Raw genomic sequence first — 55,192 nt, forward strand, 5'->3', positions numbered from 1 at the left:
GACCAGATATTTTCCCTGATTCCATTCGTCTGACCGGCTTGTGTCCGGCTCAAAGCGCTTGCTGTCGAAGTTCACCAGATTCCAGAACCACATGCCCCAACGTTGGTTGAACGGGAACGGCATCTCATTTTCGCGATTCGGCTGATGCACCGCCGGCAGGCTGAACAAGTACGCTTTGATAGCTTTAACATCGTCATCTTTCAACAGTGTGTAAGAGGTATAAGGGAATGCAGGGTAAAGATGCTGCCCCTCTTTATTCTTCCCTTCATGCACGGCGCGAAGGAAGTCGGCATCGCTCCAGTCGCCGATGCCGGTCTCTTTATCCGCCGTAATATTTGGTGAATAGAGAGTGCCCATCGGCGTTTTGAAGGCCAGACCACCAGCAAATGGCTTGCCGTCTTTGGTGGTGTGACAGGCCACGCAGTCGGCGGCCTGGGTCAGATATTCACCGCGTTTAATCAGATCGGTGTCGGAACCATCGGCGTTGGCCGCCAGGCTAAACATTCCGGCTGCGGCCATCAGGCTTAGGGTTAATTTTTTCATCATTACACCTCCGCCTTAATCGTATCCGCGAGGCGCAGAGAGAGCGCCGCTATGGTCAGGGTACAGTTTACCGAGCCCACGGTTGGCATCACCGCGCTACTGGCGATAAACAGGTTACTATGGTCGTGGGTACGGCACTGGGTATCGACCACCGAATTTTTCGGATCATGACCCATAATAGTGGTGCCGGTGATGTGATTGTTATTGGCAAAATCCTTGTAATAGGTGATTTCGGTACCGCCCATCAGGCGCGCCGCATCGGCGTAGACTTTATAGGTGTGCTCAGCACTTTTGCGCACGTAGTCGTCCATCGCGTAATAGAACTCCGGCTTCGGAATGCCCAGTTTGTCTTTTTCCGTGCGGCTCGGAATTATACGGTTTTCCGGATGCGGCAGGATTTCGTGAAAGCTGTCAAAGCGCACATAGCGTGATGAACGGTCGCGGATACGTTTGTCGAGTTCCGGCCCAAGGAGCAGCTCACTTTTTTGTGCCAGCGCTCGTCCCGCTTCCTGATCGGTTCGTGACACGTTCGAAAGGTGGATTTTCTTCGCGGCGTACTCTTTGCGGAAGTCACCGTCGCGGAACCCGATCATCGAGGTCATTTCCTGCGGCCCACGCCCTGGCCACAGGGCTTCGTTGGCGTAGAATTCTACGCCGACGCCAGGGTGGTCCATCAGGTTACGGCCCACCTGGTCAGAACTGTTTCCCACGCCATGCGGGTTTTTGTCGTTGGCGGACATCAGCATCAGCTTCGGAATTTCAATTCCGTTGGCCGCCAGCACAAAGTATTTGGCTTCGGCACGGTGTTCATTCCCCTCTGGATCTTTAAACAGAGCCGCGGTGATCTCCTGCTTGTCGTTCACTTCCAGCTTATACACCACGGATTCAGGACGCAGAACGGCGCCATTCTTCTCGGCTTTTTCGACGTGCGTGATAGCGTTGTACATGGCCCCAATCGGGCAGATCGGCATGCAGTTGTTATTCCCGCAGCAAGTCGGGCGGCCGTCATACGGGCGACTGTTACGGGCTACCGGCTCGGTTACTACAGAGTAACCGTTGTTATTGAGCACGGTTTTCAGGCGCTGCTCGTTATACGAAAGCGGCAGAGGATCCATCGGATAGGGGGCACTGCGTGGTGATCCCAGATCTTCATTATTCGGCCCCCATACGCCCAGTTCCTGCTCAGCACGGAAGTACCATTTTTCCAGCTCGGCATAGTCAATTGGCCAGTTACGCCCCACGCCGTACAGCGATTTGATCTTGAAATCATTCGGAAGGAAGCGCCATGCCGATGCCGCCCAGTGCCAGGTGGTGCCTCCGACAACACGGATAAACTGTGCGTCATACGGATGCTCACCTTTTTGAATCAGATAATTATTACTTGGGTTGGATTCCGGATGCGGGGCGTAGTCCATCGATGGGTAGGGTTTCATGTTGTCAGACTTATCAGCCTGATTCCGGAAGTTTTCGACGATTTCCCAGCGTGACATGCGCCGGCCGGCTTCGAGGATCAGGACTTGCTTGCCGGCTTTCGCCAGTTCATTCGCGACAATGCCGCCCGCCACGCCGGAGCCTACAACGATAACGTCAGCTTTTAATGTTTCGGCCATTTTCTTTCCTTAATTAAAACGTGACATCGGGCTTGGCAGCCCAGTATCCGGGACGATGAGTACAATAAGAACGGATCACCAGAACGTCAGATACCGCGTCAAACATCAGCGCTTTTTCATAAGTCACCACGGCAATATTTTCCCCCTCGCCAACCTGGCCCAGGTACCAGCCTTGCAGGATCAGTCGTGCAATATCCTGCTGCGGTGCGCTCCAACCCGTCGGCGTGCCCGTAGGTAATGTTTGCAGCAGCGCCAGTTGGGCCACGGCTTCAGGCCTGTACTGCAAAATGGCAGCAAGCAGACGTTGGCCGATCACCGGATTAAGGTAGCGTTTGCCGGTCAGGGCGCGGGAAACTCGCATAAATTTGTCGAGGTTTACCGGGGAAGGTTGTCCATCGGCCGCAAAGGCTTTAAGTGAAACCGGCATCATCAGGCTGCTGACCAGCCCGACACCGATAAAGCCCAATAAGCGACGACGCGAAACGCCGTTGACGCGTAGCGTTTTCGAAGGGGGGGTTGACATTGCATCTCTCCTAAATAGAAACAGCGCATTACCGGTTGAACGGGTATCCGGAAGTTATGGGCCATCATCCCTATAGGGGCATCAGGGATATACCCGGTCAAACCGACCAGGATGATTTATGGTGCGTGTTTTATTGCGCATTATTGTTATAAAATTTTCCGATATATCATTAGCCATCGGGTGATATATCAGGTTAATTCGGGCGACATCCTGATTACCTTGATTTTTTCTCAATTAAAACCAGGCTAAAATCCCAGACGTGCCTTTAATATTCTGACAACTGGCTGTGCATCGGTTGGAAATATTAAAACGCCATTATTAATTTATAGAGAAGCGAGTACGGGAGTAGAGGCAACTTCCAAAATGCCATTGATAATAAACTGTACCCCCATACACACTAACAAGAACCCCATCAGGCGAGAAATAGCTTCAATGCCCCCTTTCCCGACAATCCGCATGATTGCGCCTGAGCTCCGCAGGCATGCCCATAATATAATGCCAATGGTCAGGAAGATGGCGATCGGTCCAACGATTAACACCCAATTTTCGAAGCCTAACGGGTTGTTTTTCATGCTGGAAGCTGAGCTGATAATCATCGCAATGGTGCCTGGCCCAGCAGTACCCGGCATGGCTAGCGGGACAAAGGCTATATTGACCGAGCTTTTCTTGCGTAGCTCCTGCGTTTTTGCTTCAACCTCCGGCGCTTCATCTTGGCTCTGTTGCGGGAACAGCATACGAAAGCCAATAAAGGCGACAATTAGCCCACCCGCGATACGCAGACCCGGGATGGAGACACCAAAAGTATGCATCACAACCTGGCCGCCGTAGTACGCTACGACCATGATAAGAAAGACATAAACCGACGCCATCAACGATTGTTGATTACGTTCGGCTGTCGTCATCCCACTTGAAAGCCCGAGAAGCATGGCAATCGTGGTGAGAGGATTGGCTAAAGGCAGCAACAGTACCAGACCTAATCCAATAACCTGAAGTAGCTGCATAAACCCCGTCATAATAATTCCCTTATGTGACGTCAAAAATTCCCCAAGGTGCTTGGGGGCTTTCCTTGTACTTATCCTAAGTTTCCTGTTGCTCGCACTTCGTTAATTTATTGCAATAACAAAGTAGGGGCCCACGCTGCGCTCACCCAGTAATTCTAAACCCTTTGCTTGTCATCATCCTGGGCAAACACCGATATAAGTAACAAATACTTAAACACTGTGGCATAAGAATGGTGAATATCATTAACAAAAAGTGTTTTAATGTTAGAAGATCTGGTTTGCGACGGCTGTCTATTGCCGTGAGATTGCGATCATCCTGTTTTGGTTGTGTTGTTTTTATAAATCAATGGATTATAAGATTTTCGCTCTTCATGGTGACAAAATTGCAGTGGCCTCGGTTCGAGGCTAGCTGCTGTTTTATCACGCCACTGATTTTTAAGTGTGGAAAGGTTTTACTGAGGTCAATCAGACGGGAGTTATTTTCACCCCAGGTATCGCTGTACCATTTCTAAGCTTTATTGCCTGCTGTGAATATTAGGAAGGAAAAATGCGGAGAGGATCCTCCGCATTCGGCTGTAGATCAGAAGTTAAGCGTTTTTTACCAGCAAACAAAACCACCATCGACGACCAGATCAACACCGGTACAGAACGACGCGGCATCACTGGCAAGGAACAGTGCCGGGCCAGCCATCTCTTCCACTTTTGCCATTCGCTGAATCGGTGTCTGGCTTTCAAACTCACGGGTCTGATGGACCATTTCAGGGCGTGTGTTCATCGGTGTGGCGGTGTATCCCGGGCTGATGGAGTTGACGCGGATCCCTTTGCTGATCCACTCCATTGCCAGGCTCTTGGAAAGGTGGATAACACCCGCTTTGGAGCAGTTGTAATGCGCCTGCTCAAGGCCACGATTCACAATAATGCCCGACATGGAGGCGATATTAATAATTGAGCCACCGCCCGATTCCTGCATCAGTTCGGCTTCCGCCTTACAGGAATTCCACACGCCGGTGAGGTTAATATCGATAACCCGCTGCCATTGTTCGCTTTCCATCTCTAGCGCCGGGTTGGCATTGGCGATGCCGGCCGCGTTAACGGCAATATCGAGGCGACCGAAGCGGTTTTTAGCCAAGGCGACGCCAGCACGCAGATCGCTGAGTTGACGCACATCTCCGGTGTAAAAGCAGGCTTGTCCGCCAATAGCTTCGATATTTTTAACGGTTTCGGCAAGGCCACCGTCTTCGCGTAGATCAAAGCAGACCACCCGGGCGCCCGCGCTGGCGAGCCCGTAAGCTATCGTCTGACCGATGCCGCTGCCGGCACCGGTCACGAAGGCCACGCGATCCTGCAGATTAAACAGTTGTTGGGCAAAATCCTTCATGATCATAGTCATCACTCTCTGAATCAATATGTTGTGGCACGCTACTGTGTAAATCCAAGGGCTACCGTTCTGGTTTTGTCGTCCCTGACGGGGATTACGACATAATCAGGCCGCCGTCGATGTTGATGGTTTGCCCGGTAAGATAGCGTGCATCGTCGGAAGCGAGGAAAGCCACCAGCCCGGCGACATCTTCTGGTTTACCGGCGCGTTTCATCGGAATACCTTCGACCCATTCCGCCATCAGTTCTCCCTTGCCATAGCGTTTTTGTTCGGTGCTAAGCGCTTCACCCCATACACGGTCGTTGTAATCCCACATATCACTTTCGATAATGCCCGGGCAGAAGGCGTTGACGGTGATATTCCACGGTGCCAGTTCGTGGGCCAGGCTTTGCGTAATCCCAATAACCCCCATTTTGCTGGCAGCGTAATGCGGGGTGTAGATAAAGCCCTGGCGCCCCTGACCTGAGGAAGTATTAATCAGGCTACCGTGGTTTTGTTTCACCATGTATTTGGCGGCTTCGCGGCAGCAGAGCCAGACACCGGTGGTGTTAACCGCCAGCACTTTCTCAAAGTCGGCTTTCGGCATGCGATCGTAATAATCGATGGTGATCACGCCAGCATTCTGGATCGAGACATCGATAGTGCCGAAACGGGCTGCGGCTTGCTGATACAACGATTGCACCTGTGCTTCATCCGTGACATCGACCTGCAATGACAGGATATTGGCCTGATAAGTCTGGCGTAAGGTTTCTGCCGTTTCATGAACGCGCTCGGCGTTGGAAACCATCACCAGGTTTGCGCCATCGCGAGCAAAGCGCTCAGCAATACCTGCACCAATCCCGCGGCATGCGCCGGTGATGACCACCGTTTTGTTGTGGAAGTTTCTTTGCATGTTTTTTCCCTTGTGTAGGCCGCACGCAAGCGCGTGCAGCGTGGGTAATGAAAGCGTGTTAATTGGCGGCCTGAGCCGTGCCAAGTTTTTCCTCATGGCGGCGCATCAGGATGACCTTGTTCTGTAGTTTTTGCTGGAATTGGTCGACGACGACGGCGGTGACGATAACAACGCCCTTAATGACCATTTGCCAGAAATCACTGACCCCCATCATCACCATGCCGTCGGCAAGGAAGACGATGACGAAAGCACCAATAATTGAGCCCGTAACCCGGCCACGGCCGCCTGCCAGCGCGGTTCCACCCAGTACGGTGGCCCCGATGGCGTCCATTTCGAACATGTTGCCGGTCATGGGGTGGGCCGTTTGCAGCTGTGAAGCGACGATCAGGCCAACAAATGCGGAACACAGGCCGGAGAAGGCGTAAACGAATATTTTCGCTTTCACGATGGGGACGCCAGCCAGGCGAGCGGCGGATTCGTTACCCCCAATAGCGTAGATATAGCGGCCAAGTGGTGTTTTGGTGGTTAGCCAGTAGCCCAGCAGCAAGAATCCGATCATCAGCCAGATAGGCAGATAAATACCCATCAGCGTACCGGAACCCAGCGTGGCGAAACCGGTATTGCCCAGCGCTTCTATACCGTTGAGGTTGGGGTAGGTGCTGCCGTCGTTGAACAGTAGCGCAGAGCCCCTGGCGACATACATCATGCCCAACGTACAGATAAAGGGAGCCACGCCGAAACGGGTGATCACGGCACCGTTAATAAAGCCGACGACGATACCGAAAATGGCCACGCACAGAATCACTTCTGGGACGTTGAAGAAGATGATGCTGCCATTCCATAAGGGCAGGCCGTTGGTCAATAATGCCCCAGCGACCATTCCGCAGATCCCGGCGACGGCACCGACAGACAGGTCGATCCCGCCTGTCAGGATAACCAGCGTCATGCCAATGGCCAGCAGGCCGGTGATGGCCACATGCTGAGTCATAATCAGCAGGTTGGACGTGGTCAGGAAATTCGGGACCATCACGCTGAAGACCGCGATAACCAGCAGTAGGGCGATGAAGGTTCTGGCCTTCAGCAGGTACATATAAATCATATATTTCTGGTTCATGATGGATTCCAGCCTGATTAATCTTGAGGTGTTGAAGCCGCGATTAATTTTTCGCGGGTAACCGCATGACGCGGTAAATCGGCGGTAATACGGCCATCGGCCATCACCAATACGCGATCCGCCAGCGCCATCACTTCATCCAGTTCCGATGAAGAGAACATCACTGCCAGACCCTGTTGGGCCATTTTGCCTATCAGGTGATAAACGTCCGTTTTGGCGCCGACGTCGATGCCGCGAGTGGGCTCATCGAGAAAAACAACCTGCGGCTTTGTCATTAGGGCTTTACCTAACACCACCTTTTGTTGGTTACCCCCGCTTAAAGACGTAATGGGGAGTTCAGGATCACTGACTTTGATAGCGAGCTCGCGAATCATCTCTTTGACGCTGGCGTGTTCTTTTTGCGGGTTCAGCCATTTCCATGCCTGGCGAAAACCTTTCAGGCTAAAATCCGATAAGGTCATATTCGATTGAATCGACATAATCTGCACCACGCCTTCGCCCTGTCGGTCCTCGGGAACTAACGCCAGGCCTTTTTTTAGTCGGGCCTGGAACTGGGCTTTGCCAAGATTTTCGCCATTAAGATGCACGCTGCCGTTCTGGCAAGGCATCAGCCCGACCAGGCCTTTAAACAATTCCGTGCGCCCGGCACCCAGTAGGCCATAAATACCAATCACTTCCCCTTTGCTTAGCGTGAAGCTCACATCGTTGAGCTTATAACCGCCGCTGGGGTGTAGCGCCGTCAGACCTTCAACGGCAAGTACCGCCTCGCCCTTCTGCGCGGGCTGATAATCGAAATATTTTTTCTTGTCGCCGACCATCTGTTCGATAATCCAGGGAATACTGGCATCGCTGACATTGCGTTCACTGATAAAACGTCCGTCGCGGAAAATGGTAATGTGATCGCCAATTTCCATCAGTTCTTCCAGGCGATGGGAAATATAAATAATGGTGACGCCGCGCCGTTTAAGCTGCGCAATAACGTTAAACAGAATTTTGACTTCTGACTGGCTCAGGGCAGAGGTGGGTTCATCCATGATTAATACGCGAGTGTCCTTTGAAAGCGCGCGCGCAATTTCAACCAACTGCTGGTGTCCGATACCTAATTCACCCAGTTGAGTGTAGGGATCGACATTCAGCTCCAGCCTCTCCAGTAATTTTTTGGCTAACTCATATTGATAGTTTTCGTTGATCTTCCCTTTCTGAAAGAATTCGTTAGCCATGAAGATATTATCCATGATGTTCATGTTCGGGAATAAATTCAATTCCTGAAAAATAATGCTGATCCCCTTCTTTTCGGCCTGGTGAGTTGAATTAAGGGTAACAGGGGCACCATCAAGCATAATTTGACCGGAGGAGGGCGTCTCAACGCCAGCAAGCATTTTCATCATGGTGGATTTACCTGCACCATTCTCACCGATCAGAACGTTTACTTTATTTCGATAGACCCGGTAATTCACGTTATCTAAGGCTACGACGCCTGGATACACGCGGGATAACTCCCGGGTTTCGATAATAACTTCAGATTCGACTGGTTGGGGAGTGACGAGATCTTGCTGTTGCATATTATTGCCCTCCCAAACGAACAATTTTCGCTGGCGTAATAGCAGGAATGGTTTGCGGAATATCCCAGGCCGAGAATACGCCATAAACCTCGGTAGCTTCGCCCGGCTTAATTTGTGCCGTTTGAACCATTTTTACCGCATGTTCGTTAATCGCCTGGCCATATTCGCCAAACAGAACCTGATCGTTAAAGTCCTGATAGCTCGCCCCCTGATAACCGTCGCGCAAGAGCGTGCCGCGTAGCGTTGGGCCAATTTGCACCACGACATTGCTGCCGCTGGTATCCTGAATCGTCATTTTTCCGCTACGAGAAGTAGAGTCAATATGGGTGATATTGCCTTCAACCTTGACGTAAAAAATGCACGGATTCTCATCCTGAGCGCGATAACCTAATGTTTTACAAGCGCTATCTATATCTTTAGCCGCGCGCAAGGCGGTCATTAACTCGGCAACGGGACGGGCACGAGAAACGACCTGGGGAACCACTTTGTCTTGCCACGTCTGATCGATATTCGCCATGTGCGGATTGGGCGGGGATTTAAGATCGGCCAGCTCTTGCTGAGAGACAATGCGGCAACCTCCGAGCGCAAGAACGGCCAGTGCCAGCCAGGTTTTTTTATACATAATTCTCTCCTATGCGCCCCCGAAGGGGCGCAACAACCCGAACTCAGGATTTGATATTGAAGTCCTGAACTTTGTCTGCATTGTCTTTGGTAATCAGAATGCCGCGGAACATAACGCGTTGTTTCGCCGGTTTTTCACCTTTTTGCAGGTAGTTATCAAGGTCGGTAACCCCTTGCGCGGCAATAGCCTGAGCCTGGAGCATCACCGTGGCTTGCAGGGTTCCGGCTTTAACGGCATCGCGTTCATCGTTGCTGCCATCAATGCCGACAACCACAACATCGGTGCGATTCGCGGCTTTCAGCGCGGCAATGGCTCCCAAGGCGACAGGGCCGTTGCCGCAAATCACACCTTTCACGTCAGGATGCGCCTGCAGAATGCTGTCCATAATGCGTTTGCCGTCGATCAATGTCCCTTTGGCATCTTGCTTCGCGACGCTGACCATATCCGGGTATTGGTCGATAACCTGATGGAAAGATTTAGAACGGGTGACGCAGTTATTATCTGCAAGGTTACAGGTGAGTTCGGCATATTTTCCTTTTTCTGCCATCTTCTCAACAAATACGTTGGCGACTTCAGAACCGGCCTGGAAGTTATTATGGGTAATTTGTTCAAGAGCGACATCATCAACAGGGATTTCCCTGTTGATTAAGACTATTGGGATGCCTGCTTTTTTCGCTTTCTCAATTGCCGCGACGCTGGCGGTTGAGTCGGCATTATCAAGAATAATCCCCTGAACTTTTTTACCGATGGCCGTATCAATCAGCTCATTCTGTTTTTTTACATCTTCGCCATGCGACAGAATGGTGGTCTGATATCCCAGCTCTTTTGCTTTTTCGCTGGCACCTTTGGCTTCAGAAGCGTAGTACGGATTATCCAGCGAATTTACCATGATCATGATGGTGCCTTTTTCCACGGCCTGAGCAGTAAAAGAAAAAGCGGTCAGAGTAACAGCAGTTAAAAGCGTTAAACGTAATTTCATGACAATGTTCTCTCTATGGTTGTTATTGTCGGGTACGTTGAAACAACGTAAGGCCTGAATATCAAATTTATGGGCAGGGGGCTCCTTTGGTTGATGATTAAGGTTCGTCACACGCGTTGATTCCCTGGTGGGTGTCAGGTGGGCGATGCCGGTTTCCATAATGTTCTGTTCACGGCATGGCGCCACTCTTGCCATCTTTTTTGCAGGCGCTGGTGGCGAGCCATGTCGGGGATAAATTCACTGTGTTCGGTTAAAAAGCCCTTAAGATCGGCAATTGATCCTGGCGTGAGAGCTTTACGGGCGAGCAGGGCGGCACCCATCGCTGAAAGTTCGGCAACATCGCTGCGCATCACCGGGCAGCCCAGCAGATCTGCCTGATACTGCATTAACCAGTCGTTTTTCGTCGGGCCGCCGTCGACCATTAATGCCGTTAAGTGAAAATCATCCTGCTGGCGCATGGTGACAATGACATCGGCGATTTGATAAGTCATTGACTCCAGTGCTGCACGAATCAAATGAGCGCGTTTGACGCCACGGCTCAGGCCGCAAATCACGCCGCGTGCGCTGTCGTCCCACCACGGAGCGCCAAGGCCGGTTAACGCCGGCACAAAATAGACCCCCAGGGTAGATTCCACAGAGGCGGGAAGGGTGTTGAGCTCATGAGCCAGTTCCGCCTCGGAAAGCTCGCTCAGGCCAGTGCTGTCCGCCATCCACGCAACGGCATCGCCGGTATGCGGGATGTTGCCCTCCAGCCCATAGGTGATGCTATCGCCATCGTGCCAGGCAATGGTGGCGGCCAGCGCGTCAATATCGCTTTTTGCCGATTTCACTGGCGCCATCACCGAGGAACCTGTGCCATAGGTGGCTTTAACGCAGCCCGGCTCGCCGAGGGCATGACCAAACAGCGCGGCATGAGAATCGCCCACCATCGCCATCACCGGAATATCATCCGGGATCGCGTTTAGCCCGCGGGTATAGCCAAACAATCCGCTGGAAGGCTTAATCTCTGGCAGCGCGGCACGAGGGATCTGGAACAGCGCCAGCATCTCGTTGTCCCACTGCCCGGTTTGCAGGTTCAGCAACTGGGTGCGCGCCGCATTGGAGTGATCGCAATAGAACGCTTCGCCCTGAGTTAAATTCCACAGCAGCCAGCTATCGATGGTACCGAGGCAAATTTCTCCGCGTTCCGCAAGAAGACGGCCTTCAGGGACAGACTCCAGCAGCCAGCGCATTTTTGAGCCAGAGAACAAGGGAGCAATCGGCAGCCCGGTGGCAGTTTTAATTTGCTGCTCTTTGTTCTCGCGACGCAGTTCATCGCAAAAAGCGGCGCTGCGGGTGCATTGCCAGGAGATGGCGGCGTTAATCGGTTTACCGCTCTGGCGATACCAGCCAATGGCGGTTTCGCGCTGGTTGCTGATAGCCAATGCGGCGACGTTTTCTGCGCCAACATGTTCAACCGCTTTGGCGATAACCTCGAGTGAGGCCTCGACCAATAGCTCTCCCGACTGCTCGACCCAGCCGTCACGCGGTGTTTGAATGGCTAGCGGCTGAGAGAATTTCGCCACGATATGGCCGCGGCTATCGAGCACGACGGCCTTGGCGTTAGTGGTACCCTCGTCCAGTGCAATGATGAACTCTTTACGTATTACCTGCATTCGGTAGTCTCCTGAGTCACACTTCGTCCTGGCGCGGAGGGGAAGAGTAGGGACCCCCTGATCGCACGGCTTCCTGGCAAGCCATAATGTGACAATTCGGTTTCAGTTATTTAATCACTGAATATATATTCGATAGTGACTATTTATTTAACACCTTAGCCAGAAACTTCCCGTCGGGCTACAGGCAAAGTTATCAATTGTGCTGGCAATCACACTTATCCGATCGGTGAAGCTTGGAGATGGTAGTGAAAGAGGGTGAGGGGTTATGCAGCTATAGTATTGAAGTTTATTGTTTTTTTAAAAAACCTTTACGCTCGAGATAAAGCGTAAAGGTGGTGGGAAAGTGTTTGGGTGGGGAAGTTAACCGGTGATAAGCAGGCGTGCAGTTGGATAATCCGTGATTAATACATCGATATAACCACCTGAGAGCGCGCCTTTGATAGCTGCAACCTTATCGGCGCCACCGGCAAGGGCAACCACATTCGGGCACTTTTTGACTTTATCCAGCGCCATGCCGATAACAGGATCTTCATCATCGCGTAACACAGCCTGGCCGTTTTTATCGTAGTAATGCAGACAAATATCGCCGACCGCCCCGCGTTCCGCCAACACCTGCAGCATATCTTCGTGGTAGTAGTTGCCAGAAGTTTTGAGCAATTGTGAGGGTTCGAGGATGCCAATGCCTACGATGGCAATATCCACTTCATCAAAGCGAGCAATCACATTGGCGACATCTTTACTGGCAACGAGACGATTTTTTTCCTCCGTCGAGCCTTCAATGCTCTGGGAGGGGAGCAGCCAGGCATCACAGTTCAGATGTTGCGCCAGGGTCTGGGTGAGGATGGTAGCCTGTACGTTACCGTTCGGCCCCACGCCACCCAGCAGTTGAATCACGCCGTTAGCCTTCAGGTTTTGAGCGTGAACTTCATCGACCATGGCACGGATTGTTGAGCTCCACGAAGAGACGCCAATCAAATCTTTCGGGCGTAACCGCGTTTCCAGATAGTGGGCTGCGGCAGAGCCGATGGCGCGCTTAATGGTGTGATCGCTGGCGTCCTCTTCGGTATCCACCACGATGGCTTGTTTAATTCCGTAGCGATCCTCGAGACCTTTTTCAAGATTCAGGAAAATATTCGATGGCTGAACAACGCTGATTTTGACCACGCCTTCCTTTTGACAACGCGTAATCGCTCGGGAGACAAATGACTGAGAAAGCGAGAGAATTTGAGCAATATCGGACTGCTTTCGTCCTTCAAGATAGTAAAGCGTGGCAATCTTAACTAATAGCCGTTGTTCATCCTGCTTAGCCATATATATCCCCGAAAATCATTTACGTGCAGCCATTATGTTAGAGCTCTTTATCATACGCGAAAAGAAAAGACATTTAAGTGTGATGGATATCTAACTTTCACCAATACTCAAAATCAGCTATGGACAAAAACAGAACAGCGATCGCATAATTGAATAAAGAATCATTGTTGAATATATATTCATTGATGGTTCAAGGTCAACTGAAACAGTATCCAGGCGCAGACAGGCCTGGTGGTAAGGAGGCAGAATGTTCCTGAGTATGATGCAGCAGCGGAAGCCTTGCGATGCCTTGTCTGGGGATGTCTGGTTTTTTTTAGTCCCTGGTGGAATAAATATTCCAAGTTGAAAATAAATTCAGAGGTATTAAATGAATCCCTATAGCTATGATGTCCAGGCACTTGAGCGTAAAGCCCGCGCCATACGTCGCCATATCGTCAGATTAAATGCCAACAGCCCTGCCGGTGGACATACCGGAGCCGACCTGTCTCAGGTTGAACTGATTACTGCGCTCTACTTTCGAATTCTGAATGTTGCGCCGGATCGTATCGCTGACGATCAGCGCGATATCTACATCCAGTCCAAAGGCCACGCCGTGGGTTGCTACTACTGCGTGCTGGCCGAAGCGGGTTTCTTCCCCATTGACTGGTTGGAAACTTATCAGCATGCGAACTCCCACCTTCCTGGTCACCCGGTTCGCCAGAAAACGCCGGGTATCGAACTCAACACTGGTGCACTGGGCCACGGTTTGCCTGTTGCGGTGGGGCTGGCGCTGGCTGCGAAAAAAAGCAACAGCGCCCGTCGCATCTTTTTAATTACCGGCGATGGCGAACTGACAGAAGGCAGTAACTGGGAAGCAGCATTGGCCGCAGCGCACTACGGGCTTGATAACCTCGTCATTATTAATGACAAGAACAATCTCCAGTTGGCAGGGCCGACCCATGAAATTATGAACACCAATCCGCTGGCCGATAAATGGAAAGCCTTCGGCATGGCGGTAACCGAGTGCCAGGGAAATGACATGGCGTCGGTGGTCGCGACGCTGGAAGGCCTGAAACAGGAAGGCAAACCTAACGTTATCATCGCCCATACCACGAAAGGCGCCGGTATTTCCTTTATCCAGGGGCGTCCGGAGTGGCACCACCGGGTACCGAAAGGCGAAGAAATTGCACTGGCACTGGAGGAACTGAAAGATGAGTAATGCAGAACATCTGGCGAGCGTAATGGTTCAAGCGTTTATCGATGCGGTTGAACGCGGTGTAGATCTGGTACCTGTGGTGGCCGACTCAACCTCGACGGCAAAAATTGCTCCCTTTATTAAACAATTCCCAGGCCGCCTGGTTAACGTAGGGATCGCCGAGCAAAGCATGGTCGGAACGGCTGCCGGCCTGGCGTTGGGCGGAAAAGTGGCGGTGACCTGTAACGCCGCGCCGTTCCTGATTTCTCGCGCCAATGAGCAAATTAAGGTTGATGTTTGCTACAACAATACTAACGTCAAACTGTTCGGTCTCAATGCCGGGGCCAGCTATGGCCCGCTGGCGAGTACCCACCATGCGATTGACGATCTGGCGGTGATGCGCGGTTTCGGCAATATTCAGATTTTCGCGCCCTCTTCTCCGCGAGAATGTCGACAGATTATCGATTATGCCATCCGTTATCAGGGACCGGTTTATATTCGCCTCGACGGTAAGGCGCTGCCGGAACTGCATGACGAAAATTATCAGTTTGTGCCAGGAGCGGTGGTGACGCTGCGCGAAGGTGGAGACATTGCGCTGGTGGCAACCGGGTCGACGGTGCATGAAGTTGTCGATGCTGGGCAGAGGCTGGCCGACATTGGGATCCAGGCCACTGTTGTCAGCGTTCCTTCAATCCGTCCTTGCGATACAGCTGCGCTGTTGGTGGCGTTGAAGTCATGCAAAGCGGTGATTACGGTGGAAGAACATAACGTGAATGGCGGGTTGGGTAGCCTGGTAGCGGAAGTGCTGGCCGAAGCGGGTGTCGGCATTCAATTGAAGCGTCTGGGTATTGCTGATGGCGAATATGCGGCGGCGGCCGATCGCGGCTGGCTGCGGCAACACCACGGTTTTGATGCGGCATCTATTGCTGCGCTGGCGCAGAACATGCATTGATTCTGCTATGAAAACCGGCGCGGGCCACCGTGCCGGTTTTTGCTTTTATAACGTACAAAAGCATGCTCAGTAGCCGGCTTCAGACCCACGTAGCCCATATTCCAAGAGCGTTAAGCATGAAGTCATTCATTACTAATACTGCTTTCCTGCGAGAATGTTTCCTTCAATAAATCAATAAATGCTCTTAATCTTCCGGTGACATATCGTCTGCTGGGGTAGAGGCACCATAAAACCAACTCTGGTTGTTCACTCACGCCCAGATAAATTAACCTGCTGGCTTTGATGTCATCCGCGACCAAAGCTTCTGGCAGCAGTGCGGAACCGGCTCCCGAAAGTAGGGTAGAACGAATGATAAACGGAGAGGAGATATATAATTCTGTGTTTACAGTGAAATTTCGTTTTTCTCCATCCAAAAGCGTACTGATTTGATTGGGTTTCCAGTGCGTGCCAATACTGATAAAAGGCAGCCCCGTGCTATTGTCACCCTGGGCCAGTTGTTCTCTATATTGCGGTGAAGAAACAAAGACTAATTTCTCTGTGAATATTTTTATACCCACCATATCTTCATCCACATTGGGGTTTGAGCGAATCACGGCATCGAAACCTTCGCGAATAGGGTCAACCAATCTGCTGTCGGCAATGAGTTCAAGTTCAACCAAGGGATAAAGCGCTTTATAACGGGCGGCCAGTTTGCCCAAGGCATCGAATGCGATAACGGGAGGAACGCTAATCCGCAATTTTCCGGATGGGCAAGCCGTTTGCTCCATCATGTCGGTTTTTATGTCGTTAAGCTCGTTGACCAGAGGCTTGATCCGCTCGAACAGCATGGTTCCTTCAGCGGTCAAGGTGAAGCCGGTTTTTGTGCGTTCAAACAAGCGCGTTTGCAGTTCATCTTCCAACTGACGGATCCGGCGTGAGATAGAGGCTTTCGGCGTCATTGTCGCTCGGCTTGCCGCGCTAAAACCCCCGTGTGTAATCACGCTTATGAAGTCCTGCAATGCATCCATATTCATGTGCTGTCTCATTTTTGGTTCAAGCTGTCCATAATTTAGCATCTTATTAATTATTATTGATACAGGTACAGTTGGAAAATAGCTTAGGAGATGAAACATGAATCAGCAATTTGCAGCAGTTATGTACAGTTATGGCCCTAAGGACACGATTAAAATCGAGCCCATCAACAGGCCTCAAGTCTCTCCGGGTAAGGTCATTGTGCAGATCTCGGCCGCAGGGATTAATCCATTGGACTGGAAACTGCGTGACGGGGTACTTAAGTATCTGTTTCCCCTAACGTTGCCCTGCGTTCTGGGAGGCGAATTTGCAGGGAAAATCGTTGAAGTGGGGGATGGCGTCACCACCTTCAACATTGGTGATCGAGTTATAGGGAAGCCTATTAACCGTGGGGCATTTGCCGAAACTATAGAAATTACCCCGGATCAGTTAATACTCACCCCCGATGATTTAGACGACAGCATCGCTGCAACACTGCCGGTTGCCGGCTTGACGGCTTGGACGGGGTTATTTGATATCGGTGAGCTCAAGTCAGGGCAAAGGGTTTTGATTCAGGGCGCGGCCGGCGGAGTGGGCTCTTTGGCGGTTCCTTTGGCGCATCGCGCCGGGGCAACGGTCATCGCGACGGCTTCGCAAAAAAACAGGGATTATGTCAAGTCGTTGGGAGCCACAGAGGTCATTAACTATAACGACCCCGATGCATTATCAGCGATAAAGGACGTTGACCTCGTTCTTGATTTGGTTGGTGGGAAATCCCTGGCGGCTCTTTGGAATACCCTGGCGCCAAACGGCAGAATGGTCAGTTCAGTTGCGGTTGATATCGCAGAAAACCAACCGGGAAGGGGGCTGTTTTTTCAAATGAAATATGATCGTGCCGTATTGAGCACTATTGCAAAAGATATTGCCAAGGGTGAAATTCCATTTTCGCCTCCCCGGGAGTTTGATTTAACGGATATATCGTTAGCTTTAGATTCCGTCAAGAGCGGTGGGAGTCGGGGCAAGGCCGTTATACGCATGAAATAATTGATGGTGTAAGTCATTATGCTCATTTTCATGTCGAGGAAATAGCAGCCATCAGCGTATAACCGCTTACTTTATTATTGAAATACAGTGTCCTGTATAAAGGGGAAAAGAATGACCCGGGTTATCCAATTTTATAATGTCGGTGAGCCAGATGTCCTGAAAATTGTGGACGTGGATCTCCCCCCGCTCGCCGTCGATGAGGTCAGCATTAAGGTGAAGGCTATCGGTTTGAATCGGGCAGAGGCACTCCTGCGTCGCGGTAAATACGCTTTTCCTCCGTCATTTCCGCAGCGAATGGGGTATGAGGCAGCCGGAGTCATCGAGGCCGTGGGGGCAGAGGTACAGGGCTTTGTCCCGGGGGATGCGGTGAGTGTTATCCCGTCACTGTCGATGGCCGAGTGGCCCACCTATGGCGAAACTATTCACTTCCCGGCCCGTTACGTTGTTAAGCATCCGGAAAATTTATCCTGGGAGCAGGCGGCCTCGGCGTGGATGCAATACATAACGGCGTACGGTGCGCTGGTTGATGTGGCAGAAGTGACCGCTGGCGATTATGTCCTGGTAACGGCCGCTTCAAGTAGCGTTGGTATTGCAGCGATCCAAATTGCAAACATGCTTGGCGCTCGGGTGATCGCCACCTCAAGAACCGAATCTAAACGCCAGGCGTTACTCGATATCGGGGCGACCTGGGTGGTCACTTCTCAGGGGGAGGAAAGGGTAGCCGAAGTCAAAGCGATCACGGGGGGTAGGTTGCCGCGAGTGGTCTTCGATTGTATTGGGGGGGAGGGCGTGATTGGGCTATGCGAGATGTTGGCACCCGGGGGCGTGCTAATAGAGTACGGTAACCTCAGTGGTGAAAACACCCCTTTCCCGGCGAGTTTGGCGATCCCGAAAGGTCTGACAGTCAGGGGATTTGCCTATAGCGAAATTGTAGGAAACGCGGCACGCCTCGCCAGAGCAAAAGCTTTTATTCTGGCAGCGCTGAGGAGTGGCGAATTAAAGCCGGTTATAGCGAAGTCCTTTATGTTTGATCAGATAGTGGCGGCACACCAATATCTCGAAACGAACGCTCAGTTAGGCAAAATTGTGGTCACTGTTTAAGCGAAAGCTAACCCTGGCCATTGTCATCAGGAGTCAATAATGCAAAAAGACAAAGAAGTCGTCGCCGTTATTACGGGATCAAGCAAGGGGATAGGTAAGGGGATCGCGAAGGAACTTGGACGACAGGGCGCAATTGTCTATGTTACGGGTCGTGAGCTGGAGTCTGTCGAACAGGTCGTCAGTGAAATTACCCGTGCCGGCGGTCAAGGTGTAGCGGTGGTTTGCGATATGTCCGACGATGAGCAGATAGCCCGCCTGTTTGAACGGGTGGAGCAGCAGCACGGCTATCTGAATATCCTCGTCAATAATGCCACGACGCTTAACAGCCAAATGGGTGTGAAACCCTTTTGGGAGGCCACCAGCGAACTTGCCAATATACTGGATGTGGGTTTGCGCTCTCATCATATTGCGACTTGGCATGCGGCGCGCTTGTTGCTGGCCGGTGGCTGCGGGTTAATCGTCAATGTCTCTTTCTATGCCGATGCGAAAGTACATGACCCCGCCTATTACGCCTCAAAAGCCGGCCTGGATAAATTGGCCGCGTCCTACGCCGAGCATTTCGCCCCTTTTAACGTCTCTGCCGTATCACTATGGCCCGGTTTCGTTGCCACAGAGACGATGCTTGAGCTTGCCGATGCAGATCCGAAAACGCGTGAGCTTCGGGACACATTGGGATTTGAAAGCCCTGAGTTCTGTGGGCGCGTTGTTTGGGCGCTCTTTAGCGATCCGAACTTAAAAGCGTTATCAGGGTACACATTATTGACGGCTGAACTGGGCGAGCGTTACGGTATTATCGATAACTCTGGGCATATCCCCAAATCCTTACGTCACTTATATGGCAGCCCTCCCGCCGAGCACGATATTATCCCCTCGTTGCGAAAATGAAGCGAAAAAAACACATATCATTTTGATTACAAACATAATAACTCTGTGGCGGTCGAAGTGATGTTAATCACAAAACTTGTCGCCAGTATTTAGGGGGGCGATGAGGAACAGCATCAAGCAGGTAGCGGAAGGTATTGAGGGCGGGGACGAGTTCCCCCGCCCCCGAAGCGTTGTCATGACGTGTTTTACCCGGAAACTAGATGATAATGACACTCTTGCCTCTGGCTCCCCCGTTTCGATTTGTCGTCAGCGCTTTTGCTGCATCAACCAGAGGGATTTGTCGTTCAATAGTAACCTTGAGTTTTCCTGCCGCGACGCTGGCTAACATCAGCGAGAGATCTTCTGCTGTTGCTTTCGTTTCGAAGTTTCCGCCTCGTAGTTCACGTTCGGTCAGTTGGCTGTCCTGAGCTGACCAAATCGTACTGAGCGCAATCCCCGTGGAACGGACATGAGACGTGTATCGAGAGAAGGTCACTGCATCGCTGGTCAGGTCAACCAGCGCATCAACGCCTTTCGGGTAGTGCTCATCAAGCCAGCTATCAATCGACAGTGTTTGGTAATCGAGCGTTTCGCTTGCACCGAGAGCCCGCATGTGGGATTGCGCGTCTTGCCTGGCAGTCGCTATTACCCGCAAGCCTTTCATAACAGCCAACTGCGTAAGGAAGGAGCCGACGCCCCCCGTAGCGCCAATAATCAGCACCGTGCTGCGTGGGGCAAGATCGAGCCGTTGGCTGAGTTGTAACGCCGTGATACCGGCGGTCGGCAAGGCCGCTGCCTGCGAGATACTTACGGTCTCAGGACAGGGGACCAGCGTTGCATCCTCATGCAGGATCGCATATTCGGCATGGCAGCCTTCACCCACTTGGCCAAACAAAAATTGCCCAACTACTCGGGTGCCTGGGGTGAAACGGCGTACGCCTTCGCCGATCGCATCGATAATGCCGACGCCATCAATACCCAAGATCAATGGGAACCTGTGCGGCAGCCGGTCCTTGAGCATCCCGTCGGCAATTCTCCAGTCAATGGGGTTGATGCCACTGGCCTCCAGTTTAACCCGCACTTGCCCTGGGCCGGGTTGGGGCTTGGGCAAATCCATTAACTGCGGTTCGGTACCGAAAGATTCAACAGCGATTGCATGCATGATCGCGCCCCTTTAGTGAACAGTGATGGGTGGATGGAGGTGATTTCACCTCGTGGTTTTGCTGACGGGCCCGGAATCAAGGTGCCAATTTATAGCCGCCATCCACGTCGACAATCGTACCGGAAATCCAACAGGCTTTCGCACTGGACAGGAACGAAACAACGTCGGCAATATACTCTGGCGAGCCGAGGCTTTTTAGGGCCTGATCTTTAAGTAAGGTATTTTTGCCCTCCTGCGTGTCAAACCAGGGGTTAAGCCCGGTATTGATGGCGCCCGGCGAAATCGCATTGACGGTAATACCCCGGATACCCACTTCGCCGGCCAGGTATTTGGTAAATGCCTCGATAAATCCTTTAATGGCGACATAAGCGATAAAACCGGGCACGTAGGTTTTTTTCAGCGAGGACGACAGATTAATGATACGTCCTCCCTCCTGAATGTGCGGCAGCAGTTTTTGAGTCAGGAAAAAAACCGCGCGCAAATTGATATTCAGCATTTTATCAAAGGTCGCAGCGTCCATTTCTTCGAATGTTTTTACCGGTGCAATTCCCGCGTTGTTCACCAGAATATCGATACGGGTAGAGCCCAAGGCTTGAGAGACCAGATCCCCCGCGTCGGGGTGGGATAAATCAGCCATGATCATTTGCGATACGATCCCGCCGGCCATGCGTATTTCTTCGGCCACCTGTTGAGCCGCAGTGATATTCAAATCATGCAAGATAATGGTCGCGCCATCATGGGCAAGCTGTTTTGCGATCACGGCGCCAATTCCTTGGGCGCTGCCGGTGATCAGGGCCGTTTTATTTTTCAGGGGGAGCGATGACATGAGTATCTACCTCTCTTTCTGATTGTAGTGGGGAAACTCCAGCGAAACGAATGTCAGTACGGGCCATTACTGTGCGCCACAATATCGGGATAAACGGCAGCGATCTGCCACTGTTCGGCGATCAATCCATGTCCATCAATGCGCAATAGATCCCAGAAACTATGGGGTTGTTGATTGATGCTGCCACTGGAATGCACGGCAACGAATTCACCTTCGGCAATAACGTGCAAAACGGCATCATAACGTTTGGTGCTGTTCGCGAGCGCGTCATCCAGCGCCTGGATGCCATCGCCAATGTCGATCTGATGCTGTTTGACGTCATGACGGACGAACTCCCCAAGCCGGTCACGCTGCCCCTCAATCAGTATCAGTTGGACATAATCTTGCCCCACTTGTTGGCTCAGGCTGGTCAGTTGCGGTTGAGTGATGTCGGTGGCTCCATCCAGTTGCCCGCGGCCTGAGACGCTGGCCCTAATTAATGGCACTGAAGCATCCCAGTGTTCGGCAATTTGGCCATTACTGACGCGGAACATATCAAACCCGACCACGGCCTCGCCGCCGGTAAAAACACCATTCAGCCAGTTGTAGTGAACGCCGTGCATGACCGCGAACTCATCATTGCCGATGATACGGACCTGCTCGTAACTGTAATCGGCACGCAGTTCGGCCCCGAGGTCGCGTAACCCTTGCGGTCCATCTTTGACATAAGGGCTGTGTTGACGATAGTGAGGGTTAACATAGGTGGCGATGGCGTTAGGATCGGCCTCCACCATCAGTGCTTGCCACATATTAATGACGACTTCTTTAGCATTCATAATAGGTTCCTTTCATTATCTTAATATTGGGGGTTATCCCTGCTGTGTTACTGGTGCTACCAGACCAAAATCAAGCAATGCGACGTAGGGATCCCAATATTCGCGGTAGTTGGCTATTTTTCCTTCTCTGAGCGTGACGACGGAAATATAGTTCTGAAAGTAGCCTTTGCCGGTTTCTTTAATTATGGCGGTGCCAGTGTAAGTAAACAGGTATTGGCCCGGCACGTCGGTTTTATGCGCCCCCCAACTTTTCGCCGGACCTACGTCCAGTTTCTCCATATACGGCGTCAATGAAGAAAAATAGCGTGTCATGGCGTCTTGGCCTTTGACCTCTTTGAAAAACAGGCCAAAATCTTCAGGCGCAAAAGGGAATTCCCAGCCGCCGTTTGCCGTGAAGTACTGCTGCATGCGGGTGGGATCTTCTGTCCAGCCATTAACGGCCTGGCAGACAAACTCTGCGACTTCATGGGGAGCGTCTGAGCCGCAGTAAACCGTATTTACTGTTTTCATAATTAAATCCTCAAAGTAATAAAAGGGCATGAGCTATTAATTAAGAACGGGCGATTAAGTCGGTAATTTATTTCACTTACGACCTGCAAGAGGAGGACGTTTGTTCAGATTCATTCGGTTTATAGCGAATGCTTGATAATCCTCTTCTGTAGGGAATATAGTTCCGTACCTAAGTACAGAGTCAAGGGGGATTCTATGGAAAAGCAACTCACCATCAGCAAGCTGGCTCAGCAAGCAGAAGTGAATATCGAAACCATTCGTTATTACCAACGACGCGGCCTGCTCGACACGCCCCAAAAAAATGCAGGGACAGTGCGCCGCTACCCGCAAGAAATGGTGGATCGTATTCGCTTTATTAAACGCACACAGGCTTTGGGTTTTTCATTGGGTGAGATCGTCGATTTACTGCGGTTTGACGGTACTTGCGTCTGCACGGAAACCCGCGCCAGATTGCAGGGGCAGGTGGAAATGGTAGAGAAAAAGATTGCCGATCTGCAGGCAATGCGTCGAGCGCTGGATATCCTGACGGGGCCGATAGAGGGCGTGGCAACCCTTGAGAGCTGCCCATTAGTGACGGCGCTGGGTAAATAGAGCCCTCGTGCATACCTACATTTAACAAATCGTATTCACCTCACTATTGAAGGCGTTACTTTTCGTCAGGAAGGAAATAGTGGCCGCATTTAGGGCAAATCATGGTGATATTTTTACGCATTTTGCGACTGTTTTGTTCAGAAACGTGAGCGCATTTTGGGCAGGTCACTTTAACGGATGAGTCGCTGAACATCTTAAGGGCATCAAAGATAGACATATCTTTCACCGGGTAGATGTAGGGAGCCCCAGTTTAGCATTCGGCATCCCCAATAGCCCTTTATTGATTGTTTATTAATCATTTCTGTGAGCGTGGTGGGGGGATTTGGGTGTTCTCGATCAAGTGGTACCGCAGTAAAAATGTCATATTTCCATCCGAGGTTACATCTGCCGGAGCAACCTTACGCAGGCATGACAGTTCTATACATTGTGGCTGGTAGTTTAACAGCTACCCGATGATGTTGTGTGTTATCCATTCCCTGTAGTGTATTACCCATCCCTGTTAAGTTTATCCCGCCTTGTGCGGGATTTTTTTTATCTGCGCGCAATTACTGCGCCCGCGTACATCATGTTGCGCGTGGCCTGCAATGCCAGAAAATCATGCGGGAAACCCAGTTCAACGGCGCTGGCGGTTGCGGGGATCCCCCTTTTCCGGATCCTGCCTTTACTATCCCGCCAATCGGCAAATGCCGCGTCTGCTGCGCGCATTTATTGACTTCGCCCGGCAGCAGGGCGTGCAGGCCATGGGGACCTGATCCGACCCCGGTTTTTTTGAACAACTCTGTCAGATAAATTTGGTATTCACCCAAGGGGTAGTTGATTAGATTGGATCACAGTATCCCCGGGTGCCGTCGGCACCCTCATGCAACGATCAGGGAGTTCCTAATGGCGAAAACAGTGGTTATTTTTCATTCCGGCTACGGCCACACCGAGCGTTTGGCAAACGTGGTTGCACAAGGTGCCGAAGCGGAACTGATCGCTATCGATCAGGAAGGCAATATCAGTGATGAAGCCTGGCAGAAACTGGACGAGGCGGATGCCATTATCTTTGGCTCACCGACCTATATGGGCGGCCCGTCCTGGCAGTTCAAAAAGTTCGCCGACGCCAGTTCGAAAGCCTGGTTTGGCCGCAAGTGGCAGGACAAGGTTTTTGGCGGGTTTACCAACAGCGCCAGCCTGAACGGCGATAAGCAGGTCACGCTGATCGCTCTGCAAACGCTGGCCTCGCAGCACGGTGGCCTGTGGGTCAGTCTGGGGCTGATGCCGGCCAACACCAAGTCGGCGCAGCGTACCGATGTGAACAACCTCGGCGGTTCTGTCGGGCTGCTGGTACAGACGCCTGCGGACGCCGGTGTGGATGAAATGCTGTCGGGTGATCTGGAAACTGCCACGCTTTACGGCCAGCGTGTGGCCGGCTTCGCCGCCAAACTGGCTTAAGCGTAGAAAGGGACGTTAGCCAGGCATGGCTTTATTCATGACGTGACACGTGCTTTTTCGCTCATTTTTTCTACACAATTGGGGCGTAAATTAGTGCGTGTTATTAGCCTGCTTGGGCTAACACTGCATTTCGTACAAATATTCCCGGTTCCTAGACCGGGTTTTTTGTTGCTAAGGTGGGCTTAAGCTTCCGGCGATACAATGAGCAGCAGCACAGACATGCAATGGCTGTGTCGTAACTGTCAATTAGCTGCTCTTCAAGCAAGCCCGCACTGTGCGGGTTTTTTTTATGTGCTCGTTTCTAATTGCTCTTCGTTGCGACTTGCTGGAAAATAATAGCCGGCAGTACGGTTTGAGCGGCAAGTAAAATACCCTTTTTGTTATTATGGTTTTGGCGTTGTGCTGATTGGCGATGGTTTACGCTATGCTGTTAGGTACCCTTGAACATTATTTTCGGGCGGGCGAAAATCCGTTCCGCATTGAAGGATACCGGTGAGCGGTGGCGTTAAGAGCATTCCGTTAATTAAAAAAGAATCTATCTTTGTTGCTGATCTGCCTGTATTTTTTAGGTTTAGCTCTGATTGTTATGTCCTCCTCATCATGTCGGGCGAGGGAATATGCATAGAATTGCTCTGGTTATTATAAATATATGGGTAAGGCGATGAACGCCAGAATAAACGCCAAACAGGGGTTGCCAGCCGCTATCCAGTTGCTCACGCTTTTTCTGCTGGCCTATTTACTTTCCCTGCTGGGTATTTTTACACGCCCGATAGGTTCCCTTTCTCTGTTCTGGCCGGTGAATGCGATTTTACTCGGTCTGTTATTACGTAAACCCGCCTATGCCAGCCCTGCGGGGTGGTTGATCACGTATCTGGGGATGATTGCCGCCGATCTGACTAACGGCGAAGGTCTGCCGCTGGCGATGTGGTTGAATGCCTGCAATATGTCCCTGATCGCCACCGGTTACGGTGTGATGCTGCTGTTGCCGCAGTCGCAGCGTCGGATGGGCAAGCCCCAGGCGATCCTGTATATGTTTACCGCCAGCCTGAGCGGTGCGGCAGTGGCGTCGACGCTGTCGATACTGCGCAATGACAGCCTGTACAACAACACGGCGATTATCGCCTGGCTGGCGTGGTTCAGCGAACAGTTCTCGACCAATCTGCTGTTACTGCCGGTGCTGCTGGCGGCGCCACGGCTCAAGCAACTGCTGCGCATGCAGATCAACTGGCAACTGCGTGCCGGTTTGCCACTGCTGGCGTTGCTGTTTTCACTGGTGTTTAGCGTGTATATCGGCGGGCCGGGGGCGATTGCCTTCCCGATCCCGGCGCTGCTGTGGTGCGCGGTGCGTTATCAGTTGTTCACCGTGACGTTGCTGACGCTGTTGACCGGCATGACCGAGATCAGCAGCATCTCCGCCAACCTGATGCTGTATGAAACGCCGAACAACCATAATGCATTCCTCGATACGCTGATGTCGGCCCGCCTGGGGATTGCCATGCTGGTCATGGGGCCGCTGATCCTCTCCAGTTCGATCGCCGTAAACCGTAAATTGCTGCGGCGCCTGGAGCACAGTGGCAACCATGACTTTCTGACGGGAGTCTTGGCGCGTAACGCACTGACGCGTAAGGCGGGGGAACTGTTGGATCACAAGCATAAATCGAAAGAAGCGGTGTCGCTGTTGCTGATCGATATAGACCACTTTAAACAGATTAACGACACCTATGGTCATTTGGCCGGCGATCAGGTGTTGGCTTCATTCGCTCATATCGTCAGGCGCGAACTGCGCCACGATCAGCTGTTTGGTCGTCTGGGCGGTGAAGAGTTTGCCATTATGCTGCCGCGTGCGCTGGCGGCACAGGGGGTGGCGTTGGCGGAGCATTTACGGCAATTGGTGCAAAAAGCCGATTTGTACCCCGGCGGCAAGGTGCCGCTAAATATCACGATCAGCGTGGGCGTCGCCAGCCTGGCGATGAACGAAGTGAAATCACTGGAACAGCTAATGAATATGGCGGATATCGCGCTTTATCGTGCCAAGTCGCAGGGGCGTAATCGAGTGGAGTCGTTCAACGTGGTCAGTGGCAACAGTATTGGGCACATCATGTTTAAATAAGGCTTCAGTTCTGCTTGGGTTCAAACTCGGTGCCGCAGTTTGGGCAGATCAGCATGACGTTTTGTCGCAGCATCGCGCATTTTTGGGTGGTGACATAGGCGCATTTTGGGCAGGCGATTTGGGTTGAGCGGTTGATGAAACCTTTAACACTGCTGGTATCGGACATGATGAATGGCCTGTGTCAGGTGAAAACCCACGCTAACACAGGTGGTATCAAATTGCTTAGAATGTTTTTTATACGCCTGGAAAGGGATTACAGGCTTTTCAGCACTTTCAGCGTTTCGTCCATGTCGATCTCGTGTTCGGAGAAGGTATGGGTGTCATTCTGGAAAGTAGTGATGGTCAGCATACGCAGCGTTTGCATGGTCTGCGGCGCGTCTTCGGACTGCGGACGGATGCGGTTCATCAGCAGGCCAACCGACAGCACGGTATTTTCTTTATCCACGTCCGCTTTCACCGGCACTTCTTTGGTGAAGGTGTTGAAAGATTTGATGCTGGTGATTTTGATTCTTTCGTTGGCGATGATGATGTACTTGCTCGACGCCAGCACCTTGACCGCAAACGCCGATGGGCCTTTGGTGTTGTTGGTCGGTTCGAAAGTCACCGCCGCGTTTTTCTTAATCAGCTCCGGGTTTTGCACTTTAATCACGTGAAAATAACGATTTTCCCCGTTCTCATCGGTAATAAAGCCGAAGCCTTTGTCTTCAAAAAAAGTCGTTATCTTGCCGTTCATCATCATTCTCATCAATTCGTTCAATACAGTGCTTATGATAGCGCGGAATGCCTTGCAGTGACAGATTGCGTGCCCGGCAATTGATAATGCGATAACGGCATTTAGCCGGTTTGGGGCCACATGCTATTTTCAGCCTGACTTTATTCATTTCTGAAAGGGAAAATCGATGGGAATTAAACGGCTTAACCACGCGGTGTTGTATGTCAGCGACGTACAGCAGAGTGCGGATTTTTATCATCAGGTGCTGGGATTCAAGCTCAAACCTTCAGGCAGCCCCGATAAAGCGGTGTTTACCCAGGCGGCCGATTCGGACAATGATCATGATTTGGCGCTGTTCAGCAAGAATTTAGGGCAGCAGCGGGCCGGCGTTTTTCGCGCCAACGGCGAGCCGCCGGCAGAAAACGAGCCGCCGGCCGGGCTGTATCATCTGGCCTGGGAGGTCGATAGCCTGGACGAACTTGAACGCATTCGCGATCAGTTGGCGCAGCGGGGCATTCTTGGGCTGGAAGAAGATCATGGCGTGCACAAGAGCATCTACGGTCATGATCCGGACGGGTTGCTGTTTGAAGTGACCTGGTTTATTCCAGCGGCGTTACTGACCGAAGACGATCGTAACCAGCGCGGCATCAAACCGTTGGATTTCGCCGCCGAAAAACGCCGTTTCACGCAGGGGTAACGGAACGGGGCGCCTCGGGCGCCCTGCAGTCACAGAACCTTGTTGAGGAAGTTGACGGTGCGATGGTGCTGTGGCTGATTCAGCACCCGGCGTGCATCCCCCTGCTCGACGATTTGTCCATCGACCATAAAGACAATCTGATCTGCCGCCTCGCGCGCAAAGCCTATCTCATGGGTAACCACCACCAGCGTAACCCCCAGATCCGCCAACCCTTTGATCACGTCCAATACCTCACCAACCAGCTCGGGATCAAGCGCTGAGGTGGGTTCATCAAACAAAATCACCTTCGGGTTCAGCGCCAGGGCGCGGGCAATGGCGATTCGTTGCTGCTGGCCGCCGGACAGATGGCGTGGGTAGGCGTCCGCCTTGTGGCGCAGGCCAACGGTATCCAGCAGTTGATAAGCGACCTCTTTGGCCTGCGCTCGCGAGTAAATCTTATGTACCACCGGCGCTTCGACGATGTTCTCCAGCACCGTCAGGTGCGGGAACAGGTTGAAGTTTTGGAACACGTAGCCGACGTTGATGCGCTGCTTGAGAATGGCGTTCTCTTTCAGCTCATACAGTTTGTCGCCCTTGCGCCGGTAGCCAACATAGTCGCCGTCGATACGGATAAAACCTTCGTCGACGCGTTCCAGGTGGTTGATGGCGCGTAGCAGGGTGGACTTGCCTGACCCGGACGGCCCGAGGATCACCGTGACGGTGCCCGGCTGCAGCGTCAGGCTGACATCGTCCAGCGCCTTGTGCTTGCCGAAATATTTGCTCACGTTGCTGATTTCAATCAGGCCGCGGGCCGGTACCGGAACAATGCTGCGCACCGGCGCTTCGCGCAGGGCGTAATAATCAATGGCTTCGGACATAGGATCTCCTAAGGTTTTAACCAGCCGGCCAATTTCTGCCATGGCGTTGGCGGCAATTCGCGTACCGCGCCCCGGGCGAAATAGCGTTCGATGTAATACTGAATGACCGACAGCGCGGTGGTGATGAACAGGTACCAGACGGTGGCGACCATCAGCAGCGGGATCACCTGTTGGGTGCGGTTATAAATCACCTGAATGGTGTAAAACAGCTCCGGCAGCGCCAGCACATAAACGATCGAGGTGCCTTTCGCCAGGCTGATGATTTCGTTGAAACCGGTCGGAATGATGGAGCGCAGCGCCTGCGGCAAAATGATGCGGAAGGTGCGGCGATAGCCCGGCAGGCCAAGCGCCGCGGCTGCCTCATGCTGGCCGTACTCTACACCGAGAATGCCGCCGCGGATGATTTCTGCGGTATAGGCGGATTGCACCAGCGTGAGCCCCAGCACCGCCACGGAGAACTGGCTGAGAATATCGATGGTCGGATAGCTGGCGAACACCACTGAGGTAAAGGGAATACCCAATGAGATGGCATCGTACAGGTAAGAAAAGTTATACAGAATAATCAGCACCAGGATCAGCGGCAGCGAGCGGAACAGCCAGATGTAGCCCCACGCCAGCGAAGCCAGCAGGTAAGAGCGCGACAGCCGCGCCAGTGCCAGCAAGGTGCCGAAGATAATGCTGAACAGGGTACCGAGCAGCGTCAGCAGCAGGGTTTGCCCCAACCCCGACAGCACCGCCGGTGCAAAGAACCATTCGGCGAATACGCCCCATTCCCAGCGCTCATTCGCCGCCACCGACTGAACGATGGCCGCCAGAATAAACACCGAAAACAGCGCCCCCACCAGCCGCAGCGGGTAGCGTGCGGGAATCACTTTTAACACTTCTTGTTTGGACATCACAGGTCTCCTGAAACAGATCAAAGGGGTTAAGAAGGGGAGCGATCCCCTAGGCAATCTTCCTTTCCGGTGCACAACAGAGTGCGTCCGCTGTTATCAGGCTCTTGCGAAACGGCAACCGGCCATCGTAAGGCGGGCGGCTGTAAACTTCGCTGTCGACGGAGGGATCGAACTGTGGTTGATAGCCGTTGCTCAAATACAGGCCCACGGCTTCCGGTTGGCGAAAACCGGTGGTCAGATAGAGTTGGCGGTAACCCTGTTCCAACGCCAGCGTCTCCAACTGCTGCAATACTCGCTGCGCCAGCCCCTGACGGCGCAGGTCGGCCCGGGTCCAGATGCGCTTAAGTTCGGCAGTTTGCGGATCGTAACGTTTGAAGGCCCCCATGGCGATCGGCTCTCCGGCGCGCAGCAACACGATAAAGGCGCCTTGCGGTGGGGCGTACAGATCCAGCGTTTCCTGTTCCTGGTCACCAAAATAGTCGCCGTAGCGTTGGCGATACTCGCCGAACAACCCGGCGATCACCGGCTCGATCAGCGGATCGTCCGGCAGCGTTTGGATAAAAACGTCATTTGCCATTTGTATGCTCCTAATCGCCCAGGTTGTTGCGTTTGGCGGGCAGGACGGTAAAGGTTTTTCGCATAGCGGCTATCCCTGAAAAAATATTATCGTTATTGGGTAAACTGGTTCAGTGGCTGCTTCAGGCCAAGGTGGTCGCGCAGCGTGTCACCGCTGTAATCGCTGCGGAACAGGCCGCGTTGTTGCAAAATGGGCACCACGCGGTCGACAAAGTGGCCAAACGAGTTTGGCGTGCCACCGCTGATGATGAAACCGTCGGCGGCCTGGGTGTCGAACCAGTTTTGCAGGCCGTCCGCCACGGCTTCCGGTGTGCCGCCGAATACCGGGCGGGGTGAGGCTGCTTCCAACGCCACTTCGCGCAGCGTCAGGTTGCGCTCGCGGGCATTGCGTTTGATGGCGTCGGTGGTGCTGCGGAAGCTGTTTTGCCCCAAATCGCCGATATCCGGGAAGGGCTCGTCCAGCGGGTGACGCGAGAAGTCATAGTGCTCAAAGTAGCGGCCCAGGTAGTTGAGCGCGTTTTCGATGCTGACCAGACGTGCTGTTTCCCAATATTGGCGTTCTACGTCTTCGTTATCGTCACCGACGATCACGCTGACGCCCTGAAAGATCCGCAGGTCATCCGGTTCACGTCCTTGTTCCACCAACTGTTTTTTCACGTCCTGATAAAAATCCTGCGCTTGTTGCTGCGATTCGTGATGGGTAAAAATGGCGTCGGCGTGTTTGGCTGCCAATTGCTTGCCGTCTTCCGACGCGCCGGCCTGAAACAGGATCGGGCGGCCCTGCGGTGTGCGGCCGATATTCAGCGGCCCCTGCACCGAGAAGAATTCCCCCTGGTGGTTTAGGGTATGCAGTTTGCCTGCGCTGAAAAATTCGCCGCTCTTTTTGTTACGCACAAAGGCATCGGTTTCCCAGGAGTCCCACAGCCCTTTGGTGACGTCGAGATATTCGCTGGCAATGCGGTAGCGCAAGCTGTGTTCCGGATGCTCGGTGCGTGAAAAGTTTTTTGCCGATCCTTCCAGCGGCGAAGTCACAACGTTCCAGCCGGCCCGACCTTTACTGAGGTGATCGAGGCTGGCGAACTGGCGCGCAACGGTAAAGGGATCGCTGTACGAGGTGGAAAGGGTGCCCACCAGGCCGATTTTGTCGGTAGCGGCGGACAGTGCGGCGAGCAGGGTTAGCGGTTCAAAACGATTGAGAAAATGCGGAATGGATTTCTCATTGATATATAAGCCATCGGCAACAAAGACGAAATCCAATTTGCCCTGTTCGGCTTTTTTCGCGGTGGCAATATTAAAATCGAGATTAATACTGGCATCGGCGGTGGCATCCGGATGTCGCCAGGCAGACATATTTCCCGATGCACCATGCAAAATGGCGCCAAGACGCAATTGTCGTTGATTTTTAGCACTGTTGCTCATTGCTTTCACCCTGTTAAATGCCGGTGTGGCGCTATCTTTAGAGCTTCCACTATTGATTAGCGTCATCAGGATGTAAAACAACAAAACAGCATATTCAAATGTTGAAAACAGCAAATATCAGGGGCGGGGAAATAATAAATCGCAGCACAGAATACTCTGCGCTGCGAAATAATAATCGGGTGGATTTTATACCTTGCTGGTGGCTTTTTCCGTTACGGTGGCTAATTGTTGCAGTGTGCGCTCGGCCAACAGTTCGAAATATTGCGAGGCGGGGAAAATCGCCTGTTCATCCGGGTTGAAGCGCGGATGATGCAGGCCAAACTCACTCGCCGAACCGATGCTGACAAAGACGCCCGGGACATGGTGCAGATAAAGGGCAAAGTCCTCGCCGCCCATTTGCAATTCGGCCTCTTCCACCCGGTACCCCGCTTCGGCAGCGACGGTTTTGCTGAACGCCGCCCAGCGCGCGTCATTGATGACGGCCGGCGGCCCGGCCTGCCAGTGCAGCTCTGCTTCTGCGCCCAATGAAGCGGCTACGCCACCGATCACCTGACGGATTTTATCCGGCACCTGACGACGAACCGCATCGCTGTGGGTACGCACTGTGCCTTCCAGCTCCACGGTTTGCGGCAGCACGTTCCAGGTGTTGCCACCCTCGATGCGCGTGACGCTAACCACCAGGGATTCCAGCGAGCTGAAACTGCGGCTGGGCAGGGTTTGCAGCGCATTGACAATCTGGCTGGCGGTCACAATGGTGTCGATCCCTTGCTCCGGTTTGGCGGCATGTGCGCCCTTGCCGGTGATCAGGATCTGGAAACGATCGACATTGGCATAAAACGCGCCCGCGCGGGTGGCAAAGGTGCCGGTCGGCAGCTCTGGTGCGTTGTGCAAGCCGAAGACTGCCGCCACGTTGTCCAGCGCCCCGGCATCGATCAGGTGCTGGGCACCGTTGAAGGTTTCCTCCGCAGGCTGGAAGAAAATACGCACCGTGCCGGGCAGGGTGGCCTCGCGGGCTTTCAACAAATGTGCCGCGCCGAGCATCACCGAGGTGTGAAAATCATGTCCGCAGGCGTGCATCACGCCGCTGTTTTGCGAACTGAACGGCACGCCGGAAATTTCTTCGATCGGCAAGGCATCAATATCGCCGCGCAGTGCAATGATCGGCCCCTTGCCACTGCCGATTTCGGCCACCACGCCGGTCTTCAGCCCCAACGGCAGGATCCGGATACCGGCCTCTTCCAGCCAGCGGGTAAGGCGGGCGGTCGTGGCAAACTCGTGGTTGGACAGCTCAGGGTTCTGATGCAGTTCACGGCGGTAGGCGATGATTTTTTCGGCCAGTTGGCTGGTCATAGTCTTGGCTCACTGTGGTTAATAAGTTCTAACCCTAGTGCAGGGCGGGCGGAAGCAAAAAGACTGTCTGGTTATATTACATAGCGATTGCGTCTGCATCAGGCCGGCAGTGCGCGTTGACGGCCCATGAAACAGGCGTTCGACCGCTGTTCGCTGGGGTTTTAAGAGGATTGGACTACCCGGAGAGACAATGGCAAAGGGGGCGAGCGATTTACAGTGGAGGAGACGGATTTTTTCACTTTTTATCGGTTTTATGTGATCCAGGTTGTGGACAAAATCCCGTCTAATTGCTGTACTGTACTGGACACACGTTTTGTGTCTTACATTCACGTTAAAGGTAAGTTTGATGTCTAAGATTAAAGGTAGCGTTAAGTGGTTTAATGAATCCAAAGGCTTCGGCTTCATTACTCCGGAAGATGGTAGCAAGGACGTTTTCGTTCATTTCTCTGCCATCGCTAGCAATGGTTTCAAAACTCTTGCTGAAGGCCAGCGTGTAGAATTTGAAATCACGAACGGTGCCAAAGGGCCATCTGCTGCTAACGTTATCGCTATCTAAGCTACAGTAGCCGAAATTCTTAAAACCCGCTCCCAGAGCGGGTTTTTTATTGCCATTTTTCCGACGATTCATGCCTGCGGTTTAGGCACCAGCAGCTTAAACAGCAGGATGGCGATGGCGTAACACCCGACAATGGTCAGCGCCATCGATACGCTGGAGGTGCCGCCCAGACCAGTGAGCGGCACGCTGCAGGCCCCGAGTGCGAACATGCTCACGCCAATCAATGCAGAGGCGCTACCGGCTTTATCCCCCTGGCTTTGCATCGCCAAAGATGATGCCGTCGGGCCGACGATGCCGATCACCGCCACCGAGAAGAACAGCGGCACCAACAATAGCGCCAGCGGGGCATGCAGGCTGGCGGCCAGCAACAGCAGCAGCGAGGAAACGGCGGCCAGCGTTAAGCCGCCTTTCAGCACCTTGCGTTCTCCCCAGTGTATGCTCAGACGGCTGGAGATTTGCGCAGAGATAATCAGCCCGACACCGTTGATGGCGAAGCACAGGCTGAACATCTGTGGACTGAGGCCGTAAATCTGCTGCAGCACGAAGGGGGATGCGCCGATGTAGGCGAACATCCCGGCCATCACAAAGCCTTGCGTCAGGCACAGGCCCATAAATTGGCGCTGGGTCAGTAATCCGCCCAGTGACCGCAACATCGCCAAAATCCCGCCCTGGCTGCGGCGCTCTGCCGGCAGTGACTCGCTGAGCTTCAAGCTGGCTAGCGTAAACAGCAGCACGGCGATACCTGCCAGCACGCCGAAAATTCCTCGCCAGTCCATAAACTGCAGCATGGCTCCCCCCAGCACTGGCGCAACGATCGGCGCCAGGCCGTTAACCAGCATCAGCAGGGCGAAGAAACGCGTCAGTTCGTGCCCGGAATAGAGATCGCGGGCGATAGCGCGCGATATCACAGCACCACCGGCACCTGCCAACCCTTGCAACAGGCGGGCAATCAGCAACTGGTCGATATTCGGTGCCAACGCGCACCACAGGGAAGCGAATAGCAGCAGCGTTAGTGACAGCAGCAGCGGACGCATGCGGCCGAGCTTGTCGCTGTAGGGGCCGAAAATCAGCTGACCGACACCTAACCCCAGCAGGCCGGCGGTCAGGCTGAGCTGCGCCGTGGCGGTCGAGGTATTCAGCTCACCGGCCATCTCCGGCAGGGCGGGCAGGTAGAGGTCGATGCACAGCGGGCCCAGTGAGGCCAGCAGGCCAAGCACGACGGCGTACACCAGACGTTGTCTGGCTAATTGTCTGGTCATAAGGATTAAGATTTCCTGAACAGGTGAGAGATAGCTTGTTGGTATAAGCCGTTCAGCAAGCTGACGTCGGCTTTTTGCGTGGTGAGGATGCGATAACCGGTACCTTCGCTTAATACGGCGATGAACTCCACCCTGGCGGCGATTTCCTGCTCGCTGAAATGCGGGTAGAGCCGACGCAGGCTTTGGCAAACGTGGTGGAACAACCGCGTTTCCGCATCGCTGAGCATGTTCGCCACTGTCGGGTTACGGGTGGCTTCGGCGGTCACTTCCAGCATCAGCATATGATCGGTTTCGCTTTCACCCGGCTGCTGAAACAGGGTACGCGCCGCCAGGGTGCCGGCGATCAGGTTGATATGATCGCCGAGATCTTCCAGCCGCCGCATTTTACTGGCGATGATACGGTTGACGATCTCTTCGATGATCGCGTCTTTATTGTCGAAATAGCGGTAGATCTGGCCAACGCTAAGCTGTGAGGCGTGCGCGATTTCCGCCATGCTGGCGGCGTGAAAGCCGTGCTGACGAAAGCAGAGTTTTGCGGCGTCGACAATCTGATCGCGGCGGGCCTGTACTTTAACCTGCTTGCTGTCGCTGGTGGATATCATGTCCCGATCCTTTGCCAATAAATGTCTGGTTCACCTTCTGGGTGTGAACGTTCATTCTCAATTGTAATACAACATCGGCAATAGGCAATAGGGCAAGGATAAAGGCGAGATGGAGCGCGGGGCTTTAGGCGAACAGATAGGCCTTGATGAAAGCGGCAACAATCAGCAGACACAGCAGGGTAGCGGCAACTTCAACGGGCGTTTTTGGCAGGCTTGGCATCTGAGTTCTCATCCAGTTTGGGATACTGGATGAGAGTATGCGCACAATAGATTAAGGAAACATTAAGGCGCCGAAAGGCTTTATTGTCCGTTAACCCAGATGACCAGCATAAACGCCAGCAGGGTCATCGCCAGCGAACCCGCCAGGTTGAGCAGCATATTGCCCAGAGCCCAGGCGAAACGCCCGTCTTGCAGCAAATACACCACCTCCAGAGAAAAAGTGGAAAAGGTGGTCAGCCCGCCGCAGAAACCGGTAGTGATCAGCAGCTTCCAGGTGGGATCCAGGTGCGTCATACGGCTGAAGATCGCGATCGCCAGGCCGATGATAAAACCGCCCAGCAGATTCACCGCCAGCGTACCCAGCGGGATATGCGCGTTTAGCTGATTCATCTTCATGCTTATGGCCCAGCGCAGTACGCTGCCGGCACCGCCGCCAATAAAAACTGCCAGTAAAGAACTCAACATGGTCAAAATTACCTTTCATTCAAGGGGAAATGATACTCAGAAAGGTCCAGGCGTAACGCTACGCACCCCTCTGAGAGGTTACGTAGACATCATCAGCCTGTGAAGGCGGTTATGGAGGAATGTCATCTCCGTCGTTCGACGCCGCTGTTTTGCCGCGCTGGGGGATCTTACACCCGGCGTGGTTTGTTTTGTAGTAGCAAAAGTGACAGGGAAAGTGGAAATTGTCACTCTTGGCGTTAATGGCCAGCTCCAGCCGTTAGGCGGTGCGGTAGGTGACTAACCCCAGCAGCACCGGACAGAGGTAGATCATGGGCAGACACAGGCCACCGAAAAAAGAATCGATCAGCAGATTGCGGACTTCGGCTTTGAACTGTATGGCAGCGTACCATGCGGCTTCTAAACTCAGGATAGCCTGATTAATGCGCAATGCAGATAAAACTGAGCGGTGGCGGGATCTCACTCTGTTACATGTTGCTGTTGTCTTGCTGCGGGGAAAGTAGGTAAATACTCGCAGGCAAGGTTTGTTTTCTCGCTGCATTCGCAGCGCTATATGAATAAGAAGGTGAGTATGGAAGGGATCAGTATTACCAAACTTCTGGTGATTGCAGTGTTGATCATCTTGCTGTTCGGTACCAGCAAACTGCGTACTTTGGGCGCGGATTTGGGTGCTGCGTTGAAGGGCTTTAAAAAGGCCGTGGGCGATGATACTACCCCACCGCCTGCCAGCACGGCAGAAAGCCAGTCCAACCCGCAGAGCGTCGAAAAGAAAGACGTTTAATTACGCTTTCTGCCGGGCAATAAAAAACGGATGCCGCAAGGACATCCGTTTTTTGGCGTTTCCGTCGCTGGAAACGTAACAAATCGTTGCTGCTATTACTTCACTTCCATCCCTTTTGCCTGCAAATCGGCATGGTAGGATGAACGAACAAACGGACCGCACGCGGCATGGGTAAAGCCCATCGCCATCGCTTCTTCTTTCATTTCGTCGAATTCGGCAGGGCTGACGTAACGCTGTACCGGCAGATGGTGACGGCTTGGCTGCAGATACTGGCCCAGGGTCAGCATGGTGACGCCATGGCGACGCAGATCGCGCATCACTTCAACGATTTCCGCATTGGTTTCCCCCAGGCCAACCATCAGGCCGGACTTGGTCGGGATATGCGGATGTGCCTCTTTAAACCGCTCCAGCAGCTTCAATGACCATTCGTAGTTGGCGCCCGGACGTACCTGACGATAGACGCGCGGCACGTTCTCCAGGTTGTGGTTGAACACATCCGGTGGCGTTTCGGTCAGGATCTCCAGTGCGCGATCCATACGGCCGCGGAAATCAGGCACCAGCGTTTCAATTTTGATGGTTGGGTTTTTCGCGCGGATGGCGGCGATGCAATCGGCAAAGTGCTGGGCACCGCCGTCGCGCAGATCGTCGCGGTCAACCGAGGTGATCACCACGTAACGCAGGCCCATGTCGGCGATGGTCTGAGCCAGTTTTTCCGGCTCGTTGGCGTCCGGGGCCACCGGGCGGCCGTGTGCCACGTCGCAGAACGGGCAGCGGCGGGTACAGATGGCGCCCAGGATCATAAAGGTCGCGGTGCCGTGGTTGAAACACTCAGACAGGTTCGGGCAGGAAGCTTCTTCGCACACCGAATGCAGACCGTTTTTACGCATCGCGGCTTTAATGCCCTGAATGCGCGTAGAGTCGGCAGGGAGTTTGATTTTCATCCACTCGGGTTTACGTAACAGCTCCTGCCGTTCGGTGACCACCGTTTTAACCGGGATCAACGCCATTTTGTCTGCATCGCGGTATTTTACGCCGCGTTCCATCTGAATTGGTTTACTCATAATCGTGCAGGTTCCAGTTACGAAGCTCGACCTTCGGGTAGCCGAGTAAATGAACAAATTCCTGTACCAGGACGGGGTGTACGTCTTCTATGCCAACGCCGGGTGCCAGCGCGCTGACCTGCGCCATCTGCATGCCGGCGTAACCGCAAGGGTTGATACGCTGGAAGGGGGTGAGATCCATGGCCACATTCAGGGCCAGGCCGTGGAATGAACTGCCTTTACGGATCCGCAAACCCAACGAACAGATTTTCTGCTCTCCCACGTAAACACCGGGCGCATCCGGACGGGCGCGCGATTCGATGTGAAAATGGGTGAGGGTATTAATAACGGTTTCTTCGATAGCCGTGACCAACTGGCGAACGCCAACTTTGTTGCGTTTCAGATCGACCATCACGTACATCACCTGTTGCCCCGGCCCGTGGTAGGTCACCTGGCCGCCACGATCGCTCTGGATCACCGGAATGTCACCCGGCATTAACAGATGCTCCGCTTTACCGGCCTGGCCCTGGGTAAACACGGGCTGATGCTGAACCAGCCACAGCTCATCGGGCGTGGTTTCGGTTCGGCGATCGGTGAAGTTGTGCATGGCTTGGGATACAGGCTCGTAGGGCTGCAACCCCAGCTGACGCAAAATGATCTTGTCTGGTTGCAAAAGAGTCATCGTCAGGTTACAGAAGTGGTAAAGCCATTATACCGGGCGCTCTGGCCCGCGACCAGCATTTCGCTGACCAAAAATGCGCAACCCGGGCAGAGGATGCTCTAACCCGGGTTGAAAAGCAGAGGTTTGTGCTGGAATTACAGCACCATGCGGACAATTTCAAGGTTGCCCAACTCATCATATAAGGTTTCCACCTGGTCGATATGGGTGGCGTTGATGGTGATGGACACGGAGTGGTAATTGCCTTTGCTGCTAGGTTTAACCTGCGGGTTATAATCCCCGGGAGCATGGCGCTGCACCACTTCAACCACCTGGTCTACCAGCTCGGGTTGTGCCAGGCCCATTACCTTGTAGGTAAATGAGCAAGGGAATTCGAGCAGTTCGTTCAGTTTAGTTTTCATGTGCGCTCCAGAGTGCGGCTATCAATATAGCGAATCTATAAATTATAACTCCCGCCGGAGCGGGAGTTAATGTTAATCAGTATATGGGGGCAATTTCGCCCGTTTCAACTGTTAACCGAACCAGTGGTGGAACATCAGTTTGATGTAATCCACGATACGGCTGAAGAAACCGCCTTCTTTGACTTCGTTCATCACTACCAGTGGACGCTGATCGATGGTTTTGCCATCCAACTGGAAGTTGATGCTGCCGACAACCTGGTTTTTAGCCAGTGGCGCATGAATTTCCGGGGTGTTCAGCACGTAGCTGGCCTTGAGGTCTTTCATACGGCCACGTGGGATGGTCAGGTAGACGTCTTTGTCTACGCCCAACTCAACGCGATCGGCATCGCCGAACCACACTGGCTCAGACGCAAACTCTTTGCCCACTTTCAGTGGTGCCACGGTTTCGAAGAAGCGGAAGCCCCAGGTCAGCAGTTTCTTGCTCTCGGTTTCACGGCCTTTGTAAGTACGACCGCCCAGCACCGCAGAGATCAGACGCATCTGACCTTCGGTGGCGGAAGCGACCAGGTTGTAACCCGCCGCATCGGTATGGCCGGTTTTGATGCCGTCCACGTTCAGGCTGGTATCCCACAGCAAACCGTTACGGTTCATCTGGCGGATATTGTTGAAGGTGAACTCTTTTTCTTTATAAATCGCGTATTCGTCCGGCACGTCGCGGATCAGCGCCTGGCCGATCAACGCCATATCGCGCGCCGAGCTGTACTGACCCTGAGCGTCCAAACCGTGTACCGTTTGGAAATGGGTGTTCTGCAGGCCCAGTTTGCTGACGTAGGTGTTCATCAGGTTAACGAATGCGTCCTGGCTGCCGGCCACGTAGTCGGCCATTGCCACGCAGGCGTCGTTACCGGACTGCAGGTTGATGCCGCGGGTCAGTTTGGAGACAGGAACGCGGTCGCCAGGCTTGAGGAACATCAGGGAAGAGCCTTTGAATACCGGGTTGCCGGTTGCCCAGGCATCCTGGCCCACGGTCACCAGATCTTCCTGGCCGATTTTGCCTGCTTTCAGCGCCTGGCCGATGACGTAGCTGGTCATCATTTTGGTCAGACTGGCAGGGTCACGGCGCGCATCGGCGTTCATTTCCGCCAAAACTTTACCGGAGTTGTAATCAATCAGGACGTAGGATTCCGCATCGATCTGCGGCACGCCTGGGATCATGGTCTTGATATTGACGTCATCGGCATGCGCAACGGTAGTTGCACTCATCGCGATAACGGTGCCGAGCGCTATGCTCTTGATTAAGCGAAAAGAAGTTACTTGTTTCATGATCGAGACTACAACATCCATGAGGGTAAAGTTAAAAACGAGCCACACTATAACAGATGAGATCCCGGCAGGCATTAGCCAATCCTCTGACTAATCACGCTTTACAAGCTTTTGCTGAAAGAAAATGTTTCAGCTAAAGGCCTGCAGATCAGGCGCGATTGCCCACCGGAAAACTGTTTAAGGTGCGGCAGTGACAAAAGATTGTTGCTGCGCTTCCGTGGCCAAACGCTGTTGCAGTTGGGCCGCTTGCTGGCGGTCGCTGAACGGGCCCAGTTGTACGCGGTAGACGCTGCCGTTGACAGCCACTTTACCCGGTACGCCAAACTTTTGGCTCAGGCTTTGTTGCCAGCTTTGTGCGCGCTCGGCGCTGCTCAGTGCGCCGACCTGCACCACATAGCCGCCCGTTGAGGAGGCGCTGTTTGCGGCAACGGCTGCGGTAGCGGCGACCGGTGCGGCAATGACGGCAGACTCAGGTTCTGAACCTTCCAGCACCCCGGCCGGAACAGCGCTTGGCGCCCCCAGGAAGCCAGTGCGGCTATTGCCTGGGGTGGCGGCTGGAGCCGCGTCGCCGGTATTCAGGCTGCTGTTGTCAATCGGGCGTACTGCTGCGCCATTGGCCACAGGGACATCCTGCTGGATCGGGGTTCCCATGCTGCTGGAGCCAAGATCCGGGCGTGAAGGCAGGGCATAACTTTGTTTGGCAACGGTGGTGCCGATGGTACCCGGGCCGCTCAGTGTGCCATCCGGCGCAACGTTGATGAAATCAACCTTGACCTTGGTGTTGTTGGACAGGTTCAGGCGGTCGGCGACGGCTTTCGACAGATCGATAATGCGGCCTTGGGTGTAAGGCCCACGATCGTTAACGCGCACCACCAGTTGACGGCCATTGGCCAGGTTGGTCACACGTACGTAGCTTGGGATCGGCAGCGTCGGGTGTGCGGCGGTCAGGCCGTTAGGATCGAATTGTTCTCCCAGTGCCGTGGTGTTACCCCTGGCTTCTTCGCCATAGAAGCTGGCCAGACCGGTCTGCGAGAAGTTCTGCGGATCTTTCACTATGCGGTAAGTGTCGCCATTAACCTTATAATCCTGCAAGTTATTAGGGTTATAGGGTTCATATTGAGGCTCAACGCCACCGATTTCCACCACCGGCCCGTTATACGGCTGCTGTGGCGGCGCTTGCTGTTCCGTGGTCGGGGTGGTACAGGCGGAAAGCAATACCGCGACTACGCCGACCCAAAGCCATTCCTTACGCATTACTCACCTCTTATAAACTCTTGGACATCATTTTCCGATGCGTGTGGATCGACATGATAATGCCGAACCCAGCCATAAGCACAATCAGCGCCGAACCCCCGTAACTGACCAGAGGCAAAGGTACGCCAACTACCGGTAGAATACCACTGACCATACCAATGTTAACAAACACATAAACGAATAAAATCAGCATCAGCCCACCGACCATCACCCGGCCGAAGGTGGTTTGCGCCTTGGCGGCAATCATCAGCCCGCGGATAATCACCAGCAGGTACAGCGCCAGCAGCACCAATACCCCGATCAGCCCCAGTTCCTCGGCCAGCACCGCAAAGATAAAGTCGGTGTGGCGTTCCGGCAGAAATTCCAGCTGTGATTGGGTGCCGTGCAACCAGCCTTTACCGGACAGGCCGCCGGAGCCGATGGCAATTTTTGACTGAATAATATGGTAGCCGGCGCCGAGCGGATCGGTTTCCGGATCGAGCAGCATCATGACGCGATCGCGCTGATAGCCGTGCATCAGGAAGAACCACAGCACCGGGATAAAGGCCGCCAGCAGCACGGCCGCCACGGCGATCAGCTTCCAGCTCATGCCGGACAGGAACAGCACGAACAGACCGGAGGCGGCGATCAGAATCGAGGTGCCCAAATCAGGCTGTGCTGCCACCAGCAGGGTCGGCAGGAAAATCAGCACCAGTGCAATGGCGGTATTCTTCAGCGAAGGCGGGCAGACGTCGCGGTTCATAAAGCGTGCCACCATCAGCGGCACGGCGATTTTGGCGATCTCGGACGGCTGGAAGCGCACAAAGCCGAGATCCAGCCAGCGCTGAGCGCCCTTACTGATCTGGCCGAAAGCATCGACTAAAATCAGCAGTATCACGCAGAAAATATACAGATACGGTGCCCAGCTTTCATAGACCCGCGGCGGGATTTGCGCCATGACTGCCATGACGATCAGCCCCATGACGATCTGGCCGATTTTGCGTTCCATCATGCCAATGTCCTGACCGCTGGCGCTCCACATAACGAAAGCGCTGTAGACCAGCAGGGCCAGAATCAAGAGCAGGAATGTAGGGTCGATATGGATTTTGGTCCAGATCGAAGCTTTCTGTTGGCTTTCAGTCATGTTCTACCTTAATCACCTTCTACACCAGGCGGCAGCGGGGCCGCGTCCGGTAATTGCGTATTGTTGTCGCCCAGCAAGATATGGTCGAGGATCTGACGAGTGATCGTCCCGACCGCCGGACCGGCGCCGCCGTTTTCCAGAATGATGGCAACCGACACCGTCGGATTATCGTAAGGGGCGAAGGCCGTCATCAGTTTGTGGTCACGCAGGTGCTCTGCGAGTTTGTGGGCGTTATAGGTTTCGTAACCGAATACCTGTGCGGTACCCGATTTCGCCGCGGCTTTGTATGGCGTACCTGCAAAGTACTTGCGCGCCGTCCCGTTCGGACGGTTAGCCACGCCATACATGCCGTCTTTGGCAATTTCCCAGAAGCCGGAATGAATATCGCCGATCTGCGTGCTCTCTTCCTGTTGGAAAGGCACCAGCGCACCATTGATTCGGGTGCTCTGCAGCAGGTGTGGCGTTTTGACGTTGCCGTCGTTGATCAAGGTCGTCAGCGCCTTGGCCATCTGAATCGGTGTCGCCGTCCAGTAACCCTGGCCGATCCCGACCGGAATGGTGTCACCCTGATACCAAGGCTTTTTATAGCGCTTGAATTTCCAGTCGCGGGTCGGCATCAGGCCGGAACGCTCTTCGGACAGATCGATACCGGTATATTCGCCGTAACCGAACCTGGTCAGCCAGGTCGACAGGCGATCGATGCCCATGTCGTACGCGACCTGATAGAAGAAGGTATCCGCCGACTCTTCCAGCGCCTTGGTGACGTTCAGGCGGCCGTGGCCCCACTTTTTCCAGTCGCGGAAGCGTTTTTCCGAACCGGGCAATTGCCACCAGCCGGGATCGAAGACGATGGTGTTTTTGGTGATCACCCCGGCGCTGAGCGCTGAGACGGAAATATAGGGCTTCACCGTGGAGGCAGGGGGATAAAGCCCTTGCGTGGCACGGTTGATTAGCGGCCGGTTCGGATCGTTCAGCAGCCCCTGATAATCCTTGTTGGAGATGCCGTCGACGAACAGGTTCGGGTCATAGCTGGGGTTGGATACCATAGCCAGAATGCCGCCGGTGCGCGGATCGCTCACCACCACCGCCGCACGGCTGCCTGCCAGCAACTGCTCGATGTAGCGCTGCAGGTTGAGATCCAGCGTCAGGTATACGTCTTTGCCGGCGGATGGCGGCTGCTCATGCAATTGGCGGATCACCCGGCCGCGGTTGTTGACCTCAACCTCTTCGTAACCGGTTGTGCCATGCAGAGTTTCTTCGTAATAGCGTTCGATGCCCAGCTTGCCGATATCGTGGGTGGCGGCATAGTTGGCCAGCTTGCCGTCTTTATCCAGTCGTTCGACATCGCGGTCGTTAATCTTCGACACATAGCCGATCACATGGGTCAGAGCAGAGCCATAAGGGTAATAGCGACGTTGGTAGCCTTTGACCTCGACGCCGGGGAAGCGGAACTGGTTAACCGCAAAACGCGCCACCTGCACTTCACTCAGGGCGGTTTTCACCGGGATGGAGACAAAACGGCGCGAGCGCTTGCGCTCTTTTTCGAAGTTGGCGATGTCGTCATCGGTCAGAGCGACCACCGAACGCAGCGCCTGCAGCGTGGCCTTCAGGTCATCGACCTTTTCCGGCATCAGCTCCAGTTGGTAAATGGTGCGGTTGAGCGCCAGCGGGGTGCCGTTGCGATCGTAAATAATGCCGCGACTGGGCGCGATCGGCACCAGTTTGATGCGGTTTTCGTTGGAGCGAGTGCGGTAATCCTCAAAGCGGACGATTTGCAGATTATACAGATTGGCGATGAGGGTGCCGGTCAGCACCAGGATGACCAAGAACGCCACCAGGGCGCGGCGTACAAACAGGGCGGATTCAGCCGTATAGTCGCGAAAAGGGTTACGTTCTATTTTCATCCCGCTGCTTTATTTCACTCTGTCACTATTACCACCGGTTATTCCCGGTGGTAAGGATGATTTGTTGTAATGCTCCAGGCGCGATAGAGGCTTTCAGCCACCAGCACGCGCACTAAAGGGTGCGGTAATGTCAACGGTGAGAGCGACCAACTCTGTTCGGCTGCGGCCTTGCAGGCCGGCGCTAACCCTTCCGGGCCGCCAATCAACAGGCTGACGTTGCGGCCGTCCTGTTTCCAGCGTTCGAGTTGTTGCGCCAGTTGCGGTGTTTCCCACGGCGTACCGGGGATATCCAGCGTGACAATGCGATTGCCTTTGCCTACCGCAGCCAGCATCTGCTCGCCTTCCTTTTCCAGAATGCGTTTGATATCGGCATTCTTGCCGCGCTTGCCCGCCGGGATTTCGGTCAGCTCAAACGGCATGTCTTTCGGAAAGCGGTGCAGATAATCCATAAAGCCGGTCTGCACCCAGTCTGGCATTTTAGTGCCGACGGCTACCAGTTGCAGTTTCACCGCTTAGCTCCAGAGTTTTTCCAGTTCGTACAACTGGCGGCTTTCTTCCTGCATCACGTGAACGATCACGTCACCCAGGTCGACGACGACCCAGTCGGAGGCTTCCTGGCCTTTCATGCCGAACAGCTCCATGCCTGCGGTGCGAGCTTCTTGCACCAGGTGGTTGGCGATCGACATCACGTGACGGGTTGAGGTGCCGGTGCAGATGATCATGCAATCGGTGATGCTGGATTTACCCTGTACATCCAGAGCGATAATGTCTTGGGCTTTCAGGTCATCAATTTTATCGATGACGAAATCTTGGAGCGCTTTACCTTGCAAAGGTTCCCCCTCGGGAGTGTTCTGTTCATTCGACTGCGGCGGACAATTTGCCCGTTTTGCGGCCTGAATCAATGATAAGTCGGCAGGATGCCACCGTGCGCCTTCTGGCGACTGCCCGGCCAGCTAAGGATTCCGGGGTTTTCAGCGAATACCTGAAAAATAGCGGCGCAGTATATCACGCGGCTGTTGCTAGCGATATAAACCCTGTAATTCGATATAGCGCTGTACCGAACGCGGCAACAGGTCGTCACAGTTGAGGCCCTGATGGCGGCGCTGGCGGATTTCCGTGGCCGAAATTTCCAGCTGCGGCGTATCGGCCAGGTAAATCAATCCGTGGGGACTTTGGCTGAGCTGGGCGGCATCGGTCACCTGATGTCGCTCCAACCACTGCTGCAGTTCCGGCGTATCCATTCGATCATTGTAGCCAGGGCGCGCCAGCACCAGCAGATGGCAGGTATCCAGCAGCGACTGCCAGCGGTGCCATTTGTGCAGCGTCAGCAGCGAGTCCTGGCCAATAATAAACGCCAGGGGCAAGGCTGCGCCACGTTCTTTACGAATGGCTTCCAGCGTCTCAATGGTATAGGAAGGGGTAGTGCGGTGCAGTTCACGATCGTCAACCGCAAACAGCGGGTTGCCGGCGATCGCCAACTCTACCATTTTCAACCGTTGTTGCGCGTTAGCCTCGGGCTGCGGGCGGTGCGGCGGAACGTGGTTCGGCAGCAGCGTGACCCGGTTCAGGCCAACTTCTGTGGCCAGCGCTTCCACCGGTCGCAGATGACCGTAATGGATCGGGTCAAAGGTGCCGCCAAACAGGGCGTGCAGGACGGGGGTAGCGTGCGGGTTAGTGGGCATCTGAAAAACTCGTGGCCAGAGGTTTGCCGCACAGCAGCATCGACAGGGCTTCCAATTCCGACCAGACCGACTGACCGTAATCCTGCTTAAGGGTGATCTCTATCTGCGCCAGCAGATGCACCGCTTGCCGCAGTTGGGCACCGGATAGCCGTTGTAATGCCTGGGTCACCAGGTTACGGCGGTTTTGCCAAACCTTGTATTGATCGAACAGCGTGCGTAAGGGCACTGATGCCATGCGACGTTGCAGGTTCAGCAACTGCAGCAGTTCCCGTTGCAGGGTACGCAGCAAGATCACCGGCTCGACATCTTCCTGCTGCATCTGCTGCAGAATATGCCAGGCGCGCTTGCTTTTCCCTGCCAGCAGGGCATCCAGCCAGTGGAATGGCGTGAAGTGGGCAGCATCGTTAACCGCCAGCTCAACGCGCGGCAGCGTGAGCTTGCCGTCCGGATGCAGCAACGACAATCTCTCCAGCGCCTGCGACAGCGCCAACAGATTGCCTTCGTAGCAGTAACACAGCAGTTGATTGGCCGCGTCGTCCAGTTCCAGCTTCAGGGTTTTGGCGCGCTGTGCGACCCAGCGGGGGAGCTGCGCCTGTTCCGGCGTCTGGCAACTGACGTAAGCGCCATGCGGGCTGAGAGCCTTGAACCAGGCGCTGTTTTCCTGCGCTTTGGTCAGGCGTGGCCCACGCAACATCAACAAAATGTCGTCATGCAGCAGCGCGGCCAGTTTGATCAGCTGTTCGCCGATCGGGGCGGTTGGCCCGTTTTCCGGGAAGATCAGCAGCAGTGTCTGACGGCTGGCGAACAGGCTCATGGCCTGGCAGATGCTGAAGATGGCATCCCAGTCGGTATGGGCATCAAGCGAAATGCTGTAGTGCTCGGTGAACTGTTGCTGTTGTGCAGTTTGGCGGATCAGATCCTGGCTTTCCTGCAGCAGCAGCGGCTCATTGCCACTCAATAAATAACAAGCGCGCAGCCCCTCTCGGAGCTGCGCGGCAAGTTGTTCAGGGTAAATACGAATCATTGATCTACGCGACTGGCCGCTTTTTCACCGGCGGCAGCGGCTTTCTGCTGGGTTTCTTCTTCCGCCGCGTGCACCGTCAGCAGTTTACGCACCAGTTGTTGGGCGGCCTGCTCACGCATTTCCTGGCGAATGATGTCCTGTTCGGAATCTTTTGCCAGTGCGGTCAGCGGGTTATCGAAGAACGAACGGAAAACTTTCACGTTCAGCGGATACAGATCGTGACCCGGGATCAGCACCTGTGCCTGCACTGTCAGCACCAACTGGTACTCAGCGGTTTTACCGTCCTGGAAGATAGAGGCGGTATCCTGGCTTTCGGTGGCGCCAACGATGCGCAGGGAAGGGAGATCCTTACGCTTTGCATCTTTGACGATGGTCACGTCGCTCAGACGTAACTGTTCACGCACGGCGCGGGTCAGCGGACCATAAGGATCCGAGCTGTCCAGCAGCAGCGTCTTCATTTCAGAAGGGACCTGCGTGGTACCACGCAGGTGAAAACCGCAGCCGGCGGTGACCAGCACCGCCAACCCCAGCAACAACGTCAGAATACGATGTCGCACAACTCCTCCTTGTGTTAACCCACAACCAGGTTAAGCAATTTGCCCGGAACATAGATCACTTTACGAACCGTGACCCCGTCCAGATATTTAGCGACCAGATGTTCCTCAGCGGCGCGCGCACGCACCTGTTCTTCGGTTGCATCGGCAGCCACAGTGATTTTAGCGCGAACTTTGCCGTTGACCTGCACCACCACCAGTTTGGAATCTTCGACCATCGCCTGCTCGTCGGCTTGCGGCCAGGCGGCGGTATCCACATCGCCTTCACCGCCCAGAGCCTGCCACAGTGAGAAGCACACGTGTGGAGTGAACGGATACAGCATGCGGACGACTGCCAACAGCGCTTCCTGCAGCAGGGCGCGGTCTTGCTCGCTTTCTTGCGGTGCGCGGGCCAGTTTGTTCATCAACTCCATCACGGCGGCAATCGCGGTGTTGAAGGTCTGACGGCGGCCGATATCGTCGGTCACTTTGGCAATGGTTTTGTGCAGATCGCGGCGCAGCGCTTTCTGGTCTTCAGTCAGCGTCGCGACGTTCAGCGGCTGTACGGCCCCTTTTTCCAGATGTTCGTAGGCCAGTTTCCAAACGCGTTTCAGGAAGCGGTTTGCCCCTTCCACACCGGATTCCTGCCATTCCAGCGTCATTTCTGCCGGGGAAGCGAACATCATGAACAGACGCACGGTATCTGCACCGTATTTCTCAACCATCACCTGTGGATCGATGCCGTTGTTCTTCGACTTCGACATTTTGCTCATGCCAGCATAGACCAGTTCACGACCTTGTGGATCGGTGGCTTTAATAATGCGGCCTTTGTCATCACGTTCAACGTTGGCGTCGACCGGGGAAACCCAGACGCGTTCGCCGCTGTTGCCGGTGTAATAGAAGGCGTCTGCCAGCACCATGCCCTGACACAGCAGGCGTTTTGCCGGCTCGTCGGAATCGACCAGGCCTGCGTCACGCAGCAGCTTGTGGAAGAAGCGGAAATACATCAGGTGCATGATGGCGTGTTCGATACCGCCGACATACTGATCGACCGGCAGCCAGTAGTTGGCAGCGGCCGGATCCAGCATGCCCTGGTCGTACTGCGGGCAGGTATAGCGCGCGTAGTACCAGGAAGACTCCATAAAGGTGTCGAAGGTGTCGGTTTCGCGCAGCGCCGGCTGGCCGTTAACGGTGGTTTTTGCCCACTCAGGGTCAGCTTTGATCGGGCTGGTAATGCCGTCCATCACCACGTCTTCTGGCAGGATCACCGGCAGTTGATCTTCCGGAGTCGGCATCACGGTGCCGTCTTCCAGCGTGACCATTGGGATTGGTGCCCCCCAATAACGCTGACGGGAAACGCCCCAGTCGCGCAGACGGTAGTTAACCTTGCGCTGGCCTACGCCTTTGGCGACCAGTTTGTCGGCAATGGCGTTGAAACCGTCTTGGTGGTCCAGACCGTCAAACTCACCGGAGTTGAACAGCGTGCCTTTCTCGGTCATCGCTTCGGCCTGAACATCCGGTTGGCTGCCGTCGAGCGTCAGAACCACCGGCTTGATCGGCAAACCGTATTTGGTCGCGAATTCCCAGTCACGCTGGTCGTGAGCTGGAACCGCCATCACCGCACCCGTGCCGTATTCCATCAGCACGAAGTTGGCGACCCAAATTGGCACAGGCTCGCCGGACAGCGGATGGATGGCGAACAGGCCGGTCGGCATGCCCTTTTTCTCCATCGTCGCCATTTCGGCTTCGGCCACTTTGGTGTTGCGGCACTCCTCGATAAATTCAGCCAGCGCCGGGTTGTTCACCGCGCCTTGCTGCGCCAATGGGTGACCCGCGGCAACGGCCACGTAGGTCGCGCCCATAAAGGTGTCCGGACGGGTGGTGTAAACCGTCAGCTTTTCGTCGCTGTCCGCCACGTCAAAGGTGATATCCACCCCTTCGGAACGGCCAATCCAGTTGCGCTGCATGGTTTTCACCTGCTCTGGCCAGCTTTCGAGCGTGTCCAGATCGTTGAGCAACTGATCGGCGTAGTCGGTGATTTTGATAAACCACTGTGGGATCTCTTTACGCTCAACCTTGGTGTCGCAGCGCCAGCAGCAACCGTCGATCACCTGTTCGTTGGCCAGAACGGTCAGATCGTGCGGACACCAGTTCACCGCAGAGGTCTTCTTGTAGACCAGGCCTTTTTCGTACAGCTTGGTGAAGAACCACTGTTCCCAGCGGTAGTAGTCCGGATCGCAGGTGGCGATCTCGCGATCCCAGTCATAGCCGAAGCCCAGCAATTTCAGCTGGTTCTTCATGTATTCGATATTGTCGTAGGTCCACGGGGCCGGTGCGGTGTTGTTTTTCACCGCAGCGCCTTCCGCCGGCAGGCCGAACGCATCCCAGCCGATCGGCTGTAGTACGTTTTTACCTAGCATGCGCTGGTAGCGCGAGATCACGTCGCCGATAGTGTAGTTACGAACGTGCCCCATGTGCAGACGGCCAGATGGGTACGGCAGCATGGATAGGCAGTAATACTTTTCCTTGCTCGCATCTTCGGTAACCTTGAAGGTTTGCTTCTCTTCCCAGTGAAGCTGTACGTTCGATTCTATGTCTTCTGGACGGTATTGCTCTTGCATGGCGGCTGGTGGTCCTGTAGGTGTAAAACAGCTACATCCGTAGCATTCTGTTGAGTACTTATAGATCCGCATAGCATAGCTGATAAGACCTCCCGGCAACAACACCAAGCGCCTGACTCGACGTATTTAAAAAATACCGGCCATGATATGACTCACATCTTGAGGAACCCATGTCTTGCCAAGTGACATCAGCAATTTACGGCTAAAATGATAAGAGATAGTTTATACCCGTCATCTTTCAAGCTGCAGCGTTGTTACCTGCACTAGCTCACCCCAGTTACTTACTTGAGTAAGCGCCTGGGGATGAGCGAGCTGGGCGCCTAGCTGCAACTCGAAAGCTATAGGGTATGGGAGGCAAACCCAATCACGTAAGTTCCTCGAGGAGAGATTATGAACAAGGTTGCTCAGTACTATCGCGAATTGGTGGCATCTCTGACCGAACGCTTGAAAAATGGCGAGCGTGATATCGACTCACTGGTCGCGAGCGCGGAAAAACGGTTGAACGAAGCGGGCGAGCTGACGCGCGATGAAGTGGAGCAGGTGACCCTGGCGGTGCGGCGCGATCTGGAAGAGTTCGCTCGCAGTTACCAGGAAAGCCGGGACGAGTTTACCGACAGTGTTTTCATGCGGGTCATCAAGGAGAGCCTGTGGCAGGAGCTGGCGGATATTACGGACAAAACCCAGTTGGAATGGCGTGAAGTGTTCAAGGACGTCAGTCACCATGGCGTTTACCACAGCGGCGAGGTCGTCGGGCTGGGCAATCTGGTGTGCGAGCAATGCCACCATCATATGGCGTTTTACACGCCGGAAGTGTTGCCGGTGTGCCCGAAATGCGGCCATGACCAGTTCCAGCGTCGGCCTTTCGAACCTTAACTGTCCCGCGCCCTGTCCTCTCTGCCAGAAAAGGTCAGGGCAGGGGCGCTGTCGTTATCCGAACAGTTTTTTCATCAAGTTGCTGAGAAAGCCGCCGTTGGCCGGGGCCGTTGTCACTTCAGACGGGCCGGCGGGGGCGGTGGACAGCGTCGCAGGTACTTTCTGCGCCACGGCGATGCGACTTTCCTGCGCGGTTTTTTCCGCCGCTTCCGGCCCATAAGCAAAGCCCTCCGCCAGCACGAACTCGACGTCGGTAATGCCGATAAACCCCAAGAACAGCTTCAGGTAAGGCGTGATCAGATCGGTTGGCGTATCGGCGTGGATACCGCCGCGGCTGGAAATCACTATCGCTTTCTTGCCGGTAACCAGGCCTTCAGAACCTTCGGAGGTGTAACGGAAGGTTTGGCCGGCACGCGCCACCAGGTCGAAATAGATTTTCAACTGCGTCGGAATGTTGAAGTTGTACATTGGCGCGCTGATGATAATGGTGTCGTGCGATTTCAGCTCGGCAATCAGCTCATCGGAAAGTGCCAGCGTCGCTTGCTGATGCGGCGTTAAAGGTTTGTCACCGGCGCTAAACCCGCCAATCACTTCGCCATCCAGCTCAGGCAGAGTCGGGTTGGCCAAATCGCGAACCGTAAAGCTGTCGCTTGGGTGCGCTTCACGCCACTGTTGAACAAAAAAATCGACTAATTTTCCAGACTGGGAGTAATCACCCAGGATACTTGATTTCAGGACCAGTATACGACTCATTGGGCTATCTCCAGGCTTGGTCTAAGGTGTCAGCGATGCTGTGCGTTTAACAGCATCTTAGAGGCAAGCCTGGGCCAGTGATAGCGTAAAAATTCGCTGAGTTAAATCAAAAATATTGAACGTTAGGCGGGTTCCTCGGATCAGTAACGCGCTACACGTTCGGCCAGCAGATCGATAAAGCCTTCACGATCAATACCGGTCAGCACTTCTACGTTGGCCGGTTTGCCGTTCTGGCCGAAGATATCCACGACGGTCATACCGAGGGTGTATTCCCCTTGGGTTTCCACGCCGACCCAGCGTTCGATGCTGCTAAACAGCTGTGGCGCCAACAGCCAGGCGATGGTGCAAGGATCGTGCATCGCCGCGCCCGGCAGCCCGCGCGGATGGCTGAGGTACAGCGGCAGGTAAAAATCGAGCATTTCGGCCACCGCCTGCGCCACCGGGTTGTTTATCCGGCGAATGCGTTCGATATCCTGTGGCAGCACCAGCGCCTGGTGGGTCACGTTCAGCCCGGCCATGGTCAGCGGCACGCCGGATTTCAGCACCATTTCGGCGGCTTCGGGATCGACGAAGATGTTGAACTCCGCCACCGGGGTGGTGTTGCCGGCATTCATGCCTCCCCCCATAAATACGATGCGTTCAATGTTACCTTTCAGCTCAGGGTGTTGGGCCAACAGCAGGGCGATATTGGTCATGGGGCCGGTGACCACCAACGTGATCGGCTCCGGACTGCTGCGTAGCAGGCTGGCGATCAGTTCCACGGCGGTTTGCGCCACCGGCTCAATGGTCGGTGTTGGCAGATGGGTATTGCCCATGCCGGTTTTGCCGTGAACGTAATCGGCAATCACCAGTTCTCGCATTAACGGCGCGGCGGCACCGGCAGCGACGGGAATGTCTTCACGTTTCATCAACGTCAGCAAGCCGAGCGCATTATGCAGGGTTTTCTCCGGCGTCTGGTTGCCGGCGGAGGTGGTGATGGCTTTAACTTCCAGCTCTGGTGAACTCAGCGCCATGGCAAGGGCAATGGCATCGTCCAGGCCAGGATCGCAATCGATAATGATAGGGTGGGGCATGTTTATCTCCTCATTTTTACCCGTCGTCTTTCAAGCCGCAGCGTTGTTAACTGCACTCGCTCACCCCAGTTACTTACTAAAGTAAGCGCCTGGGGATGAGCGAGCTGGTCGCCTAGCTGCAACTTGAAAGCCATAGGGTAGAGTTATGAGGTGAGCATCGGATCAAAATCGGGGAGAAACAAGCGCTTTTAGTGCCGGGAGAGGGAATGAAACTGCGCCCCGGGTGGGGCGCAGGGGACTCATTAGTGCAGGATTTTTGCCAGGAAGTCTTTGGCGCGCTCAGACTCAGGGTTGTTGAAGAAATCGTCTTTATTGCGGTCTTCGACGATTTTGCCTTCATCCATAAAGATCACCCGGTTCGCCACCTTGCGGGCAAAGCCCATCTCGTGGGTCACCACCATCATGGTCATGCCTTCGTTCGCCAGTTCGACCATGACGTCCAGTACTTCGTTGATCATTTCCGGATCGAGAGCGGAAGTGGGTTCATCGAACAGCATGGCGATAGGATCCATGCACAGTGCTCGGGCGATAGCCACACGTTGCTGCTGGCCGCCGGAAAGCTGGCCGGGGAACTTGTTGGCATGGGCGGTCAGGCCGACGCGCTCCAGCAACTTCAGGCCTTTCTCGCGAGAGGCGTCTTTATCGCGCTTAAGCACTTTCACCTGCGCCAGCGTCAGGTTATCGATGATCGACAGATGCGGGAACAGTTCAAAGTGTTGGAACACCATGCCGACCTTGGAACGCAGCTGCGCCAGATTGGTTTTCTTGTCGTTGACCGGGGTGCCGTTCACCAGGATATTGCCCTGCTGGATCGGCTCCAGACCGTTGACGGTTTTGATCAGGGTGGACTTGCCCGAGCCTGAAGGACCGCAGACCACCACCACCTCACCTTTTTTGACTTCGGTGGTGCAATCGGTCAGAACCTGAAAGTGACCGTACCACTTAGAAACATTTTTCAGGGATATCATCAAACAGTCCTTTTCTTCAAATAGCTTACCAGCGCCGAGGCGGCGAGACTGATAACAAAGTAGACAAAGCCGGCAAACAGGATCATTTCGACCTGGGTGCCGTCGCGCTCGCCGATGGTTGAGGCGGTACGGAAGAAGTCAGCCAGGCTCAGTACGTACACCAGGGAGGTATCCTGGAACAGTACAATGCCCTGGGTCAGCAGCAGCGGAACCATGGCGCGGAACGCCTGCGGCAGGATCACCAGCTTCATTGACTGCCACTGGGTCATACCCAGCGCCAGTGCGGCGGAGGACTGGCCGCGTGAGATGCTGATGATACCGGCGCGGATAATTTCCGAGTAATAGGCCGCTTCAAACAGGGAAAAGGCTACCATAGCCGAGATCAGGCGAATATCGGTTTTCGGCGACAGGCCTAGAACCTGTTGTAATAAGCTTGGAACCACCAGATAGAACCACAGCAGCACCATCACCAGTGGCACCGAGCGGAACAGGTTGACGTACAGGGCGGCGAACCAGCTGATTGGCTTGATTGGCGACAAACGCATCACCGCCAAAAGGGTTCCCCAGAGGATACCGAAGACGATGGCGGTCACGGTGATCTTCAGCGTGATTAACAGACCCTGCAGCAGATAAGGGAAGCTTGGGACAATCGATGCCCAGTCAAATTCGTACATTATTTACTCCCCATATTGCCGGGCAACTGCACTTTTCTCTCTACCAGCCGCATAAACAGCATGATCACGGCGTTGATGGCGATATAGGCCAGCGTAATCGCGGTAAAGGATTCATAGG

At 54.1% G+C, this 55,192-nt stretch carries 59 protein-coding genes, 1 pseudogene and 1 riboswitch (2 of these 61 running past the window's edge); of the genes and pseudogenes, 13 read left to right on the forward strand and 47 right to left on the reverse strand.

Annotated features, from left to right (window positions below):
• The 12 genes from ACGS9J_RS06685 to ACGS9J_RS06740 all read right to left on the reverse strand — a co-directional run.
• A protein-coding gene (locus ACGS9J_RS06685; protein ID WP_442230312.1) for a c-type cytochrome crosses the window boundary here: on the reverse strand, nt 1–543 show its 5' portion. It extends 720 nt beyond the left edge of the window; the window shows 543 of its 1,263 coding nt (coding positions 1–543); the start codon lies at nt 541–543; its stop codon lies off the left edge, out of view.
• Between the two features lie 2 nt (nt 544–545).
• Nucleotides 546–2,153 carry a GMC family oxidoreductase gene (locus ACGS9J_RS06690; protein WP_442230211.1) on the reverse strand — a complete coding sequence of 536 codons (1,608 nt, stop codon included), beginning with the start codon at nt 2,151–2,153 and terminating at the stop codon, nt 546–548.
• Nucleotides 2,154–2,166: 13 nt separating this feature from the next.
• Complete coding sequence (locus tag ACGS9J_RS06695; RefSeq protein WP_442230212.1) at nt 2,167–2,676, reverse strand: sugar dehydrogenase complex small subunit; 510 nt, start codon at nt 2,674–2,676, stop codon at nt 2,167–2,169.
• Between the two features lie 323 nt (nt 2,677–2,999).
• Complete coding sequence (locus ACGS9J_RS06700; RefSeq protein ID WP_442230213.1) at nt 3,000–3,689, reverse strand: MarC family NAAT transporter; 690 nt, start codon at nt 3,687–3,689, stop codon at nt 3,000–3,002.
• Nucleotides 3,690–4,275: 586 nt separating this feature from the next.
• Entirely contained in the window at nt 4,276–5,061 is a 786-nt protein-coding gene (locus tag ACGS9J_RS06705) for an SDR family oxidoreductase (protein WP_442230214.1), read from the reverse strand.
• An 88-nt stretch (nt 5,062–5,149) separates the two neighbouring features.
• Nucleotides 5,150–5,947, reverse strand: a complete 798-nt coding sequence (locus tag ACGS9J_RS06710) for an SDR family oxidoreductase (protein WP_442230215.1) — start codon at nt 5,945–5,947, stop codon at nt 5,150–5,152.
• Nucleotides 5,948–6,005: 58 nt separating this feature from the next.
• A complete protein-coding gene (locus ACGS9J_RS06715) occupies nt 6,006–7,061 on the reverse strand; it encodes an ABC transporter permease (RefSeq protein ID WP_442230216.1) in 1,056 nt (351 codons plus the stop codon).
• 17 nt (nt 7,062–7,078) lie between these two features.
• Nucleotides 7,079–8,623, reverse strand: a complete 1,545-nt coding sequence (locus ACGS9J_RS06720) for a sugar ABC transporter ATP-binding protein (protein ID WP_442230217.1) — start codon at nt 8,621–8,623, stop codon at nt 7,079–7,081.
• A gap of 1 nt (nt 8,624) precedes the next feature.
• Nucleotides 8,625–9,245 carry a DUF2291 family protein gene (locus ACGS9J_RS06725; protein ID WP_442230218.1) on the reverse strand — a complete coding sequence of 207 codons (621 nt, stop codon included), beginning with the start codon at nt 9,243–9,245 and terminating at the stop codon, nt 8,625–8,627.
• A 43-nt stretch (nt 9,246–9,288) separates the two neighbouring features.
• The gene (locus ACGS9J_RS06730) at nt 9,289–10,224 is read right to left on the reverse strand and encodes a D-ribose ABC transporter substrate-binding protein (RefSeq protein WP_442230313.1); all 936 of its coding nucleotides are present in this window, start codon (nt 10,222–10,224) and stop codon (nt 9,289–9,291) included.
• 134 nt (nt 10,225–10,358) lie between these two features.
• Complete coding sequence (locus tag ACGS9J_RS06735; RefSeq protein ID WP_442230219.1) at nt 10,359–11,879, reverse strand: FGGY family carbohydrate kinase; 1,521 nt, start codon at nt 11,877–11,879, stop codon at nt 10,359–10,361.
• Between the two features lie 360 nt (nt 11,880–12,239).
• The gene (locus ACGS9J_RS06740) at nt 12,240–13,190 is read right to left on the reverse strand and encodes a sugar-binding transcriptional regulator (protein ID WP_442230220.1); all 951 of its coding nucleotides are present in this window, start codon (nt 13,188–13,190) and stop codon (nt 12,240–12,242) included.
• Nucleotides 13,191–13,557: 367 nt separating this feature from the next.
• Between ACGS9J_RS06740 and ACGS9J_RS06745 the strand changes: the two genes are divergently transcribed.
• Entirely contained in the window at nt 13,558–14,388 is an 831-nt protein-coding gene (locus ACGS9J_RS06745) for a transketolase (protein ID WP_442230221.1), read from the forward strand.
• Nucleotides 14,381–15,316: a transketolase family protein gene (locus tag ACGS9J_RS06750; RefSeq protein WP_442230222.1), complete on the forward strand. Its 936-nt coding sequence runs from the start codon at nt 14,381–14,383 to the stop codon at nt 15,314–15,316. Before ACGS9J_RS06745 ends, ACGS9J_RS06750 begins: the two co-directional genes overlap by 8 nt.
• Nucleotides 15,317–15,438: 122 nt before the next feature.
• On the opposite strand, the gene ACGS9J_RS06755 is transcribed toward ACGS9J_RS06750, so the two are convergent.
• Entirely contained in the window at nt 15,439–16,329 is an 891-nt protein-coding gene (locus ACGS9J_RS06755) for a LysR family transcriptional regulator (RefSeq protein WP_442230223.1), read from the reverse strand.
• 97 nt (nt 16,330–16,426) lie between these two features.
• On the opposite strand from ACGS9J_RS06755, the gene ACGS9J_RS06760 reads away from it, so the two are divergent.
• The 3 genes from ACGS9J_RS06760 (at nt 16,427) to ACGS9J_RS06770 (ending at nt 19,336) form a co-directional block, all read left to right on the forward strand.
• A complete protein-coding gene (locus ACGS9J_RS06760; RefSeq protein ID WP_442230224.1) occupies nt 16,427–17,350 on the forward strand; it encodes an NADP-dependent oxidoreductase in 924 nt (307 codons plus the stop codon).
• A gap of 111 nt (nt 17,351–17,461) precedes the next feature.
• On the forward strand, nt 17,462–18,451 hold the full coding sequence (locus tag ACGS9J_RS06765; RefSeq protein WP_442230225.1) for a zinc-dependent alcohol dehydrogenase family protein: 990 nt from the start codon (nt 17,462–17,464) through the stop codon (nt 18,449–18,451).
• Nucleotides 18,452–18,490: 39 nt separating this feature from the next.
• Nucleotides 18,491–19,336 (forward strand): SDR family NAD(P)-dependent oxidoreductase, encoded by an 846-nt coding sequence (locus tag ACGS9J_RS06770; protein ID WP_442230226.1) that lies wholly within the window; start codon nt 18,491–18,493, stop codon nt 19,334–19,336.
• Between the two features lie 196 nt (nt 19,337–19,532).
• Here ACGS9J_RS06770 and ACGS9J_RS06775 read toward each other — a convergent pair whose 3' ends face one another.
• From ACGS9J_RS06775 to ACGS9J_RS06790, 4 genes are all read right to left on the reverse strand, one after another.
• Nucleotides 19,533–20,477, reverse strand: coding sequence for an NADP-dependent oxidoreductase (locus tag ACGS9J_RS06775; protein WP_442230227.1), 945 nt, complete (start codon nt 20,475–20,477; stop codon nt 19,533–19,535).
• A 76-nt stretch (nt 20,478–20,553) separates the two neighbouring features.
• A complete protein-coding gene (locus ACGS9J_RS06780; protein ID WP_442230228.1) occupies nt 20,554–21,303 on the reverse strand; it encodes an SDR family NAD(P)-dependent oxidoreductase in 750 nt (249 codons plus the stop codon).
• Nucleotides 21,304–21,356: 53 nt separating this feature from the next.
• Nucleotides 21,357–22,118 (reverse strand): nuclear transport factor 2 family protein, encoded by a 762-nt coding sequence (locus tag ACGS9J_RS06785; protein ID WP_442230229.1) that lies wholly within the window; start codon nt 22,116–22,118, stop codon nt 21,357–21,359.
• Between the two features lie 33 nt (nt 22,119–22,151).
• Nucleotides 22,152–22,628 (reverse strand): nuclear transport factor 2 family protein, encoded by a 477-nt coding sequence (locus ACGS9J_RS06790; RefSeq protein WP_442230230.1) that lies wholly within the window; start codon nt 22,626–22,628, stop codon nt 22,152–22,154.
• 195 nt (nt 22,629–22,823) lie between these two features.
• Between ACGS9J_RS06790 and ACGS9J_RS06795 the strand changes: the two genes are divergently transcribed.
• The gene (locus tag ACGS9J_RS06795; RefSeq protein WP_442230231.1) at nt 22,824–23,219 is read left to right on the forward strand and encodes a MerR family transcriptional regulator; all 396 of its coding nucleotides are present in this window, start codon (nt 22,824–22,826) and stop codon (nt 23,217–23,219) included.
• 55 nt (nt 23,220–23,274) lie between these two features.
• Here the strand turns inward: ACGS9J_RS06795 and ACGS9J_RS06800 are convergent, their stop codons facing one another.
• Nucleotides 23,275–23,436 (reverse strand): YnfU family zinc-binding protein, encoded by a 162-nt coding sequence (locus ACGS9J_RS06800; RefSeq protein WP_217330903.1) that lies wholly within the window; start codon nt 23,434–23,436, stop codon nt 23,275–23,277.
• Nucleotides 23,437–23,860: 424 nt separating this feature from the next.
• Here ACGS9J_RS06800 and ACGS9J_RS06805 point away from each other — a divergent pair.
• From ACGS9J_RS06805 to ACGS9J_RS06815, 3 genes and pseudogenes are all read left to right on the forward strand, one after another.
• A pseudogene (locus tag ACGS9J_RS06805) lies at nt 23,861–23,971 on the forward strand (LysR family transcriptional regulator); the annotation flags it as partial.
• Between the two features lie 130 nt (nt 23,972–24,101).
• Nucleotides 24,102–24,653, forward strand: a complete 552-nt coding sequence (locus ACGS9J_RS06810) for a flavodoxin family protein (RefSeq protein ID WP_442230232.1) — start codon at nt 24,102–24,104, stop codon at nt 24,651–24,653.
• 661 nt (nt 24,654–25,314) lie between these two features.
• Nucleotides 25,315–26,763, forward strand: coding sequence for a diguanylate cyclase (locus tag ACGS9J_RS06815; protein ID WP_442230233.1), 1,449 nt, complete (start codon nt 25,315–25,317; stop codon nt 26,761–26,763).
• Between the two features lie 4 nt (nt 26,764–26,767).
• On the opposite strand, the gene ACGS9J_RS06820 is transcribed toward ACGS9J_RS06815, so the two are convergent.
• Nucleotides 26,768–26,929, reverse strand: a complete 162-nt coding sequence (locus ACGS9J_RS06820) for a YnfU family zinc-binding protein (protein ID WP_442230234.1) — start codon at nt 26,927–26,929, stop codon at nt 26,768–26,770.
• 87 nt (nt 26,930–27,016) lie between these two features.
• A complete protein-coding gene (locus ACGS9J_RS06825; protein WP_442230314.1) occupies nt 27,017–27,496 on the reverse strand; it encodes a cold-shock protein in 480 nt (159 codons plus the stop codon).
• A gap of 166 nt (nt 27,497–27,662) precedes the next feature.
• On the opposite strand from ACGS9J_RS06825, the gene ACGS9J_RS06830 reads away from it, so the two are divergent.
• On the forward strand, nt 27,663–28,172 hold the full coding sequence (locus ACGS9J_RS06830; protein ID WP_442230235.1) for a VOC family protein: 510 nt from the start codon (nt 27,663–27,665) through the stop codon (nt 28,170–28,172).
• 29 nt (nt 28,173–28,201) lie between these two features.
• Here the strand turns inward: ACGS9J_RS06830 and ACGS9J_RS06835 are convergent, their stop codons facing one another.
• The 5 genes from ACGS9J_RS06835 to ACGS9J_RS06855 all read right to left on the reverse strand — a co-directional run bounded on the left by ACGS9J_RS06835 (nt 28,202) and on the right by ACGS9J_RS06855 (nt 33,270).
• Nucleotides 28,202–29,029 carry an amino acid ABC transporter ATP-binding protein gene (locus ACGS9J_RS06835; RefSeq protein ID WP_442230236.1) on the reverse strand — a complete coding sequence of 276 codons (828 nt, stop codon included), beginning with the start codon at nt 29,027–29,029 and terminating at the stop codon, nt 28,202–28,204.
• 8 nt (nt 29,030–29,037) lie between these two features.
• A complete protein-coding gene (locus tag ACGS9J_RS06840; RefSeq protein ID WP_442230237.1) occupies nt 29,038–29,925 on the reverse strand; it encodes an amino acid ABC transporter permease in 888 nt (295 codons plus the stop codon).
• A 49-nt stretch (nt 29,926–29,974) separates the two neighbouring features.
• Nucleotides 29,975–30,502 carry a GNAT family N-acetyltransferase gene (locus ACGS9J_RS06845; protein WP_442230238.1) on the reverse strand — a complete coding sequence of 176 codons (528 nt, stop codon included), beginning with the start codon at nt 30,500–30,502 and terminating at the stop codon, nt 29,975–29,977.
• Between the two features lie 92 nt (nt 30,503–30,594).
• A complete protein-coding gene (locus tag ACGS9J_RS06850) occupies nt 30,595–31,920 on the reverse strand; it encodes an LLM class flavin-dependent oxidoreductase (RefSeq protein WP_442230239.1) in 1,326 nt (441 codons plus the stop codon).
• Between the two features lie 186 nt (nt 31,921–32,106).
• Nucleotides 32,107–33,270 carry a M20 peptidase aminoacylase family protein gene (locus ACGS9J_RS06855; protein WP_442230240.1) on the reverse strand — a complete coding sequence of 388 codons (1,164 nt, stop codon included), beginning with the start codon at nt 33,268–33,270 and terminating at the stop codon, nt 32,107–32,109.
• Between the two features lie 346 nt (nt 33,271–33,616).
• Here ACGS9J_RS06855 and cspE point away from each other — a divergent pair, with 346 nt between their 5' ends.
• On the forward strand, nt 33,617–33,826 hold the full coding sequence (gene cspE, locus ACGS9J_RS06860; protein ID WP_002210315.1) for a transcription antiterminator/RNA stability regulator CspE: 210 nt from the start codon (nt 33,617–33,619) through the stop codon (nt 33,824–33,826).
• A 68-nt stretch (nt 33,827–33,894) separates the two neighbouring features.
• On the opposite strand, the gene ACGS9J_RS06865 is transcribed toward cspE, so the two are convergent.
• The 4 genes from ACGS9J_RS06865 to ACGS9J_RS06880 form a co-directional block, all read right to left on the reverse strand.
• A complete protein-coding gene (locus tag ACGS9J_RS06865; protein WP_442230241.1) occupies nt 33,895–35,085 on the reverse strand; it encodes a multidrug effflux MFS transporter in 1,191 nt (396 codons plus the stop codon).
• A gap of 5 nt (nt 35,086–35,090) precedes the next feature.
• Nucleotides 35,091–35,687 (reverse strand): TetR/AcrR family transcriptional regulator, encoded by a 597-nt coding sequence (locus tag ACGS9J_RS06870; protein WP_442230242.1) that lies wholly within the window; start codon nt 35,685–35,687, stop codon nt 35,091–35,093.
• Nucleotides 35,688–35,987: 300 nt separating this feature from the next.
• Nucleotides 35,988–36,371, reverse strand: coding sequence for a fluoride efflux transporter CrcB (crcB, locus tag ACGS9J_RS06875; RefSeq protein WP_442230243.1), 384 nt, complete (start codon nt 36,369–36,371; stop codon nt 35,988–35,990).
• 76 nt (nt 36,372–36,447) lie between these two features.
• Nucleotides 36,448–36,510: riboswitch (Fluoride riboswitch) on the reverse strand.
• A gap of 117 nt (nt 36,511–36,627) precedes the next feature.
• Nucleotides 36,628–36,909 carry a hypothetical protein gene (locus ACGS9J_RS06880; RefSeq protein ID WP_442230244.1) on the reverse strand — a complete coding sequence of 94 codons (282 nt, stop codon included), beginning with the start codon at nt 36,907–36,909 and terminating at the stop codon, nt 36,628–36,630.
• Between the two features lie 30 nt (nt 36,910–36,939).
• Between ACGS9J_RS06880 and tatA the strand changes: the two genes are divergently transcribed.
• Nucleotides 36,940–37,149: a Sec-independent protein translocase subunit TatA gene (gene tatA / locus ACGS9J_RS06885; RefSeq protein WP_442230245.1), complete on the forward strand. Its 210-nt coding sequence runs from the start codon at nt 36,940–36,942 to the stop codon at nt 37,147–37,149.
• Between the two features lie 95 nt (nt 37,150–37,244).
• Here tatA and lipA read toward each other — a convergent pair whose 3' ends face one another.
• The 13 genes from lipA to leuS form a co-directional block, all read right to left on the reverse strand.
• Nucleotides 37,245–38,210 carry a lipoyl synthase gene (lipA, locus tag ACGS9J_RS06890; protein ID WP_012005634.1) on the reverse strand — a complete coding sequence of 322 codons (966 nt, stop codon included), beginning with the start codon at nt 38,208–38,210 and terminating at the stop codon, nt 37,245–37,247.
• Nucleotides 38,203–38,871, reverse strand: coding sequence for a lipoyl(octanoyl) transferase LipB (lipB, locus tag ACGS9J_RS06895; protein ID WP_442230246.1), 669 nt, complete (start codon nt 38,869–38,871; stop codon nt 38,203–38,205). The genes lipA and lipB overlap by 8 nt, the downstream gene beginning before the upstream one ends.
• 134 nt (nt 38,872–39,005) lie before the next feature.
• Nucleotides 39,006–39,269 carry a DUF493 family protein YbeD gene (gene ybeD / locus ACGS9J_RS06900; RefSeq protein WP_020825613.1) on the reverse strand — a complete coding sequence of 88 codons (264 nt, stop codon included), beginning with the start codon at nt 39,267–39,269 and terminating at the stop codon, nt 39,006–39,008.
• Nucleotides 39,270–39,380: 111 nt separating this feature from the next.
• Nucleotides 39,381–40,592, reverse strand: coding sequence for a D-alanyl-D-alanine carboxypeptidase DacA (dacA, locus tag ACGS9J_RS06905; RefSeq protein WP_020825614.1), 1,212 nt, complete (start codon nt 40,590–40,592; stop codon nt 39,381–39,383).
• A gap of 177 nt (nt 40,593–40,769) precedes the next feature.
• Entirely contained in the window at nt 40,770–41,846 is a 1,077-nt protein-coding gene (gene rlpA / locus ACGS9J_RS06910) for an endolytic peptidoglycan transglycosylase RlpA (protein WP_442230247.1), read from the reverse strand.
• Nucleotides 41,847–41,856: 10 nt separating this feature from the next.
• Nucleotides 41,857–42,969 (reverse strand): peptidoglycan glycosyltransferase MrdB, encoded by a 1,113-nt coding sequence (gene mrdB / locus ACGS9J_RS06915; RefSeq protein ID WP_044548856.1) that lies wholly within the window; start codon nt 42,967–42,969, stop codon nt 41,857–41,859.
• 8 nt (nt 42,970–42,977) lie between these two features.
• On the reverse strand, nt 42,978–44,873 hold the full coding sequence (gene mrdA, locus ACGS9J_RS06920) for a peptidoglycan DD-transpeptidase MrdA (RefSeq protein WP_442230248.1): 1,896 nt from the start codon (nt 44,871–44,873) through the stop codon (nt 42,978–42,980).
• Between the two features lie 38 nt (nt 44,874–44,911).
• On the reverse strand, nt 44,912–45,382 hold the full coding sequence (gene rlmH, locus ACGS9J_RS06925; RefSeq protein WP_004949595.1) for a 23S rRNA (pseudouridine(1915)-N(3))-methyltransferase RlmH: 471 nt from the start codon (nt 45,380–45,382) through the stop codon (nt 44,912–44,914).
• Nucleotides 45,383–45,385: 3 nt separating this feature from the next.
• Nucleotides 45,386–45,703: a ribosome silencing factor gene (rsfS, locus tag ACGS9J_RS06930; RefSeq protein WP_442230249.1), complete on the reverse strand. Its 318-nt coding sequence runs from the start codon at nt 45,701–45,703 to the stop codon at nt 45,386–45,388.
• A gap of 189 nt (nt 45,704–45,892) precedes the next feature.
• Nucleotides 45,893–46,555, reverse strand: a complete 663-nt coding sequence (gene nadD, locus ACGS9J_RS06935) for a nicotinate-nucleotide adenylyltransferase (RefSeq protein WP_442230250.1) — start codon at nt 46,553–46,555, stop codon at nt 45,893–45,895.
• Nucleotides 46,545–47,579 carry a DNA polymerase III subunit delta gene (gene holA / locus ACGS9J_RS06940; protein ID WP_442230251.1) on the reverse strand — a complete coding sequence of 345 codons (1,035 nt, stop codon included), beginning with the start codon at nt 47,577–47,579 and terminating at the stop codon, nt 46,545–46,547. The genes nadD and holA overlap by 11 nt, the downstream gene beginning before the upstream one ends.
• The gene (gene lptE / locus ACGS9J_RS06945) at nt 47,576–48,136 is read right to left on the reverse strand and encodes an LPS assembly lipoprotein LptE (protein ID WP_442230252.1); all 561 of its coding nucleotides are present in this window, start codon (nt 48,134–48,136) and stop codon (nt 47,576–47,578) included. Before lptE ends, holA begins: the two co-directional genes overlap by 4 nt.
• Before the next feature lie 14 nt (nt 48,137–48,150).
• Entirely contained in the window at nt 48,151–50,733 is a 2,583-nt protein-coding gene (gene leuS / locus ACGS9J_RS06950; protein WP_442230253.1) for a leucine--tRNA ligase, read from the reverse strand.
• 390 nt (nt 50,734–51,123) lie between these two features.
• Here leuS and ACGS9J_RS06955 point away from each other — a divergent pair, with 390 nt between their 5' ends.
• Nucleotides 51,124–51,606, forward strand: coding sequence for a zinc ribbon-containing protein (locus ACGS9J_RS06955; RefSeq protein WP_442230254.1), 483 nt, complete (start codon nt 51,124–51,126; stop codon nt 51,604–51,606).
• A 54-nt stretch (nt 51,607–51,660) separates the two neighbouring features.
• On the opposite strand, the gene ACGS9J_RS06960 is transcribed toward ACGS9J_RS06955, so the two are convergent.
• From ACGS9J_RS06960 to ACGS9J_RS06980, 5 genes are all read right to left on the reverse strand, one after another.
• Nucleotides 51,661–52,359, reverse strand: coding sequence for an FMN-dependent NADH-azoreductase (locus ACGS9J_RS06960; protein ID WP_442230255.1), 699 nt, complete (start codon nt 52,357–52,359; stop codon nt 51,661–51,663).
• Between the two features lie 140 nt (nt 52,360–52,499).
• Complete coding sequence (gene rihA, locus ACGS9J_RS06965) at nt 52,500–53,432, reverse strand: pyrimidine-specific ribonucleoside hydrolase RihA (RefSeq protein ID WP_442230256.1); 933 nt, start codon at nt 53,430–53,432, stop codon at nt 52,500–52,502.
• Between the two features lie 242 nt (nt 53,433–53,674).
• The gene (locus ACGS9J_RS06970; RefSeq protein WP_020825626.1) at nt 53,675–54,400 is read right to left on the reverse strand and encodes an amino acid ABC transporter ATP-binding protein; all 726 of its coding nucleotides are present in this window, start codon (nt 54,398–54,400) and stop codon (nt 53,675–53,677) included.
• A complete protein-coding gene (gltK, locus tag ACGS9J_RS06975) occupies nt 54,400–55,074 on the reverse strand; it encodes a glutamate/aspartate ABC transporter permease GltK (RefSeq protein WP_442230257.1) in 675 nt (224 codons plus the stop codon). Before gltK ends, ACGS9J_RS06970 begins: the two co-directional genes overlap by 1 nt.
• Nucleotides 55,074–55,192 carry the 3' portion of an amino acid ABC transporter permease gene (locus tag ACGS9J_RS06980; RefSeq protein WP_135315504.1) on the reverse strand. 622 nt of this gene lie beyond the right edge of the window, so only the last 119 of its 741 coding nucleotides appear in the window; the start codon falls outside the window, past its right edge; it ends in the stop codon at nt 55,074–55,076. The genes gltK and ACGS9J_RS06980 overlap by 1 nt, the downstream gene beginning before the upstream one ends.

The organism is Serratia quinivorans (assembly GCF_052113645.1).
Classification (GTDB): domain Bacteria; phylum Pseudomonadota; class Gammaproteobacteria; order Enterobacterales; family Enterobacteriaceae; genus Serratia; species Serratia quinivorans_B.

Excerpts from the sequence above, each read along its gene's own strand:
- ACGS9J_RS06690 (WP_442230211.1), bottom strand. The coding sequence starts at position 2,153 with ATGGCCGAAACATTAAAAGCTGACGTTATCGTTGTAGGCTCCGGCGTG.
- ACGS9J_RS06695 (WP_442230212.1), bottom strand. The coding sequence starts at position 2,676 with ATGTCAACCCCCCCTTCGAAAACGCTACGCGTCAACGGCGTTTCGCGT.
- ACGS9J_RS06700 (WP_442230213.1), bottom strand. The coding sequence starts at position 3,689 with ATGACGGGGTTTATGCAGCTACTTCAGGTTATTGGATTAGGTCTGGTA.
- ACGS9J_RS06705 (WP_442230214.1), bottom strand. The coding sequence starts at position 5,061 with ATGATCATGAAGGATTTTGCCCAACAACTGTTTAATCTGCAGGATCGC.
- ACGS9J_RS06710 (WP_442230215.1), bottom strand. The coding sequence starts at position 5,947 with ATGCAAAGAAACTTCCACAACAAAACGGTGGTCATCACCGGCGCATGC.
- ACGS9J_RS06715 (WP_442230216.1), bottom strand. The coding sequence starts at position 7,061 with ATGAACCAGAAATATATGATTTATATGTACCTGCTGAAGGCCAGAACC.
- ACGS9J_RS06720 (WP_442230217.1), bottom strand. The coding sequence starts at position 8,623 with ATGCAACAGCAAGATCTCGTCACTCCCCAACCAGTCGAATCTGAAGTT.
- ACGS9J_RS06725 (WP_442230218.1), bottom strand. The coding sequence starts at position 9,245 with ATGTATAAAAAAACCTGGCTGGCACTGGCCGTTCTTGCGCTCGGAGGT.
- ACGS9J_RS06730 (WP_442230313.1), bottom strand. The coding sequence starts at position 10,224 with ATGAAATTACGTTTAACGCTTTTAACTGCTGTTACTCTGACCGCTTTT.
- ACGS9J_RS06735 (WP_442230219.1), bottom strand. The coding sequence starts at position 11,879 with ATGCAGGTAATACGTAAAGAGTTCATCATTGCACTGGACGAGGGTACC.
- ACGS9J_RS06740 (WP_442230220.1), bottom strand. The coding sequence starts at position 13,190 with ATGGCTAAGCAGGATGAACAACGGCTATTAGTTAAGATTGCCACGCTT.
- ACGS9J_RS06745 (WP_442230221.1), top strand. The coding sequence starts at position 13,558 with ATGAATCCCTATAGCTATGATGTCCAGGCACTTGAGCGTAAAGCCCGC.
- ACGS9J_RS06750 (WP_442230222.1), top strand. The coding sequence starts at position 14,381 with ATGAGTAATGCAGAACATCTGGCGAGCGTAATGGTTCAAGCGTTTATC.
- ACGS9J_RS06755 (WP_442230223.1), bottom strand. The coding sequence starts at position 16,329 with ATGAATATGGATGCATTGCAGGACTTCATAAGCGTGATTACACACGGG.
- ACGS9J_RS06760 (WP_442230224.1), top strand. The coding sequence starts at position 16,427 with ATGAATCAGCAATTTGCAGCAGTTATGTACAGTTATGGCCCTAAGGAC.
- ACGS9J_RS06765 (WP_442230225.1), top strand. The coding sequence starts at position 17,462 with ATGACCCGGGTTATCCAATTTTATAATGTCGGTGAGCCAGATGTCCTG.
- ACGS9J_RS06770 (WP_442230226.1), top strand. The coding sequence starts at position 18,491 with ATGCAAAAAGACAAAGAAGTCGTCGCCGTTATTACGGGATCAAGCAAG.
- ACGS9J_RS06775 (WP_442230227.1), bottom strand. The coding sequence starts at position 20,477 with ATGCATGCAATCGCTGTTGAATCTTTCGGTACCGAACCGCAGTTAATG.
- ACGS9J_RS06780 (WP_442230228.1), bottom strand. The coding sequence starts at position 21,303 with ATGTCATCGCTCCCCCTGAAAAATAAAACGGCCCTGATCACCGGCAGC.
- ACGS9J_RS06785 (WP_442230229.1), bottom strand. The coding sequence starts at position 22,118 with ATGAATGCTAAAGAAGTCGTCATTAATATGTGGCAAGCACTGATGGTG.
- ACGS9J_RS06790 (WP_442230230.1), bottom strand. The coding sequence starts at position 22,628 with ATGAAAACAGTAAATACGGTTTACTGCGGCTCAGACGCTCCCCATGAA.
- ACGS9J_RS06795 (WP_442230231.1), top strand. The coding sequence starts at position 22,824 with ATGGAAAAGCAACTCACCATCAGCAAGCTGGCTCAGCAAGCAGAAGTG.
- ACGS9J_RS06800 (WP_217330903.1), bottom strand. The coding sequence starts at position 23,436 with ATGTCTATCTTTGATGCCCTTAAGATGTTCAGCGACTCATCCGTTAAA.
- ACGS9J_RS06810 (WP_442230232.1), top strand. The coding sequence starts at position 24,102 with ATGGCGAAAACAGTGGTTATTTTTCATTCCGGCTACGGCCACACCGAG.
- ACGS9J_RS06815 (WP_442230233.1), top strand. The coding sequence starts at position 25,315 with ATGAACGCCAGAATAAACGCCAAACAGGGGTTGCCAGCCGCTATCCAG.
- ACGS9J_RS06820 (WP_442230234.1), bottom strand. The coding sequence starts at position 26,929 with ATGTCCGATACCAGCAGTGTTAAAGGTTTCATCAACCGCTCAACCCAA.
- ACGS9J_RS06825 (WP_442230314.1), bottom strand. The coding sequence starts at position 27,496 with ATGAACGGCAAGATAACGACTTTTTTTGAAGACAAAGGCTTCGGCTTT.
- ACGS9J_RS06830 (WP_442230235.1), top strand. The coding sequence starts at position 27,663 with ATGGGAATTAAACGGCTTAACCACGCGGTGTTGTATGTCAGCGACGTA.
- ACGS9J_RS06835 (WP_442230236.1), bottom strand. The coding sequence starts at position 29,029 with ATGTCCGAAGCCATTGATTATTACGCCCTGCGCGAAGCGCCGGTGCGC.
- ACGS9J_RS06840 (WP_442230237.1), bottom strand. The coding sequence starts at position 29,925 with ATGTCCAAACAAGAAGTGTTAAAAGTGATTCCCGCACGCTACCCGCTG.
- ACGS9J_RS06845 (WP_442230238.1), bottom strand. The coding sequence starts at position 30,502 with ATGGCAAATGACGTTTTTATCCAAACGCTGCCGGACGATCCGCTGATC.
- ACGS9J_RS06850 (WP_442230239.1), bottom strand. The coding sequence starts at position 31,920 with ATGAGCAACAGTGCTAAAAATCAACGACAATTGCGTCTTGGCGCCATT.
- ACGS9J_RS06855 (WP_442230240.1), bottom strand. The coding sequence starts at position 33,270 with ATGACCAGCCAACTGGCCGAAAAAATCATCGCCTACCGCCGTGAACTG.
- cspE (WP_002210315.1), top strand. The coding sequence starts at position 33,617 with ATGTCTAAGATTAAAGGTAGCGTTAAGTGGTTTAATGAATCCAAAGGC.
- ACGS9J_RS06865 (WP_442230241.1), bottom strand. The coding sequence starts at position 35,085 with ATGACCAGACAATTAGCCAGACAACGTCTGGTGTACGCCGTCGTGCTT.
- ACGS9J_RS06870 (WP_442230242.1), bottom strand. The coding sequence starts at position 35,687 with ATGATATCCACCAGCGACAGCAAGCAGGTTAAAGTACAGGCCCGCCGC.
- crcB (WP_442230243.1), bottom strand. The coding sequence starts at position 36,371 with ATGTTGAGTTCTTTACTGGCAGTTTTTATTGGCGGCGGTGCCGGCAGC.
- ACGS9J_RS06880 (WP_442230244.1), bottom strand. The coding sequence starts at position 36,909 with ATGCAGCGAGAAAACAAACCTTGCCTGCGAGTATTTACCTACTTTCCC.
- tatA (WP_442230245.1), top strand. The coding sequence starts at position 36,940 with ATGGAAGGGATCAGTATTACCAAACTTCTGGTGATTGCAGTGTTGATC.
- lipA (WP_012005634.1), bottom strand. The coding sequence starts at position 38,210 with ATGAGTAAACCAATTCAGATGGAACGCGGCGTAAAATACCGCGATGCA.
- lipB (WP_442230246.1), bottom strand. The coding sequence starts at position 38,871 with ATGACTCTTTTGCAACCAGACAAGATCATTTTGCGTCAGCTGGGGTTG.
- ybeD (WP_020825613.1), bottom strand. The coding sequence starts at position 39,269 with ATGAAAACTAAACTGAACGAACTGCTCGAATTCCCTTGCTCATTTACC.
- dacA (WP_020825614.1), bottom strand. The coding sequence starts at position 40,592 with ATGAAACAAGTAACTTCTTTTCGCTTAATCAAGAGCATAGCGCTCGGC.
- rlpA (WP_442230247.1), bottom strand. The coding sequence starts at position 41,846 with ATGCGTAAGGAATGGCTTTGGGTCGGCGTAGTCGCGGTATTGCTTTCC.
- mrdB (WP_044548856.1), bottom strand. The coding sequence starts at position 42,969 with ATGACTGAAAGCCAACAGAAAGCTTCGATCTGGACCAAAATCCATATC.
- mrdA (WP_442230248.1), bottom strand. The coding sequence starts at position 44,873 with ATGAAAATAGAACGTAACCCTTTTCGCGACTATACGGCTGAATCCGCC.
- nadD (WP_442230250.1), bottom strand. The coding sequence starts at position 46,555 with ATGCCCACTAACCCGCACGCTACCCCCGTCCTGCACGCCCTGTTTGGC.
- holA (WP_442230251.1), bottom strand. The coding sequence starts at position 47,579 with ATGATTCGTATTTACCCTGAACAACTTGCCGCGCAGCTCCGAGAGGGG.
- leuS (WP_442230253.1), bottom strand. The coding sequence starts at position 50,733 with ATGCAAGAGCAATACCGTCCAGAAGACATAGAATCGAACGTACAGCTT.
- ACGS9J_RS06955 (WP_442230254.1), top strand. The coding sequence starts at position 51,124 with ATGAACAAGGTTGCTCAGTACTATCGCGAATTGGTGGCATCTCTGACC.
- ACGS9J_RS06960 (WP_442230255.1), bottom strand. The coding sequence starts at position 52,359 with ATGAGTCGTATACTGGTCCTGAAATCAAGTATCCTGGGTGATTACTCC.
- rihA (WP_442230256.1), bottom strand. The coding sequence starts at position 53,432 with ATGCCCCACCCTATCATTATCGATTGCGATCCTGGCCTGGACGATGCC.
- ACGS9J_RS06970 (WP_020825626.1), bottom strand. The coding sequence starts at position 54,400 with ATGATATCCCTGAAAAATGTTTCTAAGTGGTACGGTCACTTTCAGGTT.
- gltK (WP_442230257.1), bottom strand. The coding sequence starts at position 55,074 with ATGTACGAATTTGACTGGGCATCGATTGTCCCAAGCTTCCCTTATCTG.